The organism is Flavobacterium collinsii (assembly GCF_902804485.1).
Taxonomy (GTDB): Bacteria; Bacteroidota; Bacteroidia; order Flavobacteriales; family Flavobacteriaceae; genus Flavobacterium; species Flavobacterium collinsii.
On the sequence record NZ_CADCST010000085.1, the window covers coordinates 173,015 to 230,685 of the forward strand.

Annotated in this window: 33 protein-coding genes and 1 riboswitch (2 of these 34 running past the window's edge); of the genes, 6 read left to right on the top strand and 27 right to left on the bottom strand. The window is 36.1% G+C overall.

Going from position 1 to position 57,671, the window contains the following annotated elements; all coding sequences use genetic code 11:
- Positions 1 to 160, top strand: a riboswitch (cobalamin riboswitch) (it extends 40 nt beyond the left edge of the window).
- A 115-nt stretch (positions 161 to 275) separates the two neighbouring features.
- From FLA105534_RS12575 to FLA105534_RS12590, 4 genes are all read left to right on the top strand, one after another.
- The gene (locus FLA105534_RS12575) at positions 276 to 2,324 is read left to right on the top strand and encodes a TonB-dependent receptor (protein ID WP_173966468.1); all 2,049 of its coding nucleotides are present in this window, start codon (positions 276 to 278) and stop codon (positions 2,322 to 2,324) included.
- Complete coding sequence (locus FLA105534_RS12580) at positions 2,321 to 3,466, top strand: YncE family protein (RefSeq protein ID WP_173966469.1); 1,146 nt, start codon at positions 2,321 to 2,323, stop codon at positions 3,464 to 3,466. Before FLA105534_RS12575 ends, FLA105534_RS12580 begins: the two co-directional genes overlap by 4 nt.
- Before the next feature lie 111 nt (positions 3,467 to 3,577).
- On the top strand, positions 3,578 to 4,789 hold the full coding sequence (locus FLA105534_RS12585; RefSeq protein ID WP_173966470.1) for a cell surface protein: 1,212 nt from the start codon (positions 3,578 to 3,580) through the stop codon (positions 4,787 to 4,789).
- Positions 4,790 to 4,813: 24 nt separating this feature from the next.
- Positions 4,814 to 7,075 carry a T9SS type A sorting domain-containing protein gene (locus tag FLA105534_RS12590; protein ID WP_173966471.1) on the top strand — a complete coding sequence of 754 codons (2,262 nt, stop codon included), beginning with the start codon at positions 4,814 to 4,816 and terminating at the stop codon, positions 7,073 to 7,075.
- A 121-nt stretch (positions 7,076 to 7,196) separates the two neighbouring features.
- On the opposite strand, the gene FLA105534_RS12595 is transcribed toward FLA105534_RS12590, so the two are convergent.
- The 11 genes from FLA105534_RS12595 to FLA105534_RS12645 form a co-directional block, all read right to left on the bottom strand.
- Positions 7,197 to 7,943, bottom strand: a complete 747-nt coding sequence (locus FLA105534_RS12595) for a HesA/MoeB/ThiF family protein (RefSeq protein ID WP_173966472.1) — start codon at positions 7,941 to 7,943, stop codon at positions 7,197 to 7,199.
- Between the two features lie 348 nt (positions 7,944 to 8,291).
- On the bottom strand, positions 8,292 to 10,265 hold the full coding sequence (locus FLA105534_RS12600) for a protein-disulfide reductase DsbD family protein (protein WP_173966473.1): 1,974 nt from the start codon (positions 10,263 to 10,265) through the stop codon (positions 8,292 to 8,294).
- Between the two features lie 48 nt (positions 10,266 to 10,313).
- On the bottom strand, positions 10,314 to 11,120 hold the full coding sequence (locus FLA105534_RS12605; RefSeq protein ID WP_173966474.1) for a hypothetical protein: 807 nt from the start codon (positions 11,118 to 11,120) through the stop codon (positions 10,314 to 10,316).
- 2 nt (positions 11,121 to 11,122) lie between these two features.
- Positions 11,123 to 11,650, bottom strand: a complete 528-nt coding sequence (locus FLA105534_RS12610) for a heavy-metal-associated domain-containing protein (protein WP_246253236.1) — start codon at positions 11,648 to 11,650, stop codon at positions 11,123 to 11,125.
- Between the two features lies 1 nt (position 11,651).
- Positions 11,652 to 12,140 carry a TlpA family protein disulfide reductase gene (locus FLA105534_RS12615; protein ID WP_246253237.1) on the bottom strand — a complete coding sequence of 163 codons (489 nt, stop codon included), beginning with the start codon at positions 12,138 to 12,140 and terminating at the stop codon, positions 11,652 to 11,654.
- A gap of 65 nt (positions 12,141 to 12,205) precedes the next feature.
- Positions 12,206 to 12,586, bottom strand: a complete 381-nt coding sequence (locus tag FLA105534_RS12620) for a heavy-metal-associated domain-containing protein (protein ID WP_173966477.1) — start codon at positions 12,584 to 12,586, stop codon at positions 12,206 to 12,208.
- Positions 12,587 to 12,746: 160 nt separating this feature from the next.
- Positions 12,747 to 13,100, bottom strand: coding sequence for a hypothetical protein (locus tag FLA105534_RS12625; protein WP_173966478.1), 354 nt, complete (start codon positions 13,098 to 13,100; stop codon positions 12,747 to 12,749).
- Between the two features lie 272 nt (positions 13,101 to 13,372).
- On the bottom strand, positions 13,373 to 15,388 hold the full coding sequence (locus FLA105534_RS12630) for a hypothetical protein (protein WP_173966479.1): 2,016 nt from the start codon (positions 15,386 to 15,388) through the stop codon (positions 13,373 to 13,375).
- Between the two features lie 298 nt (positions 15,389 to 15,686).
- Complete coding sequence (locus tag FLA105534_RS12635; protein ID WP_173966480.1) at positions 15,687 to 17,120, bottom strand: hypothetical protein; 1,434 nt, start codon at positions 17,118 to 17,120, stop codon at positions 15,687 to 15,689.
- Positions 17,121 to 17,298: 178 nt separating this feature from the next.
- Complete coding sequence (locus tag FLA105534_RS12640) at positions 17,299 to 18,999, bottom strand: RagB/SusD family nutrient uptake outer membrane protein (protein WP_173966481.1); 1,701 nt, start codon at positions 18,997 to 18,999, stop codon at positions 17,299 to 17,301.
- 23 nt (positions 19,000 to 19,022) lie between these two features.
- Positions 19,023 to 22,274 (bottom strand): SusC/RagA family TonB-linked outer membrane protein, encoded by a 3,252-nt coding sequence (locus FLA105534_RS12645; RefSeq protein WP_173966482.1) that lies wholly within the window; start codon positions 22,272 to 22,274, stop codon positions 19,023 to 19,025.
- Positions 22,275 to 23,094: 820 nt separating this feature from the next.
- On the opposite strand from FLA105534_RS12645, the gene FLA105534_RS12650 reads away from it, so the two are divergent.
- Positions 23,095 to 25,293 (top strand): alpha-galactosidase, encoded by a 2,199-nt coding sequence (locus FLA105534_RS12650; protein WP_173966483.1) that lies wholly within the window; start codon positions 23,095 to 23,097, stop codon positions 25,291 to 25,293.
- A 112-nt stretch (positions 25,294 to 25,405) separates the two neighbouring features.
- Here the strand turns inward: FLA105534_RS12650 and FLA105534_RS12655 are convergent, their stop codons facing one another.
- A complete protein-coding gene (locus FLA105534_RS12655; RefSeq protein WP_173966484.1) occupies positions 25,406 to 25,642 on the bottom strand; it encodes a serine hydrolase in 237 nt (78 codons plus the stop codon).
- Positions 25,643 to 26,105: 463 nt separating this feature from the next.
- Between FLA105534_RS12655 and FLA105534_RS12660 the strand changes: the two genes are divergently transcribed.
- Positions 26,106 to 27,089 (top strand): hypothetical protein, encoded by a 984-nt coding sequence (locus tag FLA105534_RS12660; RefSeq protein WP_173966485.1) that lies wholly within the window; start codon positions 26,106 to 26,108, stop codon positions 27,087 to 27,089.
- Between the two features lie 386 nt (positions 27,090 to 27,475).
- Here FLA105534_RS12660 and FLA105534_RS12665 read toward each other — a convergent pair whose 3' ends face one another.
- From FLA105534_RS12665 to FLA105534_RS12735, 15 genes are all read right to left on the bottom strand, one after another.
- Positions 27,476 to 30,781, bottom strand: coding sequence for a tail fiber domain-containing protein (locus FLA105534_RS12665; RefSeq protein ID WP_173966486.1), 3,306 nt, complete (start codon positions 30,779 to 30,781; stop codon positions 27,476 to 27,478).
- 20 nt (positions 30,782 to 30,801) lie between these two features.
- Positions 30,802 to 31,140, bottom strand: a complete 339-nt coding sequence (locus FLA105534_RS24030; RefSeq protein ID WP_173966487.1) for an SET domain-containing protein — start codon at positions 31,138 to 31,140, stop codon at positions 30,802 to 30,804.
- Positions 31,137 to 32,339 (bottom strand): hypothetical protein, encoded by a 1,203-nt coding sequence (locus FLA105534_RS12675; RefSeq protein ID WP_173966488.1) that lies wholly within the window; start codon positions 32,337 to 32,339, stop codon positions 31,137 to 31,139. The genes FLA105534_RS24030 and FLA105534_RS12675 overlap by 4 nt, the downstream gene beginning before the upstream one ends.
- A 659-nt stretch (positions 32,340 to 32,998) precedes the next feature.
- A complete protein-coding gene (locus FLA105534_RS12680; protein WP_317168201.1) occupies positions 32,999 to 33,829 on the bottom strand; it encodes a DUF6734 family protein in 831 nt (276 codons plus the stop codon).
- A 4-nt stretch (positions 33,830 to 33,833) separates the two neighbouring features.
- Positions 33,834 to 34,406 (bottom strand): hypothetical protein, encoded by a 573-nt coding sequence (locus tag FLA105534_RS12685; RefSeq protein WP_173966490.1) that lies wholly within the window; start codon positions 34,404 to 34,406, stop codon positions 33,834 to 33,836.
- Positions 34,406 to 36,817, bottom strand: a complete 2,412-nt coding sequence (locus FLA105534_RS12690) for a tail fiber domain-containing protein (RefSeq protein WP_173966491.1) — start codon at positions 36,815 to 36,817, stop codon at positions 34,406 to 34,408. The genes FLA105534_RS12685 and FLA105534_RS12690 overlap by 1 nt, the downstream gene beginning before the upstream one ends.
- Positions 36,818 to 37,096: 279 nt before the next feature.
- A complete protein-coding gene (locus FLA105534_RS12695; protein WP_173966492.1) occupies positions 37,097 to 38,644 on the bottom strand; it encodes a hypothetical protein in 1,548 nt (515 codons plus the stop codon).
- Positions 38,645 to 38,863: 219 nt separating this feature from the next.
- Positions 38,864 to 39,727, bottom strand: coding sequence for a DUF5977 domain-containing protein (locus FLA105534_RS12700; protein WP_173966493.1), 864 nt, complete (start codon positions 39,725 to 39,727; stop codon positions 38,864 to 38,866).
- A gap of 11 nt (positions 39,728 to 39,738) precedes the next feature.
- On the bottom strand, positions 39,739 to 40,536 hold the full coding sequence (locus tag FLA105534_RS12705; protein WP_173966494.1) for a DUF5977 domain-containing protein: 798 nt from the start codon (positions 40,534 to 40,536) through the stop codon (positions 39,739 to 39,741).
- A 141-nt stretch (positions 40,537 to 40,677) separates the two neighbouring features.
- Entirely contained in the window at positions 40,678 to 41,019 is a 342-nt protein-coding gene (locus FLA105534_RS12710) for a hypothetical protein (RefSeq protein WP_173966495.1), read from the bottom strand.
- 3 nt (positions 41,020 to 41,022) lie between these two features.
- Positions 41,023 to 41,295, bottom strand: coding sequence for a hypothetical protein (locus FLA105534_RS12715; RefSeq protein WP_173966496.1), 273 nt, complete (start codon positions 41,293 to 41,295; stop codon positions 41,023 to 41,025).
- A gap of 51 nt (positions 41,296 to 41,346) precedes the next feature.
- On the bottom strand, positions 41,347 to 42,696 hold the full coding sequence (locus FLA105534_RS12720; RefSeq protein WP_173966497.1) for a BspA family leucine-rich repeat surface protein: 1,350 nt from the start codon (positions 42,694 to 42,696) through the stop codon (positions 41,347 to 41,349).
- A gap of 212 nt (positions 42,697 to 42,908) precedes the next feature.
- Positions 42,909 to 45,914, bottom strand: a complete 3,006-nt coding sequence (locus FLA105534_RS12725; RefSeq protein WP_173966498.1) for an NHL repeat-containing protein — start codon at positions 45,912 to 45,914, stop codon at positions 42,909 to 42,911.
- A 95-nt stretch (positions 45,915 to 46,009) separates the two neighbouring features.
- Positions 46,010 to 51,796, bottom strand: coding sequence for a hypothetical protein (locus tag FLA105534_RS12730; protein WP_173966499.1), 5,787 nt, complete (start codon positions 51,794 to 51,796; stop codon positions 46,010 to 46,012).
- 13 nt (positions 51,797 to 51,809) lie between these two features.
- A protein-coding gene (locus tag FLA105534_RS12735; RefSeq protein WP_173966500.1) for a hypothetical protein crosses the window boundary here: on the bottom strand, positions 51,810 to 57,671 show its 3' portion. The gene runs 1,167 nt beyond the window's last position; the window shows 5,862 of its 7,029 coding nt (coding positions 1,168-7,029); the start codon falls outside the window, past its right edge — the gene reads right to left on this strand; it ends in the stop codon at positions 51,810 to 51,812.

Consider the following 57,671-nt stretch of genomic DNA (forward strand, 5'->3'; position numbering starts at 1 on the left):
AACAGTTAAAAGGGAATCAGGTGTAAATCCTGAACAGACCCGCTACTGTAAGTTCTGTAAAAGTCTTTAACATTACTAATGCCATTGTCCGCCGCAGCGGATGAGAAGGCTGTTTAAAGATGGAACAAGTCAGGAGACCTGCCGGAATCACATAGTTTAAGACTTTCGTGGAATAAAGTTGAACAACAATAAACGGACCTGTTATTTTTTAATGGGATCCTGCCTTATTGCTTTTTTGACGATCACATTCCGAAGTTTATTTAATTAAATCAGTGATGTGTAAGACCAGAAAATTACTTTTATTTCTTTTCGTATTGTTAGCTCCCGTCGTACTTCGCTCGCAGACTACTAAGGACAGTTTGAGGGTTTTGAAAGAAGTACTGTTAAAAGCAAAACCTTATCAGGAAGTGATTCCCGTACAAAGCCTCTCAGGAGTATTGCTAGAAAACTTGGCCAGCCACAATGTTGCCGATGCACTTCGTTATTTTGCCGGAGTACAAATCAAGGACTATGGTGGTCTGGGCGGACTTAAAACGGTGGATGTACGTAACATGGGAACGCATCACGTGGGTGTTTTTTATGACGGAATTCAGTTAGGAAATGCACAGAACGGAGTTACGGATTTAGGAAAATACTCCCTCGATGATATGGAATCGCTCACCATGTATAATGGTCAGAAGAGTGAAATATTTCAGTCAGCTAAAGACTTTGCAGCAGCTTCTACTATTTACTTGCGCACCAAACGGCCTGTTTTTGAGAATAACAAAAAGACCAATTTCTTACTGCGTTATAAAACCATGTCTATCAATTACAATGATCTTTCTTTTAGATTGGAGCAGAAATTAAGTGATAAAGTAAGTTGGAGCGCCAGTTCTGAATACATAAAATCTAACGGAGAATACAAATTCAGATACAAAAGAAACAATCTCGACGGTACTGTGGCTTACGATACCTCAGCAACGAGACACAATAGTGATATAGAAGCATTCCGTTTCGAGTCTGGTATGTACGGGAAAATGAAGAACGGTACCTGGGATGCCAAAATATATTATTACGGTTCTGAAAGAGGAGCACCGGGAGCTATTGTAGAAAACAAATTTTCGGATGGTTTTAGACAGTACGACAAGAATTTTTTTGCACAGGGTACTTTTATAAAAGACCTTAGCGAAAGATATAAATTCCAGGCTAAGGCAAAATATGCCTATGATTATACCCATTATGTAGCCAGAGACACCACCAGTGTACTGGGTGAAGTGGTTACCGAAGGCGCTCAATCTGACGATAGTTATTACCAGCAGGAATATTATTTCTCAGCAGTCAATCTGTACAAGATTCTACCCACTTGGGACGTTTCGTTGTCGACTGATTTTCAATACAACCGGCTTAATGCAACCCGAAAAGGGATAAAGACCCTGTTCTCTTATCCGGAGCGCTACACCGCTTTGTTTGTGCTGGCAAGTTCCTACAGATTGAATGGCTTTAAAGTTCTGGGCAGCGTTGTGGGAACGCACGTGCAGGAAGAAGTGCGTTACAATGCCAAAGCTCCCGATAAAACAGAATTTACTCCGGCCATATTTTTGGGTTATACACCCTTTAAAGACTACGATTTTAATGTAAGAGCTTTTGCGAAACGTATGTTCCGAATGCCCACTTTTAATGATTTGTATTATACGATGGTCGGTTCCAGTACCTTAAGACCCGAATACATGAATCAGTACGATGTTGGATTTACCTACAACATACCGGTGGAGAAAGGTTTCCTGGATCAGTTTTCTCTTCAGGTTGATGGATATTATACCAATACAAAAGATAAAATAATTGCCGCTCCAACCGGAAATTTATTCCGTTGGATGATGACCAATATCGGGCAGGTTAAAGGAAAAGGAATAGAGTCGGCTGTGGATATGAAAATGCATTTCGGCAAAGTAAATCTGGCTACTCATTTAACCTATACGTATTCAGAGAGCAGAGATTACACCAAGTTTGCCGGTTTGGAATTGTCCTCTTACGGAGATCAGATTCCTTACACACCGTGGCACAGCGGATCCGGAATATTAAATGCAGATTATAAGTCATGGAATTTTAACTATAGCTTTATATATGTAGGAAAACGCTACAACGGAAATGTAAACAATATCAAAATTAATGAAGTGGAGCCTTGGTACACACATGATTTGGCGGTTCAGAAAATGTTCTCCTTTCATCAGTATAAAGTAAAAGGAACAATCGAATTGAACAATGCCCTAAATCAGCAGTACGAAGTGATTTATAACTATCCGATGCCGGGCCGTACTTTAAAATTTATAATCAGTATTGCACTATGAAAAAGAGAAGTACCCGATTCCTGCTTAGTTTATTTGTTGCCCTTCTTTTGGTTTCCTGTAGAGAAGAAGAAACTGTTTTTCCGTCTTCGGATAAAAGTGTTGCAGCACCGAGAGGGGATGGCAACATTGAAGGATTCTATCTTTTGAACGAAGGTAATATGGGAATGAACCGTGCCAGTATTGATGTGTTCAATTACAGAACCGGAAATTATACTACCGATATTTACTCCGAACGCAATCCCACAGTGGTAAAAGAACTGGGCGATGTGGGAAACGATATAAAAATTTACGGGAATAAAGTGTATGCGGTTATCAACTGTTCCAATAAGGTGGAGGTAATCGACAAATGGTCCGCAAAACGAATCAAAAAAATAGACATTCCGAATTGCAGGTATGTTGCTTTTTACAAAAACAAAGCCTACGTAAGTTCGTATTCAGGTCCCGTTGCCATTGATCCAAATGCCGAAATTGGATTTGTAGCAGAAATAGATACGACTTCATTAGAAATAAAACGCAAAGTGACCGTTGGTTATCAGCCGGAACAAATGGTGGTACATAACGGAAAATTGTATGTAGCCAATTCAGGAGGTTACCGAGTGCCTAATTATGACAGAACTGTATCGGTAATCGATCTTGAAACTTTTACCGAAATAAAAAAAATAGATGTGGGGATCAATCTCCACAGCATGCAGGTAGACAGCAGGGGAGATATCTACGTAAGTTCCAGAGGCGATTATTACAACACTCCTTCTAATCTTTTTGTGATCGATACAAAAACAGACGAGAAGAAAATGCAGCTTGATATTCCGGTTTCGGCAACATGTCTCGTCGATGATTTGCTTTATTACTACAGTGTTTCATGGAGTTATCTCACCAATAGCAATAAAGTTTCCTATGGAATATTAGATACAAAGACCAAAAAAGTCATAAATAATAAAATCATTACGGATGGTACCGACAAACAGATCATGATTCCTTATGGCTTGCAGGTAAATCCCGAAACAAAAGAAGTATATGTCACCGATGCCCAAAATTATGTGGTAACAGGTTATATCTACTGTTTTACTCCTGAAGGAAAATTAAAATGGAAGACTACAGCCGGAAATATTCCTGCTCATATTGCTTTTATAACTAAAAAGTGAAGAGTGAAGAGTGAAGAGTGAAGAGTGAAGAATTAGATGTTACGCTCACTGGAAATTTATTTTGTTGTACCTCAGCAATCATGTGTCATTAAAGAATAAAAATAAAAAAATATGAAAAGAGTCCCTTTTGCACTTTTAAAGAGTACGCTAGTATTAACCCTCCTACTGGGATTTATTTCCTGCGGAACTGATCGGGAAGATGATTCTGGAAATCAAAATCAGGGAGAAGCATTAAAAGAGTCCTATACCATTGACCGTTTTAAAGTGCTGAATATTGATTTGAAAATGCCCGTTAATTCAAAATTAACCTGGAGCATTAAAGATTCGGTAATTTCAGAAAGCCTTCAGCTGGATTTTATTAGTCCGTATTTAAAGAACTATCCCTTAACCTTAAAGGTGGAGACCAATGGAGTTGTAAAAACATATCAATCTTCTATCAATGTAACAAAAGAGACCGGGAATTATAGCAAGTACATTTCTAATGTGTTCGATTTTCGTCCCGGAGTAGGTCAGTTTACTAACGAACTTCCGCTGTATGCAACCGGAAATACCGAAAGTAATCTGATTAATGCCGCTAAGAAATCACTTGTAGGTTCAAACGCATCAATGATTTCTTTAGGAGGGTTTGGAGGTTATGTTGTATTTGGTTTCGACCATACGATTCCAAATATGAATGGCCGCGATTTCAAAGTTCTGGGAAATGCTTTTTGGGCTAACGATGCTGCTGAAGGGCGTTCAGGATCTTGCGAACCCGGAATTATTCAGGTGGCTTACGATAAAAATAAAAATGGAAAACCCGATGAAGACGAATGGTACGAAATAGCCGGAAGTGAGTATTTTAAAAATACGACTGTGAAGAATTACAGTATCACCTATTTGAAACCGGATCCTAACAAACAGCCCGTAGCAGGTCAGGACTTTTGGCAAACGGATGTACAGTACATTAAATGGGAAGACAATCAGGGAAGTTCAGGATACAAAACTAAAAATGGATTTCATGAACAAAGCTATTACCCACTATGGATTACAGAGGCTTCCTATACGCTCAAAGGAACCAAAATTAAAGACAATTATTACGATCAAAGTGGTACAGGAAGTTATTGGGTAGGCAAAGGTTTTGATTTTGGTTATGCTGATAATGCACCAAATGGCGATGAAGGGTCTAATATTGATATTTCATGGGCTGTAGACAAAAACGGAAAATATGTAAAACTTCCCGGAATCGACTTTGTTAAAATACATACCGCAATCAATCAGGAAGCTGGCTGGCTGGGAGAAGTTTCTACAGATGTGGCCGGAGCTTTTGACCTGTACCTTAAATAATAGAATTTTTAAATTAAATATAATATGAAGAAAAATTACTTGTTGTTATTGATGTTACTTTTTGCATGTTCTATACAGGGACAGATGATAATGGAGAGCAGAGCGGTTGAGGATGGTAAACAAAATGCAGCAGCAAAAGACAGGACTGGTAAAAGTGCGACAACTTTTGGCGATATACAGTATTGGGTAGGTACCGGTTCTAATAAAGCAGCATTTGTAGTGCAGTGGAATGATGGAAAAAATTCCGATGCCCTAATCTGGGGATTCAGATGGGATGGTAATGCGACAGGTGAAGACATGCTAAAAGCCATATTAAAAACAGATCGTCGTTTTTTTGCTCTGTTGTATAAAGGAACACAAACCGGATCTTTGACAGGAGGATTGGGTTTTGATCTGAATGGAATTAAAACGATAGGACTTTATAAAGGCACAGATTATACTTATCCTCTTTATCCAACAAATGGTTTTGTGAATACAGCTACTTATGATTTTGACAACTATACGGCCATAGATGCTAATGACCACTGGCAGGCCGGATATACAAATGGAGAATGGTCGTATTGGACGAAAAATGCTGCCGACCCTGATTTTGGTGCTGTAAGCACAGGGGCATCCAGTCGTGTTTTAGAAAATGGCTCCTGGTATGTCTGGAATTATGCACCATCTAAGATTGTACAGCCTATAGCGGGAACTTTTACCCCGGTTACACCTTATGTAGAGGCAACCGATTTTACCAACGGTTATTTTGTAGTAAATGAAGACTGGTTTGGTCATACTAATGGTTCCGCGAATTTTATCAATAAAGATGGAAGCATTAATTATCGAATTTATAGTACTGCAAATAATAATGAAACTTTTGGTGTTACCACTTGTTATGGAACAATTTACGGAGATAAAATTTATTTTGTTTCAAAACAGGCAGCAAGTGGAGGAGATCAAAATTTCAGTCCCGGTGGCAGATTAGTGGTTGCTAATGCACAAAACATGAAGAAAATTGCCGGATTTGCTAATATCGGTGGAGGAGACGGGCGTTACTTTGTAGGGGTTAATGAAAACACAGGATATATTGGTACTTCAAAAGGGATCTTTCTTTTTGATATTGCCAACTTAAAAGTAGGAGCTGTAATAGCCGGAACAAGTAGTGTTGGACAAATAGGCAATATGATTCGTACCTCTCAGTACGTATTTGTCGTTTCGCAAAATGGAGGAGTTCTGGTAATTGATCCAAACAATAATACTTTGGTTAAGACGATTACAGGGAAATTTCACTCTATAGCTCAGGCCAAAGACGGAAGTGTATGGGGAATTCAGGATCAGAAATTAATCAATATTAATGCTACAAGTTTTACGGTAACGGAATATGCAATTCCAACAACCAAATACTTAGGTTCTTGGGGAGCCTGGAACGCAGGGAGTTTTACTTATAGTACTCAGGAGAATGCTTTGTATTGGATAAACGCTGTAAGCTCTTTTACATCAGGAACAAAAATTGTAAAATTTGACATTGCTTCAAAAAGCTTTAATGAGAATTTTGCAACAATTCCGGGGCAAACAGATGCTTTTAAGCAGATTCCTTATGGTGCGGCCTTACGTATCGATCCGATTTCAGATGAGTTGATCCTCACTACTACAGAAAACGGATTTGGGGCACATTATCAGAAAAACTGGATTCATACTTTTGATACTACAGGGAGCTTAACCCAGACAAAAGTTTTAGATGATTATTATTGGTTTCCAGCAATTACTGTTTTTCCGGATAAAACAGCACCGGTAGTGAGTACCACTTTGCCTTCGGAGGTGTCCATAAAAGAACCAGCCGTAATCGATTTAAAAAACATTGTTTCGGATGCCGATAATTTGTCGTCAGCAATTGTAAAATCAATAAAGTCAGTTAGCGATACGGAAATCGTTTCGGCAATCATAAATGTGAATGATGAATTGGTTTTGACACCAAAAGCTTTAGGGAATGCGATAGTTGTCATACGTTTTAATTCAAATGGGAAACTGGTTGAAAAATCAATTATCGTAAATACAACAAGCACTTTAGGAACCGGTGAATTCACGAAATTAGAACTGGCAGTTTATCCAAACCCGGTTTCAGATGTATTGAACATTAGAACGGAAGACGAAGTGTTAAAAGTAACAGTCTATGATATTTCGGGTAAATCAGTTAACACTCAATTCAATAACAATCAGATTAACGTTAGTGATTTTACCAATGGAATGTACATCATCAATATAGTGACTGATAAAGCAAACTATGTTCAGAAATTTATTAAGAAGTAGGGTGTGAAATGTGAGATGTAAAATGTAAAATATATAGATATAGCCCCTCTTACGGTTTTGTAGGAGGGGTTTTTGATATGATAATAGAGAGAAAATTCAAGTAGAAAAATTTTAAAATTTTCTACTTGAGACTCGTCAAGTAAAACTCCGGGAATGTTTTTACGGGAGTGTTAGTGGCGATGTCAAATGCAATGTGGGTGCACATTCCTGCAACTAGCCAGGATGCAATAGGGAGTTGCGGCGGAGACAGATTTTTGTTTTCCTTTTTGTATTTGTCCAGTATTTCTTCGAGCCACTTTTGCGGATTTTCCCAGTACCTCATATATTCTAAAACATAGTCGACCACATTCACTTCGCTAAATTTTTCATTTGGCTTTTTTAAAACTTCTAAACCTTCATCATCGGAAATGACTAACACCAATGCGCCCCATCCGAGGTTATAAGGATGTAAAACCGGAATGTTTTTTTGCTGACAAATTGAATCGAATATAAGCGGAACATCAGAAGTAAAATCCAGTGCGTTGATCGCAATTTTATGATCGGTTATATAATCTCCAACATTCTCGGGGGTTAAAAAACAATTGTGTATTGTGATCTTTGCCTGACTGTTGATCGACAATAATCGTTCTTTAAGTGCCTCTACTTTGGGTTGTGCAATATTGTTTTCGGTATAATTTTGTCGGTTTAAATTGGACAATTCGACAACATCACCATCGATAATGGTCAGGGTTTCAAAACCTAATCGCAATAAACATTCAGCAATAGCGCTTCCTATACCTGCTCCGCCTAATAATATCGGAGTGTTTTTTATTAATTCCTGTTCTTCCGGGCTAATATAAAGTCTATTTCTGATATGCCTTTGTTCCATGCTTATTTTTTAGAAGTTAAAAATTTGTTCTTTTGACAGAGATAAAAGGGAATAACAGGAATCCTTAGAGTTTATCAAAACTGTTAATTTATGAATCTGCATCAAAGCTAAATTATCGAAAATAATATTAATATTGAAGCATAAAAACTTAATAATTATGATTTTAAAATGTGTTCGTGCACTATAGCTTCGCGAGGGAAATTGTAATAAAATTTCTGTTTCAGAGTTTGATGATCTGTAATAATAAAAAAAGGGAGATACCTGAATATCTCCCTTTGTTGTGGTCTTAACCATACCACGATTGTGCACAACGTTTAAAAAATGCACAGATGTAAAAAAATGGTACTTTTATTTTTGAAATTTAGCAATACCGGATTTCAGCCATTGCTCATATTCAGTAATGTCAGGAGTATATCCTGCAGGTTTGCTCAGCTTTTGCTCATTCGTATCTAATAAAATATAGTAAGGCTGTGCATTTGCTTTGTAGCGTGTAATTTGAAAATCACTCCATTTATTTCCTATCGTTGTAATCTTTTTGCCGGTTTCTTTAGATACATATTGTTCTTCAAGAGGTAATTCTCTTTTGTCGTCAACATATAAAGAAATTAGGACGACTTCATTGTTTAAGATGGACAAAATACGAGGATCAGACCATACATAATCTTCCATTTTTCGGCAATTCACACAGGCAAATCCCGTAAAATCTAAAAGGATAGGTTTGTTTACACTTTTGGCGTAGGCCAGCCCTTTTTCATAATCCGTGAAAGCTGTGATGTTATGAGGACCTTTATGAGCTCCGTCTGGTAATACTTTTTCAGCTGATGAGGTGTTTTTTCCAGCCCCACCCACGCCATACGGAGATTCGCTATAAGTCATTGGAGGAGGGAAACCACTAATTAATTTCAAAGGAGCACCCCACAATCCTGGAATCAGATAAATGGTAAATGTCAATACGATTAATCCAACACCTAAACGGCCTACCGAAATGGATGATGTAGGAGAATCATGTGGCAAGGTTATTTTTCCAAATAAATAGAAAGCCAGCGTACCAAATATAGCGATCCAAATGGCCAGGAAGATTTCTCTTTCAAACCAGTGCAGCTGTAGCACTAAATCGGCATTAGATAAAAATTTAAATGCCAAAGCCAATTCCAGAAAGCCTAGAAACACTTTTACGGTATTGAGCCAGCCACCAGATTTTGGCAATGTATTTAACCAGCCCGGGAACATGGCAAAAAGCATAAAAGGTAATGCCAAAGCCGATGAGAAACCTAACATTCCCACAATTGGTGCAATTCCACCTTTAGAAGCTGCTTCGACCAATAGAGTTCCTATAATTGGTCCCGTGCAGGAAAAAGAAACAATTGCCAGAGCCAATGCCATAAATACGATTCCAATGATCCCGCCTTTATCTGCCTGCTGATCTACTTTATTGGCCCACGAATTGGGCAACATGATTTCGAAAGCGCCTAAAAAAGAAGAAGCGAATACGACAAGTAAGACAAAAAAGATAATATTAAACCATACGTTGGTCGACAAAGCGTTTAGGGCATCGGCACCAAAAATTAGCGTAATTACAGTTCCTAGAAATACATAAATAAGGATGATTGAAATTCCGTAAATAATAGCATTTTTAATTCCCTTAGCTTTCGTTTTACTTTGTTTGGTAAAGAAACTCACTGTCATGGGAATCATAGGAAACACACAAGGGGTAAGCAGTGCGGCAAAACCGGATAAGAACGCAATAATGAAAATCATGTACAAACTGGAATCCGTTTTTTCAGATTCCGTTTGTTTTTCTATGGTGGGATTTACTGTTGTTTTCTCAGTTTTTTCGTTTGTAATATCGGCAGCCTGTATTTCTTTTGCTTCAAGCGTTTTGAGATTGAATTCAAAGTACTTGGTTTCGCTAATACAATTCTCTTTACATACCTGATAAGAAAGCTCTACTTGTATGACTTCTTTTTTCAGATTGGTCTGTTTGATTAATTGGGTAAAAACAACTTTGTCCGAAAAGAAAATTTCATCTACACCAAAGATCTCATTGAACTCTCGTTTAGTTTCGCTCTCAGTTGCTTTTCCAACGAGTTCATAATTGTTTTTTATATCATGAAAAAGGAATTCGGCCGGAAGAGGGCCATCTTCAGGAGTGAATTGTGAGTATACATGCCAATCTTTTTCAATAGCTCCTTTAAAAGAAAACTGATATTCGGAATTGGATTTTTTCTCGATCGAAGCTTTCCATTTCACAGGATTTATAATCTGTGCCTGTACTTTGGCTAAAGCCAAAAACAGAAATAATAGATAAAGTATTTTCTTCATTTTATAGGTTTAATCAGAACGATTTGTTCCGGTGATGATAGGATTTGTTTACTTTGTTACATTGAAAAAAGTATATTCAAGCTTCAGGAAAACACCATCGGTTGCCATACGCTGCATAGAGCTGTACAATTCTTTTTTGTAAGCTAAGTCAATTCTTGCCTGACTGTTGATTATAAACTGAATCGATGGAACTACATCCAGGTACGATCTGCCATTTTCAGTAATGGTTTGTCCGGTAAATTCCAGCATTGCATTAATATTGGTCTGTTTGTAACTGGTGTATTTTTTAGGATGCATCAATTTACCTACAGAGAACGTATAGTTTATGGCATTTTTACCCAGTGCATCCGGAAAACTGTAATCGGCATTGTTAAGGGCACGCACATAACTTACGGAAGAACTTAGGGCTACTTTATGAATTAACTGAGTGGCTACCAAACCGGCTTCGTATCCCGAATTTCCGTTGGCTAAGTCTATCGCTTCCTGATTAAAATAGGAGTTATTGTAACTGTATCGCCCAAAGGCAGCCATCCTAAAATGACTTTGTAAATCGTCTACAGAAAAGAATCTGTATTTTGCATAGAAACCACCACCTTTTAATCCCAGTCCGTTATCCTGATTGCTTAAAAAAGCTGAGGTACGAACCATTAAGTTTTTATTTATTCCCCAGGTAACCTCCGGGGTTAAATTGTACATGGAACCGCTTTCAAGTTTCTTTTCCATTAAGGATTGTCCAACACGAACTCCGATAGAACCCGCTGGAGCATTACTGGCGGGTTCGGTTACTACAAATAATTCTTGTGCATCTATTTGGTACGAAACAAGGAATAAGAAGATTATTGACAGATATTTCATTTTTATAGGGCTTTTAAATAATAATCATTCTCATTTTCTGTAGCGTAATCAGGATATTTCGAGTACGATTTAAGGAGTTTTTTATACTCTTTTTGAGTCACAAAACCTTTGTCTAAAACCCTGTACTTTCCTTCTGCATGTGCTACAGGTTTTTTTATATCGATAAAAGTATAAGTGGCATCATCGACTTTCAGCGTTGTATTGTCCTCAATTTTATCTACATGAAACTTTGCTGTTAAAACCATTGAACCCACAAAGAAACCTGCTTTTTCAACTGCTTTTTTCAAAACTTTAGGCTCTAATGAACTGTCTTTTTTGAAATAAACGGTAAATGTATTGGTGTTTAAATCAGTACTAATACTATCTACTTCTGTAAAAGATTTTAATTGTTTGTTTATAGCATTCGAACACATAGAACAGGTTAATCCTGTAGCCATTATTTCGGCTTTTGTAATTTGAGAATACGATTTTACACCTGCTAATAAGAAAATAAGTGTAAGGGCTATGAATTTTATATGTAAGGTTTTCATTTTATTTGTTGTTTTTTTTGATTTGAGCAATTATTTGAGCTTCTGTTGGATTGATGGCAATCAGTTTTCCTGACGCATCAAAAAGAAAAGTAGAAGGCAGAGCATCAACTCCAAAAGTGACAGCCGTTTTGGCATCAAAACCTTTTGGGTCAATTAATTGCTGGTGCTTCATTTTATCTTTTTCAATGGCCTTTAACCATTTTGTTTTGTCGTTGTCTATCGATATTCCTACGATTTCAAAATTTTGACCTTTGTACTGATTGTACATTTTAACCAAATTTTTATTAGCCAGTCGACAAGGAGCGCACCACGAAGCCCAGAAGTCTACTAAGACTGTTTTGCCTTTAAAAGAATTTAGTTTAACTACAGCATTCTTGTTGTTTTGAAGCTGAACATCCGGAAAATGATCTCCTACTTTTATTTGTGCATTTGTTATAGAAACAGTTGCAATAAGCGTGAATAAGGTGATTATATTTTTTATTTTGAACATGATATTTTTTTTAATAGTTGTTCGTAATGAGGTTTTAAGAACCTGCATTACGAACAAATCGGTTTTTAATGATGTGATGATGAATTGTTTTGTTTTTTATCACTTGCCTCTCTATCGTATTGGCAACATCCGTGTAGTTCGTCATAAACCGCATTTGGAGCCTTAAATTTTTCATTATCGTATCCCGCATCAGCGATGCGTTTTAGAATGGCATCAAGATTCGTTTTTTGAGCATCGTAAGTAATAGTAGCAATTTTGGTGTCTTCGTTCCAGTTTACTTTAGCTTCTTTATTAACGTTTGCGGCAGTTTCGATCACTTTTTTGCACATGCTGCAGTTACCGTTTACTTTTACTTTTTCAGTGGTTTTATTTTTAATTTGAGCGCTGGCGAAAGTAACTGATAGCAATAGAGACATTGCCATCAATAATTTTGTTATTGAGTTCATTGTATGTAATTTTTTTTGGATGAATTAATCCTAAAGCATAGCAGAAACGATAGCAAATACAGCTATTTCTGATACAGATTAAGATTAAAAAATAGTTTTGAATTTAGGCCTTAGAAAAGCCTTTTGGATAAGACAGACCTTGGGCTGTCACGAAAGGAATCTAGCTTATTTTAGGTGGAAGCCAGATAGAACGGAAATCTGAAGAAATAAAGATTTCTGAATAAAAGTAAGTTTGTTTTTTTTCAGAAAAACCAAAAAGAGAATGGTTTTCTACATGAAAGATTGCCATTGGCGAGAATCCACAGCTACTGGTTGGTGTACAGGAATTCCCCATACAGCTCTTATCGCAGCCATGTTTTTTGTCTTTCGTATCTTTTTTGCTGCAACAATCTTTTGCAGCAGATTCTTTTTTGCAACATGACATTTCTTTTTTTGTTCCATGCGCATAAGTAAACGTTGGTCCCATCAGGAAACCAAGCGTAACGAATAGCAGTATGTAGAACTTTTTTGTCATAGTCGACGACAAAGATATTTTTATTTACTGGCTTAGCTTGTTAATTTTTTTGTAAATATTTTAGAAAAAAACACAAGATGGTAGGGGGGGGCTCTTTTGATGCTCATATACTTTGATGTACCAATTCTAATTAGTGTTTTGCAATTCAGGCAGAATGAATACCTGACATTAAATAGCAAAACAATAGTTAGGACTAAAAACCAGCAGTTGAAATCTGATCGGTACATCAAAGTTTTAGTAAAAAAGAACTCGTTTTTAATTTTGGGTCTACTTTATTGAAGGCTGATGTTTATTGTGCTTCCGTCTTCAATAATTTTTTTGGTAATAATTTTTTTGCCTTCGGAGATTGTTATTTTAAGTTTTTTATCCGCTCTCTCCACCGTAATATCGAAATCTTTTTCGAATGCGTTAATATGGCGCATTTTCACAACAGACCAGGATTTCGGAAGACGTGGGGTGAGGTCGAAACGGTGTAAATCAGTAGGTCGGATACCAAATAACCCTTCGGTAAAAATTCGGCAATATAAACCGCTTTCTGCCGAAAGATGACGCTGATCACCTTCGGGATAGGCTTCTACAGGGTAGGGAACATGATCTCCTAATAAACGACGGTTCGAATAGTAATGCAGAAAATCCAGTGCTTTGTCTGTTTCACCAGCGGCGAGAACGCCTCTTAGGGCATACAAAGTCGAACGATCCCAGAAGATTTTATCACCGGCTACGCTGGCAAGGACATCTTTGGTCCATAATCGAGGAGAGAATAGGGCGTTTATAGTTCCGCTTTTTCTATCGTACATACCCATTGTGAGCGGTGTACAGATCCAGGCTCTTAAAACATCATTCTCTTTGTAGTATTTGTAGGTTTCAAAACCTTCGACTTTAGCTCCAAAATATTTCTCAATAGCTGCTTTTAATTTTTCAGCCTCTGCTTTGTAGGTTTTCAGTTGCGCTTCGTTTTTTCCTAAAGCCTTACCCAGATAAACGGCAGAATTTAAAGCATCATAATACAAAGATGAGGTGTTGAGATTGGCTTTTCCGGCAGGTAGACGCCCCTCGAGCTCATCAGAATCTGAAGTGACTACGCCATCAGTATTTAGTTTTCTATGACAATATTCAAGACACCATTCAATCAAAGGCCATAATTGTTTGGCTTCATCTGTATTTCCTCTCGAAAGAGCATAGCGTGCAGCTCCGTAGGCTATCATAGCTCCGTCGCCACGATCACCGGCTCCAGCCCAAATATCAGTTCCTTCGGCAACAATCGAACTCGGAATAGGTTTGTATTCTTTGTTCATGAATTTTGCAAATTGCAGATAAGCATTTAGTGAGGCCTGGTTCCCATAATCATATCCTAAAAAAGGAAAGAAGGGACCGATATATTCTGCCTGATCATTTGCCCAAATGGCCGCATAATAAGATTCCCCTCCCGGACCGTGCATAGGACCGCCTTTGGTCTCAAAAATACTCTCGGAAGCTCTGATTTTAGCAAAAGCAAATTCTGTATTCAAAACCTGATCGGGTGTTTCTAAGATCAGTTTACTCCATATTTCATTCGTAAATTGAATGCGTTTGTTTTTTTCTTCATCAATATTAGCAACAGGAACTTGTTCATTTGCTTTAACACCGGAGTAGAAAACAGAAAAACTAATGGTTTCATTTGTTTTAAGAGTATAGTTTCCTGAATTAAAAAGATCGACATGCAACTTATAACTTCCTTCTGTTCCCTTTGTTGGATCTGTGGTATAAATTGCATTCGATTTTGGAATTTCTACAACACAGTTTTTCTCAGAGATGTTTTTTAGGGTATAAATTTCACAATAACCTGCCAAAGTGGTTGAAGGGAAAAATTGTCTGGTTAATTCCAGTGTATTACCGGCTTTACTCTTAACAAGCAATGTTCCGTCAAGGCTTAGCGAAACCACTTTTTCTGCCGTAATAGGTTTATAATTCACGGTTACCAGATTAAAACCATCTTGCGCAAACTGGCGCGTTAAACTGGCATGGGTATTATTAGGAATTGTTCTGAGCATTGGCCAGACCAAACTGCGGGTAGCATGGAACGAACCGTCAGCAGCAACACCGTATCTTAGCACGCAGGAAACTTTCTTACCGCTCATTTCGATATGATCATCATGCGGAATATTATTATTTATTTGCCAGGAAATAGTACCATCCTGGTTGATTTGCCAACGACGATCATCCTGCGAAAATGTTTTTCCCACTATGGAACAAAAAGCGACAATGGCAAATAGAATGTGTTTTTGTCTTTTTTGAAAGGATCTCTTCATTAAGTTTATTTTTAAAATTACGGTTTGTTCTTGTATTGTTTTTATATGATGTAAAATTTAATTTAAACACACAGAAACATAGTATTTATTTTTAATTAGAAGAGTATCTAAATAAATACATTTCTTTCACATAGTTAATCTATCTGTATTTTTAATTAAGTGAAACGTCTTTTTCAGGTGTTAAAATCTATGTTTCTATGTGTTTTAAAAAGTAATTACCGCCAGCAGCTTATTATTTATCGTATTAGTAGTATTTGTTTGTGTTGTTTATTAGATAAATTTTTTAGTTGTTTTATTATTATTTTAAAGATGCAGTTGCTATTTGTCCGGAATGTAGCGGGACATCAACAAATGTATAGGAATTTCCGTTATCATCTTTTTTGTGGCTGGCGGTAATTTTTTTATTGTTCAGAAGTATGGTTTCATAATTTCCGGAGAACATAATTCGGGATTGAATTGTGCTATTTCCCTTGTTATGTAGCGTCGTTTTCTTGCTTTCCTGTTTTACAGATAGTAGTGTATTTAAAATGGGTAAGTTATCTAATTCAGTTGTGGTATTGTTTTTACCATGGTATAAAGTCGTTATTGTTTTTGTGGTTGCATCAGGTTCTATTCCCATATAACCATGTACAATGCCTTCGATTACACCATACGAAACTTCAGGATATTCTCTTCTTTCTGTAGTGGGATTCGTTAAGTGTAAAATATATTCGTAAGCTTTATCTCCAAAACCATATTTGTATAGTAGATAAGGGAGATAAGATAAATTTTCGACATTGGTTTTTTGGGAAATAAGGTGTTCGATTGTTTTTTTAGTTCGGGCAGCGTCCGTTAAAGCATCAAACCATAAGAGAAAGAGTTCACCGCCGTCTTTACTAAAATTTCCGTTACTGGTATAAATAACATTATAGGTTGAGTTGGTATTGTCCCACCAGGTCTGTTCGATTTGTTGCTTGTATTTTGCGGCTTTTTTTTCAAAAAAAATTGCTTTCTCATCTTCTCCTTTTTGTTTTAAAATAGCAGAGTAGGTGAGCAGGCCACGGTAAATTGCCGCAACTAAATCTACACCCATTTTTAAACCCGGAATTCCTTCAGAGTAGGAGGCAAGTCCACGGCATTTATGGAAATCGTCTTTTATGTTAAACGGTAGAGTAGCGTTTGGGAATTCTGGTCTTGTTAGTAACGAGTCCGCATCGAGTACCCAGCGTTCAATATAGAGGGTGGCTGATTTTTCGAAGAAGTTTTCAAATTCAGGATTTTTGATATAGCTTTCGTCTCCTGTCCATAAATACAATCTCCAACAGGCAAACATTACATCAAAATTGCTGTTTAAATTATACCAGAATTCTTTGTCGTTTCTGTAATCCTCCGGTGCCGGTTTCCCATATTTATTGATTTCCCAGTACGAACACCAGTCTTTACTTTCTGAAATGTTTTTGGCAAAGAGCGAAAGCATGTTTTTGTTTTCTTTATGTAATCCGAGTATCTCCGCACCAATACTTTGGTGCGCTACATCCCGCATACAATAAGCGGATCGGGACGGAAGTGCTGCTTCATACCAGGGTCCAACCGGATCATTTGAGTTCCCTTTGTAGCTTAGAGCCATCGTTTTTGCACGGTTAAAAGCAAGCTCTATAGCAGGATCTGATGATTTGAAAGTTGTAGTGTTTTGGCCAAATGCAGTAAAAAAGAGACAGCAATTTGCAACTATAATTATAAATCGACTCTTCATGTAGCTATTTTTTATTGGAATTGATTTTTACCATTAGGAGTAAAATTTTAAAAGCAAACCCACACAATTTTCAGAGTGGGTTTGCAGAATTACCAGTTTTTTCGATCGACTATAAACCATGAGACTGATAATTAAATTCTTATAAATTATACTTTAGGGAGTGTTGTGATCCTAAATTCTAATTATAACCTGGATTCTGAGTTAGATTGGTTCGGTTCGTTTCATCCCTCGGAATTGGTAATAAGTAATGCTGAGGTTTAAAAAAACGATCCTGCACTTTAGTATAGGTATAGGTTTTTGACCCATCTCCATTTTTGGTAATTACGACTCCCATTAAAGGTTTATTTTCCGTTTGCTCGGCAATTTTCCAACGGCGAACATCATAATAGCGAAATCCTTCCAGACATAATTCAACCTGTCTTTCATTGCGGATTTTGTTCTCTAAAGCTATACCGGTTAGACCTGTCAGCGGATTTGTTATTCCGGCACGTTGTCTAATCGCATTTAAATATTGAATTGCCGTACCTTCATTGCCCAGTTTGAATTGTGCCTCGGCGTAGTTCAGGTAAATTTCGCCTAAGCGGGAAATAATCCAGGCTTTGTTGGTTTGTGTTTCGCTATTGTAATTGTATGTTGTGTCACAGTATTTGCGAAAGGTGTAACGTGTTTTGCTGGCATTCCAGGTATCCCAACCTTGAGGAGAATCTAATCCGCCTTCATAAAACTCTGCTTTATTGGAACTTCCTGCATCATAACGATCTTTAAAAAATTCAGGTTTTCCATAAGCACGTCCGTCGTACACAATGTTTTTGTAAAAACGGGGATCTCTGTTTACATAAGGTTTTTGTGGATTATAACCAGATGTTGGATCAGTAATATCTTTTCCGTCGGCAGTTCCGTAAGCGTCGATATGACTCTGACTTGGCGCAAAATTGGCCCAACCGTGAAAACCACTTGGAGAATTAAACATTTCTACACCATTAAAAGCGCTCCATTGTGGGTCTTTACTGGACAAACGGGAGCAGATAATCTCTGAATTGTTTGTAGTAAAAAGATCTTCATACTTTTTATCATAAAGTTGATAGATGTTTAAGTCAATAACAGCTTTTGCTGCGTCTGATGCTTTTTTCCATTTAGAAATATCGTTAGTAGTATTCCATTGAGGACTCGCAGCATAAAGTAATACTCTTGATTTAATTGCAAGTGCGGCACCTTTGGTAATTCTTCCAAGACTGGAAGTCGCTAATGGCAATAATTCAGCAGATTTGTCTAACTCGGTAACGACAAAATCAACACATTGCTCATACGTACTACGATCTACTTTAAAATTACTGTTTAAATCAAAAGGAGTTGTAATCAGCGGAACTCCGCCGTAATCACTTGTTAGTTTAAAATAAGCATAAGCTCTTAAAAAAATCACTTCACCTTTTAATCTGTTGCGTGCGGCTTCGTCTCCCGGAACGTTATCAATTCGGGACAAAAAGATGTTACAGTTTTGAATTGTAGCGTAGGTAGGTTTCCAGATATCAAAATCACTTGCATTATCGGGTGTCAGCGCTCCTGAATTTACAGTCCAGATGTCATAATCGTTAAAATTATTAAAAGCTTCGTCACAGGCAGTAGACAAAATCCAGCTGCGGTTTGTTTTGTTGTTCCAATTGTGTTGCGTGCTCGGTAAAACATTGTACAGATTGTTTGCAAAAGCTTCAGCAAGTTTCAGATCATTCCAAACTGTTGCATCTGTATACGAATCCAAAGGAACTTTGTCCAGCGGATCTTCGCTACAGGATGTAAAAGAGGTGATTGCGATAATAAAAGAGGCAAGAATAAGCACCTTCTTTTTTATATTGATTTGGTTATTATTTTTATAATTTTTCATGTCAGATTTTTTTTGTGGCAACATTATAGTTCAATAGTTACACCCAATCTGTAGATTCGGGTTTGCGGATAATTTACTCCTGTTGTATTGTTGGTTTCAGGATCTAAGTTGTATTGTTTCATATGATCGATAGAAAACAAATTAGTTCCTCCAGCGTAAATTCTCATGTTCAGTACTCCAAATCTGGAAAGGGATTTTTCCGGTAAAACATAGGATACTTCTAATGATTTTAATCTAAAGAAAGAGGCATCTCTCAACCAAAAATCGGCCGGAATATTATTTCTGTTATCAGAATCGTTAAAGGCTACAGGATATTTAGAATTTGGATTGTCTGCTGTATACCTGTCGTTGTACAACCATGTTGGCGGTGCTACGATCGCTCCTTGTCCTTGCGGAAGAATCATTTGTTTGGCCTTTGATTGCCCTGTCCAAAGTAAGTCGATAGAAAAACCTTTGTACTCAGCTCTCATCGGAATACCATAGGCAATTTTTGGCGTAGCCGATTGTGGAATTCTAACTTTATCATTAGATGTGATATTACCATCACCATCTGTATCTTTTACCCAAATATCCCCCGGTTTTGCACCTTCAAAATGAGCAGAATTGTCCACATCTGCCTGAGTGCGATAAATTCCGTTTGTTTGGTAAACTAACCAGGAATCGATTGCTTTTCCGGTTGATTTTTGCCATTCAGGAATGTTCGAAGCCTCGTCACGAAACAGCACTTCACTTTGTGCATAAGTAAGATTAAAACCAACACTGTATTTGAATGGATTACTTGTATCTGCATAATTTAAAGACCAGTCAACACCTCTGTTAACCGTTTCTCCAATGTTCTCTTTCGGAAGTGCCAATCCGGTGTATAGAGGCACAGACGCATTTCTGGCCGTTAAAATATCAGATCTTTTGTTGCTGAAATAGTCAAAAGTGGCGGTTAATTTGTTGTTTAAGAATCCAAAGTCAAGTCCAACGTTTGTAGAGTGTTGTACTTCCCACGTAATATTAGGGTTTGGTGTAGCCGAAAGATAGATACTCTTGTTTAAGGTATAATCTGAACCAAAGTAACTGTAATTCTGCTGATTTGTAGTTAACTGATATCTAGTTAAGAAAAGATATTGGTTTGGATAAAATACACCGTTAATCCATTCGCCTAAATCGTCATTACCCATTTTTCCCCAGGATGCTCGCAATTTAAGCTGATCGATTGCTTTGATATTGTTTTTGAAAAAGGGCTCTTCAGATATTTTCCAACCTGCTGAAATGGCAGGGAATAATCCCCAACGAGTTGCTGACGGAAAGTTGAAAGATCCGTTGTAACGGGAGGAAACTTCGGCAAAATATTTATTATCATAATTATAAGCAATACGACCCAGGTAACTTTGTCTTCCGTCCTGATAAGCACTTCCGGTAGCATTTTGTCCTTTTGTCCCTCCGGTAAAAATTTGATCTAGCTGATCACTTAACAGATCTCTTCTATAGGCGATTGTTTCAGTTTTGTCAGTAGTAGTTTGTTCGTATCCCACAAAAGCATTAAAACCATGTTTGTTGAATTTACGATCGTAAGCTAATTTTAAGAAGTAAGTATTTTGATTCGTAATTTGCTCGTTTTGCAATACACTCGTTATACTCGTACTGTTTTTTACGTTATTGTAACTATCATTTGTCTTATCATAAGAATAAGCATCCCATGGTTTGGTGAACTTTTTCTGACTGCGAACATTGTAATCAAATGCTGCATAACCGTTCAAAGAAAGCCCTTCTGTAATCTTAGGCAGTTTTAGGTCGAACCCTATTTTTGGATTTACAATTAAGTTTGCCACTTTGTCATAACCAGCCGCCGAAGAAGACATTAAGATTGGATTTCTTCCGTTTGCAATTCCTGAAGATGGCAAACCATTTTTCCAGTAAGCCGGAATAAAAGGGTACATACTTACCGTTTCGTGCATGATGCTTCCAATACTGACTGCCGGGTAATTTCGATCCTCTTTGCGGGTTGCAATATCCAGGTTAACTTTTAAATTGGAAGAGATATTAACATCAATATTCGATCTTAAGTTAAACTGTCTGTATCTTTCGTCACTGTTTCTAAGGTTACTTTCCTGATTTAAATACTGACCGGAAAAGAAATACTTTACCTGTTCATTACCGCCATTTACAGAAAGAGAAACGTTAGCCTGTGGAGCATCTTTTCGGTACACTTCTTTTAACCAGTTTGTACTTGTGTAATTAGGATCGTTGCCCGCTTTGTATTTGTCGATATCAGATTGCGTATAAGGAAGTGTTGTTCCTTTGTTGGCATTCAGTTCGTTGTAATACGTCATGTATTGCCAGGAATTAACCCTTTGGTCCATTCTTGTTAATTGCTGAATACCATAAGAACCATCAATTTTAATCGTTGGTTTTCCAACTTTACCTCTTTTGGTGGTAACAAGGATTACTCCATTGGCAGAACGAACTCCATAGATTGCAGCCGATGCATCTTTCAAAATAGTAACCGATTCAATATCATCGGGATTGATTCTGTTCAGATCGCGATCCGGAATACCATCTACAACTACCAGTGGGCTGGTACCTCCTCCAAAGGAATTAAATCCTCGAATCAAAAGGCTGGAACTGTCATCACCGGGTCTTCCCGAACGATTGTTGGCAATTACTCCCGACACACGTCCGGCAAGACCGTTTGAAACGTTTGCTGAAGCATTTTGTGTCAGGGCCGAGCCTTTTATAGAGGCAATTGCTCCGGTTGTAGAACCTTTTTTCTGAGTTCCATATCCCACAACAACCACTTCATTTAAGGTTTGATTTTGCTCTTCAAGCTGGATATTTGAGGCATTCCCAGCGGTAACTTCTTTGGTTACAAAACCGGTAAATGAAATAACCAGTATGCTACCGGAATCCGGAACGTCTATTGAAAAGTTACCGTCGAAGTCTGTAGTCACGGCAATTTTTGTTCCTTTTATCAGAATGTTAACCCCCGGAAGTGGTTCTCCTTTTGTACCGGTTACTTTCCCTTTGATTGTTTTTTGTTCTGTGAATAAAAGGGCGGAACTTTTTGTTGTACTTAGTCTGTCAATAGCTAATTTCCTGCTGGTTGAATTGCACTCGATAAGTGGAGCGTTGATAAACTTCGAAGAAAGTTTGATGTCTTTAGATTCCGCTGCGGTAGAAACCTGTATGGTCATAGCGAATAGAAATCCCGATGTTAGTTTGGTAACCTTCCAGATCTCAGTAGTAAGCCAATCGTGTTTTGGCTTGTCTTTGGTTAATAATTTCATGGTTTTCTTAGTGGTTTTGGTTAGTAATGAACTCTCTAATTTGTCCTATTGAATCGCTTTTTTTTCTTTTTAAAACAAATAAGATGCGTGGAGTACTTGATTGTTTGTGTTTGAAAAAGAGATCAATGTGAAAACCAAAAGTATAAATGTTCGACACTCTTACATACCAGTACCCACCAGTTTTTTTACGATATGTTTAAAAAATAGTTTAAAAATAAATTAATATGAAAAGTAAAGTGGATAATATATGAATATAAAGCACAAAACGTAAAATCATTTGTAATCGAGGAATTTTCCTGTTTTTATTGCTCCTGTGGTGACTGGATTGTCCTGCAACAAGAAAAAAGAGGTGGTTTTCAGGATAAATTAAAAAGCTGGTAATATCTTATGAAATATTAAAATGCTCTTGTTATAAAGCCCTTTTCCGGATTTGTGAAAGAGTAATTTTGAAGGTTAAAAAAGTTTATTTTCTTTTCGAAAACTATAAAATGATATTGCATTAGATTTTTTGCTTTACTGGTAAGATTAACCTTTTTGAGGGTCAAAAGTGGATAATATAGTATTAGAATTAAGAATTTAATACGATTTGAATAAACTACTTTTTACAATGCACCAAAATAAACTGGTAGGTACTGGTATGGGGAAACATGTGATTATTATACTTTTGGAACTCATTTTTAATCAATGATTAGCGTAATTAAAAGAACACTATGATGCAATTGGGATTTCAGGATGTAAAGCAGTGAAACGGTGTTACTACTAAAGAATTTTGCAAACCATATATAAAGAAAGAACCACTTACTATTACCAAACAAATTTTATGAAAAAACTACTATTTCTATTAGCTCTTACAATCTTGTTTAGTAAAGCTAATGCGCAAGATGGACAAATTCAGATCGAAACTCAAAATACGGCTTTGATCTTAAAAGTAGGAAAGAATGGCTTGCTTTATCAGTCTTATTTAGGAACGAAACTCAAAGATAACTTAGGATATGCCGCAGTTTCAAAAGAGAATACAAAGTCATTTGTTATAAACGACGGGAACCCCTTGGTTAATTTAAGGCATCAGGCCTATCCAACTTTTGGAACAGAAAACTTGTTTGAGCCGGCAATTAGAATGACTCATAATGATGGAAATCCTTCTTTAGAATTAAATTATGTAAGTCATAGTTCGCAAAAAATAGATGCCAATACTACCGAAACGATTATAAAACTTAAAGATCCTGTTTATCCTGTGGAAGTCACACTGCATTATAAAGCATTTTACAATGAAAATACAATTGAACAGTGGACGGAAATTGTGCATCACGAAAAAAAGGCGGTTATGTTGTATAATTATGCGTCATCGATGCTGCATTTTGATGCCGATCAATATTGGTTGACTCAATTTCATGGAGACTGGGCTAAAGAGGTTCGAATGCAGGAAAGTGAATTAACGAGTGGTACAAAAGTGATTGATTCCAAATTAGGAGTTCGTACGAATATGTACCAAACACCGGTTTTCTTTTTGTCTCTTAATGCTAAAGCCAATGAAAATTCGGGTGAACTTGTAGCCGGTACAATTGCCTGGTCAGGAAATTTTAAGTTTGCTTTTGAATTGGATAATAAGAATTCGCTTCGAATTAGTTCGGGGATTAATCCATTTGCTTCTGAATACAGTCTTCAACCAGGAAAAATATTTACAACGCCTTCTTTTATATATACTTTCTCGAATAAAGGAAAAGGGCAGGCGAGTAGAAATCTGCATTCATGGGCTAAAAAATATGGCGTAAAAGATGGTGAAAAATCACGTCTGACCTTATTGAACAATTGGGAAACTACTTTTTTCAATTTTGACGAAAAGAAATTAACGGACATGTTTGCTGATTCCAAAACTTTAGGAGTTGATATGTTCCTGTTGGATGATGGCTGGTTTGGGAATAAATATCCGAGAAGTGGCGACAAATCAGGCCTTGGAGATTGGCAGGCTACCAAAACAAAATTGCCAAACGGTATAGGTTTCCTGATGCAGGAAGCAGAAAAAACAGGAGTTAAATTCGGAATCTGGATAGAGCCCGAAATGGTTAATCCGAAGAGTGAATTGTATGAAAAACATCCGGATTGGGTACTAAAATTGCCCAACAGACCTGAAAGTTATTACCGTACCCAGTTGGTTTTAGATTTATGCAATCCGCAAGTACAGGACTTTGTATTCAAGACGGTAGATGATATTATGCAGACCAATTCGGGAGTAGCTTTTTTTAAATGGGATTGTAACCGAATGATGACCAATGCTTATTCCACCTATTTAAAAAACCAGCAGTCGCATTTGTTTATTGAATATACCCAGGGCTTGTATAAAGTTTTGGACCGAATTAAAACGAAATATCCAAATTTACCAATGATGCTTTGCGCCGGAGGTGGCGGCAGAACCGATTACGGATTGTTGAAGTATTTTACGGAGTTTTGGGCAAGTGACAATACCGATCCTTTCAATAGAGTATTTATACAATGGGGCTATTCACAGTTTTTTCCGGCTTTCTCGATTTGTAATCACGTAACATCATGGGGAAATCAATCGATTAAATTCAAGACCGATGTGGCGATGATGGGCAAGCTGGGCTTTGATATTAATGTGAAAGAACTTAAAGAAAAAGAATTGAAATACTGTCAGGATGCAGTGGCCAATTATAAACGACTGAGCCCCGTAATTTGGCATGGTGATTTGTATAGAATCATTTCTCCTTATGACGAAAGCCGTGCCGTATTAATGTATGTAAACGAGTCAAAAAGCAAGGCCGTATTGTTTTCGTATACACTTCATCCGCTTTACGATCCACAATACAATTCTGTTCGTTTGCAAGGTTTAGATCCAAATAAAACCTACAGAGTAGAAGAAATCAATCTAATGCCCGAAGGAAAGAAATCTTTGGAAGAATCCGGAGAATCTTTCACAGGAGATTATTTAATGAATGTGGGATTACGAGTTTCCTCTTCTAAAGTTGAAACAAGCGTTGTCCTTGAAATTACCGAATTATAGTTGAATTAGTTTCTATAAACAAAAAGCCTTTCGATGGAGAAAACTCCACTTTGAAGGGCTTTTTTAGTATCAATAATTTTGAGCTTTTTTATAGTAAGCAGTTTTTAGTCTTTTAGTATTTCATCAAATATTTCTGAACTTTATCATCAACATTTAGTTTTTTATCAATGACCGTTTTTGCTGCCAGTGTTCTTGTAAAAGTTTTACTTAATGAAGTAATTTCATAGATTGTTTCATTGTTGGGAGCATTATTTTTTCCTTTTTCTAGTTCCCCATAATGACAAATAAACTCTTTTCCGTGATAAAGGATTCCTATTGAAATAGAATGACTTAAAGGCTTTTCTGTCATTTTGGTTGCTGCCGTTTCTACTGTATTTTTGATAGTGGTGGTTTCAGTTGTAGCTTTTTTTTATTGGATCGTATTGAAGTCTGTGCCAGACAAAAGGAAGAGGATAGTAAGGAAATTGATAGAAGCCAGTTTCTTGTAATCTTATTTATTCAAAAAATGCATTTACCTAAATAATACTGATTCAGTAATCTGTGTAAAAATAATAATATAGATATATGAAAAACAATACGGCTTATTTTTTTTGGGGTCTTGTTTTTCTTTGTTAGAATTCGTCAGTTTAGTAAGAGAAGCTCGGAGTTTTGTTAAAGTTGTTTTAGAAAGAGTTTGCTTTTCAAAGTACTTAACTCATAACTTTTTTTATAGCTTAAATATTACATTTCTTTTTAAAAACAGGTAATTATACGTGGATGCGAGATTTTATTTTGGGTTAGATTTATTACTTAAACCTAAATAGTCAACAATTATGCAAAACAATGAAAACACACCCATTCCACTCGGATGGGTTGGTGGATTTCCACCAGCGGGTTCCCCTATGTTGTATCCAACCAGGGATCTTTCCTCTTTACCGATGTTAGGTAATATGGATAATATTAATTTTTTACAACGTCAGCTTGGTGTAAAGTGGCCGGAGTTTAGTTGGGAAACGCAAAAAGGCAGTGTCAATCCGAAAAGGTGTTATCAGCAATTTGCACCTTATATTTCGAGAGCCGGTTATACGGATGAAGGAAGAGTATATTCTGTTATCTGCCCTCAACAAGGAGTGTGGCTTAAAGATGAAATTTGTATAAATGTAGAGGTTACGGTTACCGGTCAAAGAGGTTGGGTTAATGAAGTGACAAAAGAGGTCGCAATAGACATGACTGTTGAAGGTAAAATTTGGTTGACACCAAATGAACAGCAAGGGGATAAGATAAAAGAAATTTGGCCTCTATTGGAATATAGTTTTCCAAAATTCCCGTTGAATAAAGAGAATGCAATAAGAGTTACTACACATGAGCAGAATAATCCTGATCAGCCAATTTTTAAAGTAATACACGGATTAAATCCTGAATTCGAAAACCCTCCGTTTGCGTTACATAATGATAAAGCATTTGCCACGGCCTACCTTGCAGTTGAAATTGGAGATATTAAGTTGACCAAAGATAAAGTAGTGGATGGTTTCAATCAATTAATAATGAAAGCTTTTAATCTTGGCTCAGGGAATATGCTTCAGCCGGGAAATACGTTGTCATGGAATCTGTGGTTCACAGAACCAGCTTTGGTAAATAGGGAAGAATGGAAAAATCATGCTAATTTTTGGAGAGATTCTATTGATGTACATCATCGTTCTCCTACTGGAAATGGTACTGATGCCCGATATTTTGACGGAAGTACATTTAACCCTGAAGCAAATGCAGTAGACGAAATAATCAAAGATATTATCGACTATGTTATAAAACATCTTTAGGTCGTTACAGTTTGTTTGATTTTTAATCATAACTGATTATAATAAAACAAACCGGTATAAAAAAAGAGGCTGTCCAAAAAGTAAGGACAGCCTTGTTTTTATAAATAATTTAGATTGAATTATAATCTAAAAGAAGTTTATTTGGTTGGCAAAAATTACACGTCTTAATTCAACGCTGATTTTACGGATTCGCTATCGCGAAGACGCTGATCAAAACGGATTCTATACATTAGAAAATCTGTTTTGATCAGCGTTTTTACGAAGTAAATCTGTTTTATCCGCGTCGAACTAAAGTAAAAATTTAAAACAATAACATAATAAGAGGAAGTTCATACTTTTCGGATAGCCTCTTTTTTGTGAACTCGACGAGATTATTGTCGAACGACTTATTTGCCTATTTTTGTTAATAAAAAATCTATCTGAGATTGCTGTTCTTTTATTGCTTCAACCAGTAAAGGCACAATTTTAGCATAATTAACAGTTAAATAGTTTTCGCCAGATTTAGAAATTTCAGTTCCATTTTCTGTGATTTCTCTGTCAAAAGGCGCCATAGTGACGACTTCAGGTAAAATTTCTTTTACTTCTTGGGCAGAGAGTCCGATTTGCAAATCGGTACATTTATAACCAAAACTTTTTGCTAAACTATTGTTTTTGTAATAAAAACCGTTTAATGTCTTAATTTTATCAATAGCATTGATGATATTGCCTTTTCTTGTTTTTAGTCTCTCATCAGAATAATATGCTATTACGTCTCCGGTAGCTGTTATATTGTTATTAACTAAAAGTTGTTTATTTCCATAAATTTCTACATTTGTAGTGTTTTGCATCCAAATTCCTCCTCCATAAGAAGAATTGTACCAGCCCGAAGAGCCTCCAGATCTAAACCAGCCATCACAAGAAAATGAGTTTGCGACACCGGCATCAAATCCAGCAGCAAATCGGGATCCCGTAACAGATCCTGAAGTCCAAATTCCGGTACCAATTGCCGTTTTTGTAGTTCCAGCCTCCATTACCAATAGCTGATGACTTAATCCCGCCTTTGATTGACCACCAACATTAGGGTGTGTCCAGGCTAGTCCATAACAATCATTTGTAGTTGAACCATCTGTCGCTAACTTATAGGCATCTCCCATAGCATAAATCCCTTGATATCTTGTTGAGGAATATACCCCAACGATTCCGTTTCCATAATTATCATCAATGTAGAAATTGCCATTTGCCCGTGTTGATCTATCAGAAATTCTAGAAGAATCGACTCTTACTCCAAACGTATTTGATCCATTCCATCCCATAAGTGAAGGATAAGTAGCGGTCCAGGCAATTTGAGAATTTGCATTGTTTACAGATGTACCTGAAGGTGATAATGATGATGATGCATCGAAAATGGTATGACCACTTCCGTAATTGGTCCAATTTAGTTGGCTAGATAAAGTTGATGTGCTGGCGTTTCCAGATAATGGTCCAATAAAGTTTGATCCTGTAAATGCACCAGTTGCACTAATACTTGCGACATTTGTATTAATGGAGCGGAATATCCATCCTCGATTTGTAGCTCCATCCATTGTAAGATAGGTTGCCCAATCTCCATTAACAGCCCCGTACCCACCGTAATTGGAAGTTGTCGCAAACATTAAGCCATACGCTGGTTTACCATTTACAGCACCAGCATATAGAGAGAGGCCTTGACCAGAGCCATCTGTTTGTGTAACTCCAAAAGCCGTACTGCTTGTTAATCCTGTTGTCTTTAAATCGCCATTACTAGCAAAAATAAATTTTGATGCAGCATTTGTAGCATTGCCAAAATGTATTCCAATAGAGTCGGTACCGTATTGACCGGAAGTCCCCTGAAAGTAGCTTAAGCCATATTGATCAGCATCTCCGAATGACCAAATTCTATTTCTTAAATTAGTAGCATAATTAGCAGTTTGAAAACCATTTCCTGAGCTGACAATTCCAGAAAATGCTGAGTAATATTTGTAACTATTTGTGTTTATTGCAGGGTAAACAGTAGTATTTAATGTCTGATTAGGGACTGATGAATCATTTGTTATTGCCCATCCATTATTCCAATCGGCGGTGTTATATCCACCTACTACGTCTAAGACTGCTGCGCCTGAATAATTTCCTCCTGCCAGCCAAACATAGGCCTTTCCGTCTGAATCTGTACCCATGATTACATTTATCGGATTAGTACCACATATCATAACGGCTTTCGGAGAATACCAACTGTTAATGGTTTCATATAAATAACCTGAAAACTGAATATCATATGCTTCGTATGATTGATACAGTCGAACGGTAAATGAAACCATTTTGCCTGAGTTTGAAGCGAATGGTAATTTTACTTTTAAGCCACTTACAGCTCCGTTAGTAATAAAATAAGTTGCAACAGGGGTTCCGTTATAGATGTTTGATGGAATTGTGGCGGATTTTGTTGCCAATCCTAAAGTGTTTATAAAATTTGCCGGAGTATAATATCTTAAATATTGATCGTCTGATGCATAAATTTTACTAATTGCATTTGTTCCATTATCGCCAGAAATTGTATTAATCCACCCAGCCTGGATGTAACCATTACTATCGGTTCTGACAATTTTATTCGGCTCGTTATTTGTTGAAGAGTGAACGGCCAGACCTCCTGTGGTATTTGCATTTCCAGTTACATTAATAGGCCAAGTTCCAGATGCACCAGAACCTGTAGCAGAAGCTTTAGAATTTAATTGTGTTTGAATTGAACTTGTAGCATCATTAAACAGCTGTTGATTTGCTGATTGAAATTTTCTGCTCGTTGTTTCTGCAATTTGATCAGCGGAGTAATCACCTGTTTGAGAAGTTATGGCTCCGTTACGACCAAATACTGTTGTCACGGCACTAGTAGGAGTTAGCAATTCCTGCCAATCAGCTAAAGTAGCCGAATTTAAACCTTTAAGAATAAAAGATTTACTTAAATCCGTTCTAACAGCAATGTCCCCTGTTTCTGCTTTTAACGATAACATTGCTGCTTGCGAAGCAATTACAAATGTGTCGTTTACTGTAATAGAAGGAAGTTGAGACGCAATTAACTTTCCATCAACACCAAGTCCTGCATATCCATTAGCACTATTTTTATTAGACACGTTTTCAGGAGTAAAGCCTAAAGAAGATTGTTTAGCATTCCAGATGGCTTTTTCTGTATCACTTACAAGTCGATTATTTGGGTCTTGTAAAATGATGGTAGCAGGGTGATTTTCAGGGTGCTCATAGTTAGAAAGTGTTCCAAGACGTGCAATTTCTGTATCAGAGAGCAAGCTTTTTCCATTAATTTTATCAACTTTATTATTTTGCAAATTTTTCCCCATTTCGGCTGTTAAAGCCTTTGTCGATCCTCCGGAAGTAAGGTCATTTACTAAAATGTTATTCAGTGAATTTTGGATTGTCTCAATAGCATCAGCTAATTCCTGTATGTTTTTTAAATTAACATGATCAGAGACTAATAATCTATTAATACTATCAATCAAATCTTTTAAAATTTTACCTTGTCTGGCATCTAGTGCTTTTCCTTCCACATTGTAATCAAGGGCATTGTAACTATTTATTTTAAGAGTACTGATGTCAGTAAATTCTAACTCTCCATCATTATTAGTAGTCAGGATTTTTTCAGGAACATTTTTTTCTAAATCTGCTACTTTTATTCTGTTGTGATTGGTATTCATTTGTTTTGCTTTTTTAACGTTTAAAAAGATATTTTTGGGATATATCCTATGTGAATTGTGCTTTTTCTGTAATCAACCAATATCTCTTCCCCATAATTAAGTTGTCTGTTCGCTTTCAGGATTAATTTATTTCTCTGAAAAATTACAGTGGTATTGGGGGTGAAAGAATGATTACAGTATCTTCCTAGATCATCTGTTTCCCACCATGCTTTAACCATCTGTTCTTGGAATAAATACCTGGAGTTTTTACTCGTGGGTTTGTTAGTGAGCCAAATACCAATTAGCGTTCCAGTTAAGATCTTTTTACTAACTGTTATTTTTATATTGTTTAGATCATCACGATTAATTATATAATTCATTTTGGATCTGCAGGTTTTATATTATGAGTTAACACCCCGTTCGCGAAATAAGTATGAGAAGGACTCATTGACAGAGGGTAGATAATTCTTTTTTCTAAATGGATATGTACAGAGGTTACTGGTATAATCTCTTTGTTAATTCCATATAAATTATCCCCTACTATGACATTACCTATCGGAATGAACTTCCAAATACTATCACGTTGAATCAATTGTGAGTGATATGGCGTTGCCTCTAATAATCCATCATTAATAACGACAATTTTCTGTGCAATTTTTGGTTCTATATGAGTTATGGGTGATGTAATTCGATTCTCTGTCAGATCATCGGAAGACCATTTATATAATTTATCAGTATCATTCGTATCTTTTAAAGTATCAATTTGAGCGGAAAGTAATAACTCATTTACAGTTAATGCTTCAATTGCTTTTTGAGTACCATCTGATAATGTAATTAAAGTCCCTTCAACAAAACACGAGATACCTCCTTCAGTTTGCCAACCCGCAATTGCAGAGAAATTTGAATAATTTCCTGCAGCGTCAAATGCACGGACTTGATAATTATAATATGTATTACGAGTACCAGTATCCTGATAATAATAATTGGTTCCAGTATATCTTGTTGACCAGGTTCCGGTAGAATTTACTCTTCTTTGCAGTTGATACCCTGCTACCGCAACATTATCTGTTGAAGTATTCCATTCTATAGCTATTGAAGTTTGAGGGTTACCCGCTCCGGATCCACAAGTTAATCCAGTTGGGACGCTAGGTGCTGTTGTATCTAGACCGCTTACAAAAAAAGTATTTGAAAAAAGACCTCGAATGGATAGATCTAATATTTGGTACCAACTATCGGTTGATGGAATTCCAACAAATCTAGGAGAAGTAGATGAACCGTGGCTATTTGTCGCGGGGCCACCTGCAGTGCCAGTCCTCGTGCTAATGGTTAGAGTTGAAGGATTATATCCAGTTCCACTGATCGTGAAATATAGGTATCCTCCACTAAACCCGGTTATGACTATAGAAGGAGGAATTGCCGCAGTATTGTAGCCTCGGAATTCTGACATTGCATGTGGCGCTGATCCATCGGGCCTGTAAGGTGAATCGGTATTTATAGCACCAAGACCACCCGTTGATGCACTATATAAAGAAATTGTAGAACCAGAAGGCTTGTCAAATGCACTGTTAATTTGGTTCATTGTTATAGGTCCGTTTAGAGGTAGTTCCATTATTTTTTTAAGTTAAAATGTTCAATAATATTGTTTGCTTTTTCATTAAGACTATTATTAATTTTTTGTTGTTCTTCAATTTTAGTATCGATTTTTACTAATAAGTCTGTCATGATGTTTTATACATTAAATTATTAAAGTAAAACACATTTATGTTCTACATTACATTGTCATACTTTACACTACCATTGGATTAAACGAAGTTTTCATCTCTCTGGAATAATGTAGAATATAAGGTTATGGAAATGCTGGATTTTGATAAACTACTCAGGCAGGTAATGGAATTTATACATATGAAGCTGGAAATATTAGTGATCATTACCGTGGATTAATAAACGGGAAGATTACCTCTAATTATCGGAAGTATCGAAAAAGGTATTGTAAACGGAAGTTCCAGTATCAATAATCTTATTTGTAATTCCTGTTTTTTGCTTACATAGCGGGGATTGAGAGATTTATCAGGAGTTCATCAGAATATAGCAATTTATGATAAGATTATAGAATTGATAGGTGCGAAGTGTTTTTTTTGATTAATAAAAGTCCGTAAATTAAGACTTCTACTTTCTAAAGTGGACTTTATTGATTTGTAAATCAAGAGCTATGTAGGTGCTAATTTGAATAGATTTCTACTATGTATGTTTTAATTTTAAAATCGTATCTATTGATTGATAATAAGCTGGATATATGTTTTTTACATACTCATTAAAATTATGAGCTACTTCTTCCTTGTATTTATCAATTAATAAATGCATATATCCGTTTTCTGTTGCTAATTTGTAGTAAGGATCTATTATTGTACCTACGGTTATTTTTAATTTATCCGCAATAACGGCCCAAAAGTATTGTTCCCAGATAACGCATAATTTATGAAGCGGTACAAGAGATTTGAGTTTTTTTTCGTTACGATCCATAAAAGTAAATACAGAATCACAGAATAATTTATTAAATTCAAGATTGTTACAACCATAAATTCCAAGATTTACGGCATGTTTTTTATCAGAGAATCCAAGTGGTAAATCTGTTCCAAGATTTTCTAGTAATTCAATGTAAGGCATATAGGTTTTATGGTAGGAATCTATATAAAATGGTTCAATGTTTTGAACATAAAGCTCGTTAATAATGAGTTCTTTAGAAAAAGGCTCGAACAAAATGACGTCTAAATCAATATGTAAAAAAGGTTCTTTCTGAATACTGTACGCTTTGATTTTTCCTAATGCCCATGAGTTTTTATCATACCGGTCCAATTCATCAAGATCAGTTTTAATGGATTCGAATGGTAGTCCTAATTTTTCTATCCATACCTTACTGGTACTATCTGTGACCATTTCAACTCTGCCATAATGTTTATAGCTATTGAGAACAGATGCTACCATGGATGATAGCATAAATCTCGAGTTAAACCAGTTACCAGGCTTCTTTAATCCACTACCGGTTTCCCAGTAACTGTAAATTACTTTCATCTGTTTATTTTATATATATAATGATACTGTATTGCGGCCCAGATGAGGTAACAGTGGCTCTTAAACTACTTCCCGTATTTGAAAAGTACCCATTTGTACTATTTGATCCGGCAGTCATGTAAAAATAGTTTGATGAATTTAGTCCTACGGTGGGTGTATATAAATCCATAACAAATGTGCCATTCGAGAATATTAAATTAGTATATGAAGTACTAAATTTAAAACTATCCCCATGGGCTAATGTAGGTAAGGTAATATAAACAATATTAGTACCATTTGCTTTAATCGCCATATATGTTGCGCTGATTGTACGCCCTGTATTATTCCATATTACACCGGTATTAACGGTTCCACCTCCGCTAGATCCACCTCCAGAAGAAACTGCTGTATGATTATAGCCACGCCATTCGCTAATTGTGGCTGGATTTGAACTGGAGGGTTTCGAATTACTATTTTGATTAATAGTAGCATAACTACCATTTTCGGCTGCATCTAAAGATATAGATGTTGTTCTGGAACGACCTAATTCTACATTTATGTCTCCCATTGAAAGAGTGCCGGCTGTTGAGAGTGCCATTATAATTTTAAGTTTAAATGTTTAAGAATAAGTTTCATTTTTTTATCTTGACCCTCAATTTGTATCTGTTGTTTTTTGACCGCTTCGAATAGTACAGCAACTGCATTTTGATATTTAACAGCTTTTGTACCATCTTCACGTGTAATTACCAATTCAGGAAAAGTTTCTTCAAGTTCCTGAGCAATAAATCCAATATTGTCTTTTTGATCATTATCTATTCTATCATACATGATCCCTCTTGAAGCCTGAATTCGCTCAATTACATTTTCAATAGGTCTGATGTTTTTTTTAACTCTGGCATCCGAAAAAGCAGTAACATCTCCAGTAACGGTTAAAGAAGAACCTGTAATTGCGCCAGAGAAAGCCGAATATGCAGAATAATTAATATCTGTTAACACAGTTTTCCATGATGTCCAGTCTGTAGCACTATTATGAGTAGTACTACCTCGAAATTTCATGCCGCTACCATCTCTGGCAATAGTCAGCTGTTGTCTACCATCACCTGAACCCATATGCAATGTTGAGGTATAGTAATATCCGGATGATGGCTGTTCTTCCCTGATAATTGTCGAAATATTACCTGTCAAAGTATTTATTTGGTTTCCTGGTTGAAAAGGAAAACCAGTCGAATTACCGGTCACACTTATTGGCCAATTTCCTGAGGCATTAGAGCCATTTAGTTTAGCTGCATAATTAGTAAAGTTTTCAGTATCCATAATAGTCCTCCAACCTGACCAGGAGCCAGAGGTCATATTTCTGCTCAATAAATTACCATTCCAAAAAGAGTTAGCAATTTGAAAGCCATAACCATCAGTACCTGACCAGTCGCAGCCTGCGATGTTAATCCAATTCCACCAATCGTTATTCGGCATTCCGGTAACGGTATTTCCGTAAAAGAAACCGGATGGATTTGCTTCGTCTGAAGTATTTGCATTTTCATTGTTTTTTGATATTGAACGGCCTCTTGCATTCTTGCCCTGGACTACATTATTTGGATTGAAATTTCCAACATGCAATGCTGTGTTACCATTTATCGTGACGGGATTTCCTAATGGATTAATATCAAGAGGATTTCCATTATGGGATTGTATGAAATTCCGACCTGAATTAGTTCCAATTGCAAAGTTTGAATTAATTGGAGTACTGCTGTTTGGGGAACCCTTTAGTAATGAACTGTCATTCCCTGAATGCCAAACAGTATTTCCTAGAACCAATAGCTCTTTGTTAAAATAAAAATTTGGTCTGTCAGTGTAAATGTGTCCATGATTACTATTTGCAGGGCCAAAATCGATGTAACCATATTGTGTTTGATTTCTGGCCCATCCGTCCTGTAAAGTAATATTAGTAGATCCATTATTTAAAGAACCAGAACTCCCTGTTATATTAATTCCCCATGTACCAGCGGCTCCCGAACCTGTTGTAGAAGCTTTGGAGTTTAATTGTGTCTGAATTGAACTTGTAGCATCATTAAAAACCTGCTGACTTGCAGTTTGAAACTTTCTTGATGTAGTTTCAGTAATTTGATCTGCATTGTAATCGCCAGCTTGTGAAGTAATAGCACCATTTCTTCCGAAAACCTTTGTTACTTCACTGGTAGGAGTTAATAATTCCTGCCAGTTATTTAAAACAGTTGAATTTGAGCCTTTCAGGATGAAAGATTTATTCAAATCGGTTCTTACCGCAATATCACCAGTTTCTGCAGTTAAAGCTAACATTGCTGCTTGTGATGCTACAACAAAAGTATCATTTATAGTAATAGCAGGAAGCTGCGACGAAATTAATTTTCCGTCTGGACCTAAACCGGCATAGCCGTTAACAGTGTTTTTGTTAGATGTATTTTCAGGAGTATAACCCAAAGGGGACTGCTTAGAATTCCATGAATTTTTTTCTGTATCTGACACAAATCTGTTAGCAGGATCCTGAGTAATGATATTGGCAGGATGACTTTCAGGATGCACATAATTTGAAAGTGTTCCCAGACGGGCAATTTCGCTATCAGAAAGTAAACCTTTGCCTGCAATTTTATCAACTTTATTGTTTTGTAAGCTTTTACCCATTTCGGCAGTTAGCGCTTTTGCAGTACCTCCGGAAGTTAAATCGTTTACTAATATTGTACTTAAAGAATTGCGGACCACCTCAATTGCATCACCTAATTTTTGAAGTGTATTTAAATCGATATGGTCAGAAATAAGAAGTCCATTTACCTCATTGATTAAATCTTTAAGAATTTTTCCTTGTCTTGCATCCAGAGCTTTACCTGGAACAATATAATCAAGGGAGTTGTAATTGTCTGTTTTTATATTGTTTACATCGCTAAATTCTAATTCACCATTGCTGTTTGTCGTTAAAATTTTATTAGGCAGATTTTTTTCTAAATCTGCTACTTTTATTCTGTTATGATTAGTGTTCATTTTTTGTTTTTGGGTAACTATAAATTATTTGAAATTTTTCTTGGAAATTATATACAAGTAAATCCAAGTTCTACATTATTTCTATTGACTAAAGATTTTTGAATCATTAATTTTAAAAAATAATTATTCTGTAGAATTTGGATTGAATACTTGAAAGTTTTTAAAAGGAGGAGTTATTTTTGTTCATCAAGATTGGGGTACGATTATAAATTATTTTGAACGTTGTTTGAGGTGGTAGGGTTTAAAAAAAAAATGATATACTGTATGTTAGTTGTGTTTTTAATTGTAAACCCTGATTTCAAATGATACTAAATTTAAGTTCATTTCAGCTGAACTTCCTCCTGAATTATAACAGCTTAATGAAACGCTATCTGCTGTATTTTGTGAAGCTGATAAAGTATTAACATTTCCTGTTCGAGTGACAAAAACGACTGTTTTGTTTGATGCGAAAGTTCCCGTTAGCGTGCAGGAGTAACTGCCTAAACCAGCTCTGCTCCAAACAGGTAGACCACCTAAAGTATTTTCTAATACAGTTGCAACGGGAGGATTTGTACCAGACTGACTTAACAAAGCGGTATATACTTTATAGGGTCTGGTAAAACTTTGAACAAAAGCAGTAGTGGCAATTTGGGTGGTATTTGTTCCCGGTGCTGCAGTTGGAGCTGTGGGAACTCCGTTTAAGGTTGCTCCCCCGGTAAATGTATTGGCGATGATGTCTCCGGTTTTATTGACAGTATAAGTATCGACTCCATTGTTTTGACCTCTATAAAGAATAGCAGTAGATTCAGGAGTACCATTTACCTTAATTCCCGTTTGATTTATATATGGTGCTTTTAAATTTATCAATATACCATTAGTTCCTTCTGTGTCTATTTTATATCCGATTGCTCCATAAGCAATAGTAGATGAAACTGCTGTACCACCTGCAGCGTCGAAGATGGCTCCCACGCTAAATGCATTCATTCCGGAATTTGTTCGTATACCTTGAGATAAACCTTGACTAGCACCATTATCAAAGGAAAGAACTCCAGTTTTTTTCTGATTGCCATATATAGAAATGGTATCATTAGAAAGCGCTAAAACAGCGTTCGCTACAAAAGCATTTGTTGCTAATTGTGTTGTTCTTGATCCTGAGGCGGCGGTTGGAGCTGTCGGTACTCCTGTAAATGAAGGCGATAGCAAATCTGCTTTTGAGTTCCAGTTTGCTTTTTCAGTATCCGTTACAAATCTATTATTACTATTCTGTGAAATAATTTCTGGTGGATGATTAGCTGGATGCGTATAATTAGATAATGTTGCAAGTCGCGCAATTTCGGTATCAGAAAGTAAACTTTTACCAGCAATTTTCTCTACTTTGTTATTTTGTAGAACCTTCCCCATTTCAGCAGTTAATGCTTTTGCGGTACCACCAGTACTTAAATCATTTACTAATAGTGTATTTAAATAAGCTTGTCCTGCTTCAATCGCATCCGCTATTTTCTGAAGCGTATTAAGATTGACATTATCAGAAGCAACTGATAGTAGTACTTTATTTAGCTGAATACGCCCTGTTTCGATGGCATCGGCTATTTTTTGAATTGTATTAAGACCGATATTGTCAGAAGCAACCAAAAGGTTTACATCATCGATTAAATTCTTTAAAATTTTTCCTTGTCTTGCATCCAGAACTTTTCCCGGAGCAACATAATCAAGCGCATTGTAACCTTCTACCTGAATAGTGCTGATGTCATTAAATTCTAGTTCCCCTTTGCTGTTTGTAGTTAAAAATTTATTGGGCAGATTTTTTTCTAAATCTGCCATTTTTATTCTGTTATGATTAGTGTCCATCTGTTGTTGTTTTTAGATTATAAACTATTTGAAGTTTTTTCTTGAAAATCATACAACACGTAAATCCAAATTCCCTATTGTTTTTTTCTTCTAAAGATTTTTTGATCGTCAATAAAAAAGAATATTTTTTTTGTGGAATTTGGATTAAAGTGATGTAAAGTTTTTAAAAAGAGAAACTATTTTTGTTTGTCAAGTTGATTTTCTGTTTTAAAAATCAGTTTACATTGCTTGTTTGTAGTTATGGGTTAAAATTCCATTTGCAAAAAAGGTGTGAAATGGATTCAACGTCATCGGGTAGATGTTTCGTTTTTCCAAGTTAATTGTTACAGCAGTGACCGGTATAATTTCTCTGTCTATTGTGTATAAATGATCTCCAACAAGAATATCTCCTAAAGGAATAAATTTCCAATAGCCATCGCGCTGAACTAATTGCAGGTGAGTAGGGGTAGCCTCAAATAAACCGTCATTAACGATAATAGTTTTATAAGCAACTTTGTGCGTAAGTTTTGTTATTGGAGAAGTAATTCGGTTTTCAGATAAATAGCCGCAAGACCATTTGTACAATTCTTCAGCATTATTGGTATCGTTGAGTGTTTCAATTTCGGCAGAAAGTAATAGTTGGTCCAGTGTAAGTTCTTCAATACGTTTTCTTGAACCATCAGGTAATGTGATAAGGGTACCTTCAACAAGACATCCGCCACTGCCGCCACCTCCAGTCGGAGGTACATAGGTAATTTCGCATGTTCCTACATTATTGGCATACGTTTGTACGTTTGCTGCTAACCATGCATCTGCTTGGGCATTAGCGTCGGCAAGACTTATGGTAGAGAAAAACTGATTTGGATAAGAAGTATATACAGCAGTACTTCCGCTGTATCCTCTTTCACAGTTGTTTCTCTGTGCGCTTAACTTTCTTTCCTCACTATAATATCTTGTGCTGGGTACGCAGGTCGTCGTATCCAAAACGGGAGCAATGTAATCCGGATCTGTAACTACATTTGGTTTTGTTGGCCGTCCTGTGGGAGTTCCGTCATCGTAATACAATTCGAGTTCTGCAAAAGATTTATATCCTGTATTTCCCATATTTTTGTTTTTTAATATTTAATTACGATTTGTCCTGTAGACGAATCTTTGATGTAAGTAATGTACCCGAGGTTAGTAACTGCTTCAATATTTCTATGCAGATTCTGACCTTGTACGGGCACTTTTTTAGAGAAGTTTTTTTTGTCAACCAGAGTCCCGCCAACGTTAATAATGTCGTACCCTGATTTTTCCATTTTTCCACCGATATAGGTTACGATTTCAACATCGATATTTCCTGTTCCGACAGCAGTATACCATGATCCCGCCATTCTTATCTGAACGGTATTCAAAGTAGGATAGTCTGTTGTGATTTTACTGAAATTTACCAGACAGCTTTCTACACCATTTGTCTGTCTATTATCACCGGCCCACATAATGTAGGAATTGGCAGCATTAGCATTAACGGGAATCTCATTATTAAATCCGTGGTTCCAGCCCATCCATTTGTCGTCCAGAGAAGTTCCCGAGTTGATGATTCCTGTATAAGTATCGAAATCCTGTCCAGCCCCTAATGCCCATTTGTATCTAACAATCATGTAGTTAAATGGAGAAAGTGTTACGGTAGGCTCAATAACACAGGAAGGTTTTACTCCTCTCCAGACTGTCTTTCTGCAGGAACCCGCATTGTTGGCATAAGCCTGCACATTTGCCGCAAGCCATGCATCTGCCTTTGCATTGGCATCTTCGACACTTATAGTTGATACAAACCGATTGGCATTTGCAGTAAGTTCGACGGAAGTTCCCATGACTCCGGCAGCGCAATCATTTTTTGCCGCAGTCAAAGACCTGGCTGTATTGTAATATTCCATAGTTTATTTATAATTGATTATGATTTGTCTTAGCCCATACCGAAGATTTGTTCAGCAAAAAGCTAATTTTGGGAAGGTAAAAGCCAAATTGGTTTTTGTAGATAATTTGTTGCTTATACCTTTTTGAAGTACTTATTTAAATTATTTTCTATTTGCAAAACTGAACTTCACCAATAGAAAGGCCAATTCATTACTGAGAAAACCAAACAAAGCGGCAAGCCAGATAATGGATTCTGTTTTTAAGAATAGGTTTGAAAACCTAAAAAAAGTCAAGGAGATGAAAAAGCCAATAATTAAATTAAGGAGATTGTCCAGAAACAATAATGACCAAGACCAGCGATAGGGAGTTCTATCGCTATAGTTGTACTTCAACTTTGCCCGAATTAGGACCGCCGTAAAAGTACCTATAAAAGTTAAGAGGAACCACGCCAGGCAGGCTGATAAATTTGTGGTTCCTGTTAACTGTTCTAAAGTTATTTTCAAGAACTATTCCTGTTCTTGTTTTACAATTTCACCGGTTTCAATGTTCACACGGATGTCTCCGTATTCGGCTTTAATTGCTTTTTCCAGTTCGTTGAAGTTTTGCTGCTGAACGGCAATCTGACTTAAAATATCTGCTTTTTGAAATTCATACTGAATAGACAGTTCTCCCAACGACAATCTCGCCTTATCCATAAAGACATTAAAATCTTGTAGTTTCTTTAATTGTTCTGCGTTGATTGTTTTTGCTTCTTCTTTATTGATTGTTACGTTTTCCATTTTTTATTACTTAGATTTTTGTTTTTATTAAAATTGTTAGAAATATGAATGTTATGCTACGATTCCTCCATCTATAATTCTCCAAGTGTTTGGAGTTCCTGTAAGAATTGCTCGGGCAGCTGCACTAGCTGACGTGTACTTAGCAGCTCCAAATGTAATTGATATTGAAGGTTTTACTGGTCTGGAACTCCATCCGTTGTAAATGGCATCTAAATTTGTGGAAGATAAAGTTGTAGTATCTTTACCATACATAAAATCTGAAAAATTAGTGACATTCGATATATTCCAAGAACCGATATTTTGATTAAAATTGCTGTTGGAACTAAATACACGTGCCATATTAGTAATTTTGCTTGTGTCCCAGTTTCCAATAGGCTGGTTGAATGTACGTGAATTAGAGAACATTTGATATATATTAGTTAATGCTCCTGTATTCCAATCTCCGATAGGTTGATTAAATGCAGATGCCTGACTAAACATAGCTGTCATATCAGTAACTTTAGATGTGTCCCAAGTTCCAATAGGTTGATTAAAGACTTTAGCATTTGTGAACATATAACTCATGTTAGTAATTGAAGATGTATTCCAGGTTCCTATAGGTTTATTAAATGCATATGCCGAGTAGAACATAAATCTCATATTAGTAACTTTACTGGTATCCCAATTTCCTATAGCTTGATTGAATACATTGGCATTTTCAAACATGCTATACATTGTCGTAACCTTACTTGTATTCCAATTTCCAATAGGGCTATTGAATGAAAATGCTTGATAAAACATTCTTGACATATCTGTAACATTACTAGTGTCCCATGATCCAATATCCTGGTTGAATTTTGTAAAATTTACATATGAAGAGCCAAACATACCACTCATATTTGTAACATTACTAGTATTCCAATTTCCGATAGGCTGATTGAACTCACCATTAGTATGAAACATTTCTATCATATTTGTAACTTTACTAGTATTCCAGTTTCCAATAGGTTGATTGAATACGAACGCAAGTAAAAACATGCCACTCATATTGGTAACAGAGCTAGTATCCCAGTTTGAGATGTCTTGATTAAATGCTTTTGCACTGTAAAACAAAGAACTCATATCAGTAACTGTACTAACATTCCATTCATTTGCTCTATTTATAGTTGAAAGTATTGTGCAGGAACTGAATGCATTAGATAACGAGGTGGTTTCACTTAAATCTAATATGTCTTCAACTGATGATAAAGTAAGATTTGCACATCCATTAAAATAACCTCCTTCATTTTTGCCTAGTTTTAATGTTCCCCATTTAGAAATGGTTAATATTTTTAATTTATCTCCCGTATTATTAAATTTCCAGCCTTTACAAGTTCCTGTGATCGTAATCGTGTAAGTACCAGAAGTAGCGTATGTATGCATAATTTCAACTTGATCATATGAAGTTATGGAATTTGACATACCATCACCCCAATCGACATTAAAAGAATAAGTACCAGAGCTAATCAAAGGCAGTTTTATTTGGGATGCGTTACTGGAACCTGTGGAGACATTATCAGTTTTCCAAGTAGAAATAAATGGAAGACCAACGGGTTTGCTTAACCCATATTCATAAAATAATAATGGATTCATAATTATACGTTTGAAATTCTTAAATAATCTGTGGTACCAATACTCGAAATTGTGGCAGTGCTGCCAGGAGCTCCGTTTAGTGCTGCAGTTGCATTAACCTGAACTAATGTTCTACCTGCTGCTTGTACAAATGTTATTGTACCAGTACCATGTTTTAAGTATGAGGCATTAAAGTCCGTACCGGCATTTACTGTAATGTTTATTGCGCTTGTTCCATTATTAATGATGACGTTTTTACCAAGTTGTTTTTTGCCATTGGCATCCTGCGTATCAGTTGTAACACTTGTACTTGTTGTAATGGTAATTTGTGTTGGTTCTACGGCTGTTGATGTTGTAACAATATCACCAGATCCAAGAAGGGATACGCCATTTATGGTTTTAAGATTATTTTTAATTACAAGATTTGATAAATCAACATCAGAAGGTTTCAAATATTGAACATCTTCTAAGTAAGTTGATTTTACCACTAATCCGGTACTATCCGTTTTAAGTACTTTTGAAGATCGTAATGATGTTTTTTGGATATTACCAGTTTGACTAAGTGAGTAAAAAGTATCATCTGAATCTACTACTATAGTATTTGAATAGTTCAACCCTGCAGCAGAAATAGTGGTAACAACTCCAGTATTACTTATCTTTACAACCTTATTGTTTGTATTGGTTACAAAAGATCCATCAGATAATTTAGCTATAGGAAATGTAAATCCAGAATCTCCATAAACGTTAGTTGCAAATGTGGTAACTATTCCAGCTAAGGTGATTTTATATAAAATGCCTCCTGAATTTGTATTCATTACATATAAGTTACCATCAATACCGTTACAAATGTCATACGCATTAGCAACTGTTGTTAGGGTTGTTAGATCACCTGATAGAGTCAGTTTATAGATAGTGCCATGTAGTTCAACTGCATATAAATTGCTATCTACTCCTTGTACTATACCATAAAGATTTGGAGCCAGTCCTGCTTTAATTAGGGTGGCTGTTCCACTAGGATCAACTCTGTATATCTTTCCGTCAAGTCTGGTAACGTAAATATTGCCATCATTTGCTAAACATAAATACATTAGATTACCACCTATTGTAGAGAAAATAGTAGTAGTGCCTGTTGACTTAGATGTCTTGTAGATATTCCCGTCCTGATTTGCTGAATAATAATTTCCATCTTTAAATATCAAACTTATACCTTTTCCAACTGTACCTACCGCTGTAGCAAATGTGGATACTACAGCCACTGGTGATGAAGTAAGTTTACTTAATGTTAGCCCACTATTTCCATCTGTACCACTGTCAATTGAGACAGGTGTGCTAAAAGTAACTAGAGAACCATTATCAGTAATATTTGAGTCTGTGACATTATTACCTGATCGATTAAACTTAGCTACCCGACCACTGGATCCACTAATTGTAAGACCTCCACCAGGAATGGAAATATCTCCAGATCCCAATACAGAAATTCCATTAACGGTTTTAATATTTGTACCTGAAACTAATGTTGCTTGTTTAGCATTTAAAGCCGTTTGAGTAGCGGTAGAGACAGGTTTATTCAAATCGCTAGTATTGTCAACGTTAGAAAGACCAACAGCCGTTTTATCAAGAGTCTGCCAGGTTTTATCACCTCTAAAGTATTGAGTATTATTACCAGGAGTAATAGTATTTTCTTTGCCTGACAAATCAACTTCACCACCAATCTTCTTCTCCACACCATCACTGCCCATTACGTACAAATCAGTAGTACCGGCTGTTTTGGCATATAATTTTGCATGCCCTGTCGTTGCCGTTGGAGCAGGATCAGAAGGAGCAGAACCGGCCAGAGTTAAAAAGCCATCTGTGATATCAGCTTTTTCGTTTAATGTAGTAAAAGAGGTTCCGGATACATTCCCGTCGTGCGTAATGAACGCTTTTTCTACGTCTTTTTTTCGAATACTGATTGCTTTTCTATTAACATGATCAGTGCTGGTATCAATAGTTGAAGTAGTTGCATTAGAGCTGGAGTTCTGAACCAATTTTAAGCAGTTAGCACTATTGTTTTTAGTAATGGTTAAAACAGTATCCGCTGATGTATCATGCGTTAATTTTAATTCTCCGTCTTTAGATTCATTACCAAGTCTATGAAGTACTTTAGTATCATCTGCATAAGTTGTAGGATCAAGAGAACCATCTCCTTTAACAAATTTAGTATTTGTCCCTTCTTCACTAACAAATCTTTTAGCGGTTACAATTCCCTCTGAATCGATTTTGGCTTTAATAACATTATCTTTAGTTACTTTTAAAGGATCACCGGTTGCTGAGGTTGAGGAGTTTATATGTACACCGGTTCCAGTCCCGGTATTGGATAATTTAATACCAGTCCCTGCTGCTGTATTTTGAATAGACACACCGCTTCCAGCTCCGCTTACAGTTACATCCAGTACTTTTGCACCGGTATCGGCTCCGCTGTTGGTTAATACGATTCCGCTCGTTGAAGTTGGAGTAGTGTTGTTAAAAGTTAAGATGCCATTTTTGGTTTCATTCCCTGTGGTATGTAAAAAGCTGGTGAAGTCAATTTGCTGGCCGGAACCTCCACCCGGATTTGGACTTAAATTTTTATACCAATAATCTACTTCAATATTTCTATTGTCAATGTTTGCTGCAAAAGTGATCGCTGCAGTGTCGTAATTTATAGTATAATCTTTTCCTTCCAGTAATAACTGTCCGTTTTTAAATACTTTGACACTAAAATTGACAGGCGGTTTTTTTAGTTCTAAACTAGTGCCAATAAAGTTATTGAAATACTCTTTTAAAGGCATGAAACTATTCCCCGTGATGATTCCAATATTTTGTAAACCTGTACGTAAAAGGGCAGGTGTTACATAATGTTGATCATCGGTCCCTGTTTCGACCATTTGAAAATTGGCCTTGTCTTCGTCTTTATGAACGAAACTGTTAAAAACCTCTTGGAAGTCTCCCTGTGACGGAATATCGCCGTTCTCGAATTTGTAGCCAATGTTAGTTCTGTCTGTTGCCATGTTATTTGAAATTTATTTTCTTTCTGTAAATATTATTTTTGATTAGCTTGATTTTTAATCCCAATGAAAAATTTTCATTGGGATTCATTGAAAAATTAAAGTGTTAGAATTTTTTCTTCATTGCTGTACATACCTGAAGAGTTTTCTGCAAGTACTTTGAAATGATGGTAAATTTTTTCGCCATCATTATTTTTAATAGTCAATTGATCTGTTCCCAGTTTGGTTTCCAGTAAAGGCAATGTCACGATTTTTTCATTAGAGATTTTCTCCTGAAGTTTATCCCAGTTTCCTTGATTATTCATTTTATACAAATGATATTTACCATTATGGACTGTTTTTTCCCAACTGAAAACAATTGGTTTTAATACAGATTCATTTGCTCCTGTTGGAATGCCGGAAGCTTTTAAAACTGGAGATTTTGGAGCAACACTATCAGCAATTACGGTGGCAGTAATTTTTGATGGCTGCGATGGTGTATAATCGATATTGATGATTGGATTAAGTTCAGTCGAACTTGGGTCAGCATATTCAATTTCTCTGGAAACAGTAACTCTGTAAAAAAGACCATCACCATAAGGAACACTTTCTAAGTCTTCAAATTCATCATAAACTGTCCAGACACCATTAAAATCAGCAGATAAAGTATTCTCATCAATCAAAATTTCTTTCACAGCAGTCATCGTTCTGATCGATTGTGCATCAAGCATGTTTTTTGCACGGTAGATATTTATTTTTCTGATGTTGTACTCCGGTTTATAAGAGTTTAATTCTATTTGAACAGTAGGTTTGATTCCCAAAATCGGATTTTCTAAAACTGGCATAATTCGTTTGATTTCCGGTGTCTGTGGCGGATTTGAAGGCACTAGTTTCACCGGCCCCAGGAAAGTACTAAACTCGCTGAAATTCATTTTAATATCCATTTCACGAACGCCATAGAAATAAATGTTTTGTGAATTACCATCCAGATTAAAATCAGTAAATTGTGTTCTGAATTCTTCAGGTTTTGTGATTCTCATCATTGGAGCAATGTCCAGATCCGGATTAGGGTATTTTAGAATATTTCCATTTTTGTCTTTAATGGTTTGTTTTTTATTGACAGGAACATAACTATTGTCTTTAATGTATTCATAAATCACAGGTACTTCAGTGAGCGGTACAAAAACGGCATGAATGGCCTGCTCAATAAAGTGAATTGCTAGCAGATCTTTTTCTATCCCTGCACTCTTAGGTATAATAATTTGATTGAGTGCAGTTAAAGCCCCTATCTCCGAAACATTTTGTTTTTGTGTGGTATTATGCCATTTGATGAATTCATTAATTTCATTTTTTAACAGGACACTGTCAGGAACCGGGAAGCGGTAATTTTTTGCAGAAACATTTTCAGGAGGATAAATTGCATAATTCGCTGCTTTTTGAAGCCCGTTAAAATTTAAGAAATTCTCCCATCTGTTCGTAAAATAAGTTTCATTGTTTCCGCCAAGTTTGCTTAGATTCTCGCGAATTTTTTTAATCGTTGTGGTCTCATATAAAGCATTTAATAAAGCATCATCGTTTGCCCTGTAATGCAGCATTCCGTATGGTTTGCGTGTGTATCTGCTTGTAAAGGTGTAGGTCGATCTGTTAAAAAAATCGGGTCTTGTAGCATAAAGTGGTCCTTTAACATCTTCAGGTTTAACAGGTTTTTCAATCCTAACCGCATACATTGGATTTGGTACACTAATTTTAGAATCAAAGTCATATAAATTGGAATGACTGCTAATTCCAAAAATTGAATAATGTGTGTTTTCTCCTGCTCTTGGCTGAATTTTTGCTGACGTGATTCCGTTTGTAGGATCTGCAAAAAGATATACTTTGTAATTTGGATAATAATTTACTTCCTGTTCTTTTGGTTTCTGCTCTTCATTTTTTTCAATGATAATGTGATCATAAGCCGGATCCATTTCCTGAGTGCCGTCTTTTTTAATTTTAAAATGAGGGTCATTAATAGTTAATATTAAATCTTGATTTGTTCCAATATTATCCGCACGAACGACTTTAAAATCTTTTCGTGATTTTACGGGAATAGGATTGGATCCAGTAAAACAACTTTTAGTAAATAAACGAACAGTACCAGTCATCCATTCAACAGAATTTCCATTGTTTTGATTGAATTGAGGATGCTGCCCTAATTTTAGTCCTCTAAAAGTAAGTTTGTATAAACCAAAATGTTTTTGCTCAGTTGTAGGTAAAGGAATCGGATTTCCTTTTGAATCTAATACATATTCTCCTTTTTGATCTACCTGAAAAGCATCTTCCAGAACTTTTTCGATAATGACATTTTTATTCCATATTCCTCGTGTTTTTTCTATTTGTAAAGAATCATTGCCCTGACTGTCTTTTTGCTGCACAATTTCTCTGTGAACAGCTTTTAAAGCTTCAGGTAACTGAACCTTAAAACCAATTGGACTTGGCTGGTTCCAGTTTTCTGGTGTCAGCATATTCTCAACTAAAGAACATAATTCGTTTATCGGTTTTTTAATATCCTTAATTTGTTCAGAATTGATTGTAGCATCGCCATCTGAAATAAGACGGTCAGTCACTTCCTTTTTTAGTACTTCGATATTGGCATAACTAAATTTTTCACCAGTAGTAAAAACATTAATATTCTGAATGATATAATTTTGTTCCCCAATCGTTAAGATACCTCCAATAAATCTGTCTTTATTAGCATCAGTTAAGTTAATCTTAATTTCTTCACCGCTACTAAGGATTTTGTATTCCTTAATTCTAATAATTGAAGTAAGTTCATTTGTAAGGCTGTTTGAAATATCATCAATTTTGGCATGCTCAATTTGAGGAAGACTATCCCTGAAATAAAGTTTAAAATAGTCGGCAAACAGTTCTTCATTATCCGGAAAAATTTTATCCACAAGTAAGGCATCCTCCTTACTTACTCCATCAGGAATAGTATAGTTTAATAATTCCTGGGTAGCGTAATATTCGAAAAGGAGTCTAATATAAGTTTTGTCTTTTATGAGTTTATCGTCTAAAAGTGTTTTCAATTTAAGCTGTTCGCTCATAGAGGTAAACATCAATGGATTTTCTTCTGTAATCAATAAGGAATTAATACCGGTTGGGGGCATTAAGGTATTTTTTGGTTTGATATGAGAAGTGATTTCTAATTGGCTTCCGGATGTTGCTCTTGAGAAGATGTTAATTCCATATCCTTGATAAACATAGGTCTGTAAGCCCGTTTTTTCCTGACGAACATTTAAAAATGATTTCCCTGAATCCGGAATAATAATCGGAGCCGGCTCAAAAGAACCTGGAGTAATCCTATCTTTTTTGATATTAGAATATGCTGTGTCCGATGATAATTCCGGTTTTTGCCAATTGGCATCACCTTTAATTTTATAATCTACCCCGACGTAAATAGGGAATGTAAAAGAGCTTCCGTCGTATTCTTCTGTAGAGTTAAAGAAAGCAGTATTTACACTGTAATCTTTGATGTCACTCATAAACAAACTTACATATCTTTTCTTACCATCAAAACTATATCCATCAGGATCAGTAATTTTTGAAGTTTGTTCATCTTCATCAGAACCTGCGTTAAGACCTGGTAAAAAACTACTTAATTGTACAGGAAGTGATAAACGTTCTGTGTTTACAGAAGTAGGAATACTCATAGAAAGGTGTCGCACTTCTTTTGTATTTAAACCTCCTTCTAAGTTCTTAAACGTTATGTATTCTGTTAAATAGATGTATTCTCCTGAAAGAACAGTTTCATCAATATCAATGCATCCTAAACCTAACATTCGGGCAATATGGTAGTCATTTGCAGCAATGTTTAATAAATCCAGATTTGATATCTGTGTTGAATTTTCAGCAAATTTTGCTTCTTCTCCTGGTTGAGGATCATTGACTGGAATATTATCTTTGAACTTAATCGTTTCCTGTGCAGTTGGATTTGTACCATCAAAGCTTAAGTCAATATAACTTTTAACAACTTGCTTAATGTTTTTATCATCCTGATTGGTTACACGCTTCCATTTATCCTTATAATTGTTTACGTTTACATATTCATCATCATTGAATTTTAACCATTTTCCGTGAACAGCATTTAATTTTGGCTCTAATTGTTCAAATGCTTTATTATCGTCAAGAGTCAAAGCATATTTTCCTTTTAGATCCCAAACCCCATTGGTATTTGCATGTTGAATAAAATCGCCATAAAATTCAAAATTGATTTCGTTTAACAGACAGTCGTTTGCTTTAAATCGAATGCTTCTTCCATTCTCAGCAACCACACGTATTGTATTTATCTGAGCTGACGAGTAGGTCTTACGATTCGTAACCCTTTTTGATGCCACAATGGTGTTTTCGGCAACAGACAATGTTTCTAATTTAACACTGCCTGAGTTAGCTGCAGCGCTAAATTTAAGTTCTGCAGCAAAATATAATTCACTTTTGTTTTCAATTTCGATAATTTCATTACCGTAAGCCCGAATAAAACCGGATGGATCTTCCATTGGATTAATACTCGCTCTTGTTTGCAAATATTTTGCTTTGTTTTTAAAGTGAACATAGATAGATCTTTGCAGATTTGCCGTTTTATAAATCCATAACGCCTTTTGACGATCTACTGATTGTGGTTTCTCCCTTAAGTCTAATTTATGGGCAACTTTGGTATAAGCAGCTCTATATACTTTTACAAAATCGTCAGGTTTGTTAAAATTAGAATGAGAATTAGCTCCGGTATATAAATCTCCTTTTGGAAGATGATTTGTCCCTAATTCTCCAGCTAAGAGCCATCTCAAATGAATTCCTCCTGTACTGTCAATACCTTTTGACCCTGCCGCTGCGATTTGTAAACTGGTAGATTGTAAAGCAGTTTTAGCTGAATTAAGGTCAACAACATAAATTTCTTTAGTTACATTAAAACTGATTTGAAATCCTTTAAGGTTGCTGACATTCGGTAGAAAAATCTTAGCACTATAGTTGCCTAAAGCAGCAGGTGTTCCCTCTATACGAATTGCAGCTTCTACATTTGCAAGAGCAGGAATGATAACTGTATTTTCAAGTGTAAAAACAAGTCCCTTTAAGCTGCTCTCATTATGAATTCTTGTCCCTGCGGGTAGGGTAAGAGGAACACGGCTTTTATTTCTGAGGGTTAAAAAACCAGCATTTTGATTAACCGCAAGACCTTTCCTTAAGACAGGATAAACTAATTTATTTTGAGTAATACTCACATTTGGCAAACACCCAATCTGAGCGTTTGATAAATCAATACTTAACTGATTTAATTCCGCTCCTAAAGTACTAAAGTCAGGAACTCTGATATAATCTGTATTTAGCATAGACAGACCATTGCTTTTTACGACAGGCGGTTTCCCTAAAAAAGAAGTGATTGGAGTTATCAGTTCCGAAGTATTGTTTATGGTGCTGGTTACACCGTAAACAAAAATATGTGATTTGTCATTTAGATCCTGATATAAGTTTTTTAGTAAATTATGATCATTTACCTGTAAACCGTCGGCCACAATCACAACAATGTCCGGAATTACAGTTAAGTTATTTACAACCTCTAAGCCAGACGCCCAATAATCAGATTGCGGATCGGAAGATCTTGTACCCAAGCGGTAAGTCCAACGCAAAAAAATACTGGAAGAATCCGAAATTGTTTCTTGAAGAATATGCTCTAATCTTGAATTATGGTCACTTTCTGACATTCTGATTAATGAAAGCGTAATTTTGCTCTGAGTCTGAGAATTGATAAATGAAGCCAGCCCATCACGTATCTGCTGCATTTCAGTACCATTTATCGAACCCGACTCATCGACAACGATAGCGATGTGTTTTTCGCAACCTGAGGATTGGCTTTCTTGAAGATTTATAGAACTCATTTTTTATTGTTTTTTAAAGGTTTATATTTTCTACAGTTAAGATTACCGGTTCACCAACACGAACTGTTAATGCGGTGGCATGTTGTCCAGTGCTTCCGTTGTTATTCCACATTCTGTATTCAAATTTCAGTTTTAAACTGTTTTCAGTAATTTTTTTATTGTCATTCATGATTAACATCTGAGCATAATCTTTAGAATACAATACTTTGTAGTTTGTATTAGCCATACCAGCATTGTCGATTACTGCAACAGTATTCTTAATTTCGTCTAACGGAATTTTAGGAATATTAAACGGTTCAGGGTTACGAACTAAAAGCGCTACAACTTCATTAGTTTTAGTATTGATAATTCGGTTAACCTCCGTAGACTGAGCAGGATCTAAGGGAGATATTTTTAAAATTCCCTCTATAGCGCGATCAAATAAATGCTGATATTTCAAAGCAAAAGCATTGCTTAACGGATCGTTCACGCCAAGAATTACATTGTTTAAAGAAGTGATCTGGTCTTCACTTAAACTTAGCGGAATATCAAATAATGCCTTACGCACTGGCTCTTCACTTAGTTTATAACTATTCACCTGTTCAGCAAAGTCTCTGTATCGGGAGGTTTGGAATCCAAATTGATGTACCAATACATTTTCTTTGTCAGTTGGAGTATTATCTTGATTTTCATCAAAATAGTTTTTCACTAAAATGGTATATAGTTTTGAAGGTTTTAAATCGGTTAGTTTTACCTCGTATCCATAGGATTTTGGCTTAATGATGTCTCCAATCTGAATTGAACATCTCAATTCAGGCCTACTTCCTTTAATCATGTTTTGTAGCATTTCAATATTTAAAGGAATTCTAGGATCATTATCGTCAACCCATTTTGTATTGCTTTCTTCTGCTTTTGGATAACTAGTTACTGTTGTTGGTAATGGATACGGAATAAGAACGTCATTTAAAGGATCTTTAATAATCAAATTCATCACACCTTTAATTTTTGGTCTGCCTGCTCCGTAATCTTCCCAATCGGTAAGCATATGGTATACATAAGGATTTTTGAAGAACATTGAGACTTTACACTGCTCATTTCCGTAGAATGAAGGTTTAGATAATAACAAACTTCCATCAGCATTTGGATAAGAACGGTTGTAATCTAAATACTGTCTTAACGAAGTCAGTGGCGATTTTGACAACTCGGTCAATTCATTTTTAACCGAAGGTTTTTGACCAACAGCAAGTTTTTCATCAGGAACAGGGAAGTGACCAACAGGACCTAATGTTTTAAATCCGTAATAATAATCGAACTTAACTGGAGGATTATTGTCTACTTTATCTGTTAAAGTAAATTTTAAGCAGTAAGTTGAATTTGGTCTCCAGATAGGCTGAACCGTATTTTGAATCGCAGCCCCCATTGCTTTATTGTTTTCAGCAACAGCTTCACTACCAGGAATAGTTAGATTATGCTCAGCGCTTTCTTTCGTTAGCCATCCGATTTGTTGAATATAAGTAGTGTAATCTGCTTCATTGTCCTCATCTGGATTTCCTCCTGCTGAACATACAACAGCGTTAATCCTTAATAATCTTGAAGACTTGACCGTTTTTAGGTACTCCGATTGAACTACGCTGTCTAATTCGGCCAGATTTGCAGTTGAACCTGTTAAAGTAGATGTAGACGACACAACCGAAACAGTCGTTTTTGGATGTAAAGAGCAATTAGCGAATTGATCATTAAATAGTGAAAAATAAATTCCTTTTTCATTTGGTTTAGAAGAAAGCATTAGAATTTCATTCGCTGATGGTTCGTTTTGAATGTTAACAATAGTCGCTTTATCGTCTGCACTTCCTCTTTCAATAAGTCTTGTAAGTTCGAATGAAGTATTAAACACAAACAGATATTTTTGATTGTATGCAATAATCGAATTGTCAGCCAGAGTATTATTAGTCAAATGAATTGCAGAATCAAAAATCACATCGTTTTTAACAACAGTAATAGTAGTTCCATCAATTTGAGCCAATCCGAATTGTCCGTTTGCCAGTTTAACAGTAAGCAGAACTTTACCATTTGCAAGTACTGCATCTGTAATCTCAGAAATTGACGGTTCAGAAACTAATTTGGTATCCTTAATTTCAATTGCTTTTGTACTTAGGTCAATACGAATACGGATGATTTTTTTGTTTTTTGTAATCAGGCTAAAATCGGTATTATCATGCTGAAGAACTTTATAAGCTACTTCGTCAATCTTTATGCGATGAACAAAAGAACGGTCAGTACCATTAATCCAGTTAATTTGAGTTCCATTTTCCAATGCATTAATCCAAAGCAATTCGTTATTCTGTAGTGGTAGTAATTTGTTGAAACCTGTAGAATAAGTATTGATATACTGTGTTCCGAAGGTTTTGTTTAATTCAGAATCAAGCTCAATAATTGCAGTTGCTTTGGCAGGAGCCACACAACCTACGATAAAAGTATCATCAATAATTGCCTCACCAATTCCTTTGCACTGATTAGCATCTAAAGCCTGAGTAATTAATAGATTATTATTTACAACCTGCATTGATGTCACTAAGCCATTCAACCTGCGTTCTCTTAACAGATGTCCTTTAGCATCAATTTGTGCAATTACAGTAGTGCTTGGAGTTGGATGAAATGAAATTAAATAAGTGTCCTCGTATTTTAAAATTTTGTCAAAGGCATAAATTGCATTTCCTCTGTATCCATAGAAACGTGTAAACGTCAATGGGGTAGGAGCTCCAGTCGGATTATCATTACCGGCATCAGTTTTTAATTGAGCCAATTGCAATAACAATTTATTGTATTCTTCTAAATTACTAGGTTCAGTCATAATAAACTCACCATCCTTTGAAGCGTATGACTGACTAAATAAGGCTGCAATTTTATTTCTCACATCTAAAATGGCATCAGCTCTCGCAGCAACAGGACTAATTATAATCTTATCGATTTTATTTTTTAATGAAACGTCGCTTTGGCTATCATATAAAGTTATAGCCGCTTGCAATTCAGCTTTAGTATAGGTCAATTCATTTGAAACTGCTCCGCCGACAGTTTTACTTATCTGAATTATTTTATAATCAGGTAACTTGTCCCCATCTTTAAAAACAGAAGTATAGGCACTTATTTTTACCTGTTTAGCATGAGTTGTAAGTTTTAGGCTTGGCTCAATTGCGGATTCAGGGAAAACAATTTCCAGTTTGTTATAATTTTTGAACGAAAGAGATCTTCTAAAACGAAAAGGGTTGCTTTCTGCAGAAATACTCATAAAATCCCCATCAATAAGTTCGCCATCTACAATTTCAGGAACTTCACCAACAAGTTTAAAGTACAATCCATTAATCTTGTCTGCTTCGTATTGAGTTGGTACATAATAGCGTTTTCCAATTCTTTTGTTTAAGAAATTGACAGTCTCGGCCTCAATTTTATCGGATACACAGAACAATTTAGAAGGAGTGATTCCGAATTGTTCCGGAACATGCCAGCCTGGTTCTCCTGCACTTAGATATGAAAATGGATTAGTTGCCAAAACACGAATACTATCATATTGATCAACTACTTTTTGCCATTGTGCCCAGGGTAAATTCTCTACAAGTCCTCTGGAATCTGAATCAACAACAGCTTTAAAAGGATGATAAGGCACCCAGGAATTTCCATTTGCAGAGCTCAATTCAATCGATTCAATCGAATATTGATGTTTTACCTGACGAAGTTTTCTACCTGATTTCGATGTCGCTTCAGGAGGCATTAAATCGGTATAGTTTTTTGCGTCAGCTGTATATCCTCCAATTATTTTAGAAAGACTATCATTTGGCAACACTCCTTTAGCCAGTTTGATATCAATGTAGGTATCTAATGGAATTATTTTAGAAATTGAACCCGGAGCAGGCATACTATCAAAATAATTCAATAAGAAAGCTTCATTGGTAAGCATGTGAACTCCTTTTACAGAATCGGCAGTTCTGTTATCATTAACGTCTCCATGAGTTCCCATCGGAAGTGGACTATAGGGCGTACGGTCAACAATTCGGTTAATATCCCACTGAAGCTCAATTAAGAATGTCTTACGAACTCTTACAAAAGCAATTTTGACACGTACACTTAATTCCAGTTTCGCATAAATCAGGAATGGTTTGAATGACTCTACAGAGAATATAGTATCTAAAACAATTTCAACATTGATGATCCAGATTTTAATCTGAATTCCTCCACCGGCAGCAATATAACCACCCATTTGAGGACGTTTGAATGAAATTTTCCCGCCCATTTCTAAGTAGGCCCATAATTTAACTTTTGCAGGACCAAAGCTTTTCTCGAGTTTAAAGTCTAATCTGGCACCCGCTTCAATCCCCTGGGCAGACAACATTAAAAATGCTTTTGCTGTAAACAAGGTTAGTATTCTGGCCGTGATCGGATCTTTTTTAGATCCTAAGTTGATGTACCATGGTTTTTGGTTTTTAAAGAAAAAACCAGCCTCTAATAAAGCGTGTAACTGAATGATTTCTCCACCTTGCTTAGGCATTTGAAAATCAGCTCCTGCAGCCATTTCCAAAGAGTTATCTCCAAAGGCAACCATGGCAAAGAATGGAGGAGTAGACTGATCTTTTTCAATAGGACCAAGTCGGTCACCAAGAACATTTAATCCTGCTTCGATATAAAATAAGGTAGGCAGGGACAGCAATAGCATTGCACGAAGTGTCAGGATACTTCCGCCTGTTGTTTCAAATGTTGCTCCAGCTCCGATTGAAAATGGTGAATCATATTGTAAAGAATCCGGTGGACCGCTGAATTTTCTAATGTTGATACCCGCTTTTGGATGTTTATAGAACTCGTACCAGGAATTATCCGTTTTTAATCCGGCAGCTTTTTTGGTTGCTACGTATCTAAATCCTAGTAAACCTCTAAAACCGGTAATCGAAATAAATCCAAGAGGAATTCCTGTTGGTAATTCAATACTTGCATCAACTAAGAAAGCAGGGTATTTTGGAGCAAAACGCATTCCGACACTTCCTGAAATTTTAGGCTTTGGTAATTTTAAAGAAACCTCTCCCATGAATTCTTGTGATTCTCCTGGCTGCGGAAGCGAAATCATACCGTGAATGATAGCCATAGCAGATTCCTCCGAAGCCGTTCCCGGAATCATCAAATCAACTTCGATAGTCTGAATCCTGATGAAAGAAACGGGCTTTTTGTCAGCGTCGCCATCTATATTATCTGTAGAATAATAATATTTAATACCTTCACCACGAGCATCTAATCCTAATGGATTGACACTGATAGCACCATCAAATCCCCAGAAATTATATTTACGCTCGTTAATTTGAGTTGAACCAAAGTTGATATTGCTCACCGCCATCTGAACCGGTCCAAGATTTACAGACAAACTAATCGGAATCGGAATCGAACCGCCTTCGACTTCAATATTTCCATCACTGTAAATACGAAGTTTCTCTACATCAAAGCCCTGGCCTTTTGCCAGTTTGTTCATTAATGTACCCTGTGGGAATGAAACATAACAGGAAGTTCCTACGTAATAATCGTCATCTTGTTTTCCTAGTTCGAAACTATGAAAATCAAAGTTTACCAAGCCAAATAAATTGGCTTTAGGTTCGCTCGCTTTATCAAAAGAGGCGGTTAAGTTAAAATCTCCGTCGTCGTATAAGTGTCCTTCAATGTCAACACGAAAAGGTTTATCTTCTAATGGATGATCTTTAGGATATTTTAATTTATTAATTTCTAACGCGCCCTTTATGTTAGAAGAAACAACTCTGTTTTGCTTAAAAGAAATATCAAACTTATTAAAACCAACTTTGAAACTGTTCGCTAATTTGAACCACATATAATCTTTTTCAAGAACAGGGTTTGTTGCAACTAAGGA

What these genes read in the sequence shown, in the direction of transcription:
- FLA105534_RS12640 (WP_173966481.1), bottom strand. Translation starts at nt 18,999, where the DNA reads ATGAAAAATTATAAAAATAATAACCAAATCAATATAAAAAAGAAGGTG.
- FLA105534_RS12725 (WP_173966498.1), bottom strand. Translation starts at nt 45,914, where the DNA reads ATGGCAACAGACAGAACTAACATTGGCTACAAATTCGAGAACGGCGAT.
- FLA105534_RS12660 (WP_173966485.1), top strand. Translation starts at nt 26,106, where the DNA reads ATGCAAAACAATGAAAACACACCCATTCCACTCGGATGGGTTGGTGGA.
- FLA105534_RS24030 (WP_173966487.1), bottom strand. Translation starts at nt 31,140, where the DNA reads ATGAATTATATAATTAATCGTGATGATCTAAACAATATAAAAATAACA.
- FLA105534_RS12715 (WP_173966496.1), bottom strand. Translation starts at nt 41,295, where the DNA reads ATGGAAAACGTAACAATCAATAAAGAAGAAGCAAAAACAATCAACGCA.
- FLA105534_RS12575 (WP_173966468.1), top strand. Translation starts at nt 276, where the DNA reads ATGTGTAAGACCAGAAAATTACTTTTATTTCTTTTCGTATTGTTAGCT.
- FLA105534_RS12675 (WP_173966488.1), bottom strand. Translation starts at nt 32,339, where the DNA reads ATGAACCAAATTAACAGTGCATTTGACAAGCCTTCTGGTTCTACAATT.
- FLA105534_RS12700 (WP_173966493.1), bottom strand. Translation starts at nt 39,727, where the DNA reads ATGGGAAATACAGGATATAAATCTTTTGCAGAACTCGAATTGTATTAC.
- FLA105534_RS12580 (WP_173966469.1), top strand. Translation starts at nt 2,321, where the DNA reads ATGAAAAAGAGAAGTACCCGATTCCTGCTTAGTTTATTTGTTGCCCTT.
- FLA105534_RS12730 (WP_173966499.1), bottom strand. Translation starts at nt 51,796, where the DNA reads ATGAGTTCTATAAATCTTCAAGAAAGCCAATCCTCAGGTTGCGAAAAA.
- FLA105534_RS12635 (WP_173966480.1), bottom strand. Translation starts at nt 17,120, where the DNA reads ATGAAGAGTCGATTTATAATTATAGTTGCAAATTGCTGTCTCTTTTTT.
- FLA105534_RS12680 (WP_317168201.1), bottom strand. Translation starts at nt 33,829, where the DNA reads ATGAAAGTAATTTACAGTTACTGGGAAACCGGTAGTGGATTAAAGAAG.
- FLA105534_RS12610 (WP_246253236.1), bottom strand. Translation starts at nt 11,650, where the DNA reads ATGAAAACCTTACATATAAAATTCATAGCCCTTACACTTATTTTCTTA.
- FLA105534_RS12695 (WP_173966492.1), bottom strand. Translation starts at nt 38,644, where the DNA reads ATGGACACTAATCATAACAGAATAAAAATGGCAGATTTAGAAAAAAAT.
- FLA105534_RS12595 (WP_173966472.1), bottom strand. Translation starts at nt 7,943, where the DNA reads ATGGAACAAAGGCATATCAGAAATAGACTTTATATTAGCCCGGAAGAA.
- FLA105534_RS12620 (WP_173966477.1), bottom strand. Translation starts at nt 12,586, where the DNA reads ATGAACTCAATAACAAAATTATTGATGGCAATGTCTCTATTGCTATCA.
- FLA105534_RS12585 (WP_173966470.1), top strand. Translation starts at nt 3,578, where the DNA reads ATGAAAAGAGTCCCTTTTGCACTTTTAAAGAGTACGCTAGTATTAACC.
- FLA105534_RS12720 (WP_173966497.1), bottom strand. Translation starts at nt 42,696, where the DNA reads ATGCATACATACGCTACTTCTGGTACTTACACGATTACGATCACAGGA.
- FLA105534_RS12590 (WP_173966471.1), top strand. Translation starts at nt 4,814, where the DNA reads ATGAAGAAAAATTACTTGTTGTTATTGATGTTACTTTTTGCATGTTCT.
- FLA105534_RS12690 (WP_173966491.1), bottom strand. Translation starts at nt 36,817, where the DNA reads ATGAACACTAATCATAACAGAATAAAAGTAGCAGATTTAGAAAAAAAT.
- FLA105534_RS12650 (WP_173966483.1), top strand. Translation starts at nt 23,095, where the DNA reads ATGAAAAAACTACTATTTCTATTAGCTCTTACAATCTTGTTTAGTAAA.
- FLA105534_RS12645 (WP_173966482.1), bottom strand. Translation starts at nt 22,274, where the DNA reads ATGAAATTATTAACCAAAGACAAGCCAAAACACGATTGGCTTACTACT.
- FLA105534_RS12685 (WP_173966490.1), bottom strand. Translation starts at nt 34,406, where the DNA reads ATGGCACTCTCAACAGCCGGCACTCTTTCAATGGGAGACATAAATGTA.
- FLA105534_RS12600 (WP_173966473.1), bottom strand. Translation starts at nt 10,265, where the DNA reads ATGAAGAAAATACTTTATCTATTATTTCTGTTTTTGGCTTTAGCCAAA.
- FLA105534_RS12665 (WP_173966486.1), bottom strand. Translation starts at nt 30,781, where the DNA reads ATGAATACCAATCACAACAGAATAAAAGTAGCAGATTTAGAAAAAAAT.
- FLA105534_RS12625 (WP_173966478.1), bottom strand. Translation starts at nt 13,100, where the DNA reads ATGACAAAAAAGTTCTACATACTGCTATTCGTTACGCTTGGTTTCCTG.
- FLA105534_RS12605 (WP_173966474.1), bottom strand. Translation starts at nt 11,120, where the DNA reads ATGAAATATCTGTCAATAATCTTCTTATTCCTTGTTTCGTACCAAATA.
- FLA105534_RS12615 (WP_246253237.1), bottom strand. Translation starts at nt 12,140, where the DNA reads ATGTTCAAAATAAAAAATATAATCACCTTATTCACGCTTATTGCAACT.
- FLA105534_RS12630 (WP_173966479.1), bottom strand. Translation starts at nt 15,388, where the DNA reads ATGAAGAGATCCTTTCAAAAAAGACAAAAACACATTCTATTTGCCATT.
- FLA105534_RS12705 (WP_173966494.1), bottom strand. Translation starts at nt 40,536, where the DNA reads ATGGAATATTACAATACAGCCAGGTCTTTGACTGCGGCAAAAAATGAT.
- FLA105534_RS12655 (WP_173966484.1), bottom strand. Translation starts at nt 25,642, where the DNA reads ATGACAGAAAAGCCTTTAAGTCATTCTATTTCAATAGGAATCCTTTAT.